Genomic DNA, 57,671 nt, shown 5'->3' on the forward strand with positions numbered 1-57,671 from the left:
CTTTCGATTACGTTCATATTAGGGATGCTTTCCACAAAAGTACGATTCAATTCTGCAACCATTGGATCATCTTCGATTATCAGGACATTTGTCATCATTTTGATCTTCCTTTTTTGGTAATTCTAGATAGACGATTGTACCGCCATTTGTTTGTTTGGAAAATTCTAAAAATCCACCGTGGCGTTTGACGATTGAATGGATGAGATTCAATCCAAACCCACGATTGATTCCCTTCGTCGAAAAACCTAGCGTAAATATTTTTTCTGAGATTTCTTCTGATATCCCGACACCGTCATCGCAGACGGTCACGATGAATACTTCAGCTTCTGTGTCATAGTTTAAATGAATCCGGACCTGTCCGTTTCTTTCATGTTTTTGTAGCACGGCTTCTTTTGCATTATCAAGTAAGTTCCCTAACACTTGCAAAAGTGAATGGATGGAGTCATCCATCTCCATTTTAGGGATAAAAGAATCGCTTTCTAACAGCATTTCAACAGATTGTTCTTTGGCTTCGTTTATTTTGCCTAATAAAAAACCGGCAATTGCAGGTACTTTGATCAGACTTGAGACTTGGCCAATCTCTTTTTTATAATTTTGATTTAGCTGCTGGATAAAATGGGTGACTTCTTCATACTTCTTCAAATCAATCAAACCAGAAATGACATGAAGTTTATTCATGAATTCATGGGTTTGAGCTCTCATGGAGTTTATATATTGTTTCGTCCCCCCAAGCTCCTCCATTAATTTCATTACTTCTGATCGATTTCGTAAAGTTGCGACTGCTCCTAAAAAACGGTCATTGCTAAAAAGAGGTGTAACGCTAGAAATAGTTTCTATCCCATTTAAATACATGGATTGAGTCCGAACGGTCGTTTGATGCTCAATCGTCTCTTTAAACAAAACGTCATATAGATTATCACTGATTTTTTTCCTACTTCGAAATCCAATAGCTGCTCTGTTTGGTAGAAAATGTTTTTTGCAGGTGTATTGATCAAGAGGATAGTTTTATCAGAAGAGATGGCTAAGATTCCTTCATCTACTTCATTTTCGATAATCGTTTTTTCACTTAACTGTTCTGCTATTTCTTGTGGTTCAAGTCCAAGCAGTACTTTTTTCATTTTTTGGGCAAGAAAAACGGCGCCTATGATGCCTACGCTAAGTCCAATAATCAATGAAAAAACAATCATTTTTTGTCCATCTTTGACTTGATTGTCAATCGTGTTGTTTGTTAAGCCAACACAAACTGCACCAATAATCTCTTGATCATAATAAATAGGGACGAAATAGCGGAAGCCGAACCCTAACATTCCTTCTTTTTCAGAGAAAAATTCTTGTCCTCCAATCACTTTTTTCACATCTTCATGACTTGAGAAAGGAAGACCGATGTAACTTGGGTCTGCGTGAGAATATCGAATGCCTTCAGGGTCCATGACAACGATAAAATCTAAATTCGATGCAATCATGATTTCATTTGTTATTCCTTGAATCGCATGTGTCGGGTCACCAGTCTGCAGCTTTTTTTGGATGAGTTTATCATTGGCAACGATTTTAGCAATGCTAGAGATTTTATCTGACACACTAGATCGGTTCATCGAAAGAATAAAATTCCTGATCAATATGGCAGAAACAATCAAAGAAACGAATGTGGAGAAACAAACGACAAGGATGATCGTGTTCTGGAGCTTTAATGGTTTTTTCTTAAAAAAAGGAAACATAGGCTACCTCGAAAGAATTTATTGTGAAAATTTTAACATGAAAACAAAAATTTAACAAATTGTCAACGATAAACACAACCTTCCTATAAAAAACACCACTGAGTCGGTAAAAGAAGCTATACAGAATTTTCAAACATTGGTATGATAGACGTAGAAATGGAAGGAGGCGTGTATATGATAGGGGGAATCGCACTTGAGACGATTTATTGGTATACATTGCTGATTTGTGCAGGATTGGCAGTCCTATTGATTATTTTTGGAGATGTATTCGATTTTGATGGCCCGCTTGATCCGATGCTTATTATCCCTTGGTTAACTTTCACAAGCTTATTTGGTTTTCTAGGTGAGCGTTTAACAGATCAATCATCTTTATTTTTATTTATTGCTAGTGGAGGCATATCGATAGTGTTGGTATTTTTGCTTAATTTCTATATATTGATGCCGATGAAACATGCCGAATCAACGATGTCGTCTTCTGAAAAAACTCTGGAAGGACAAGTAGCTGTTGTGATCACACCGATCCCTGTACGAGGTATGGGAGAAATTCAGTTGAAAAGTGTTACCGGTTCCATTAGTCGTCCAGCTTGTTTTTACAGCCCCCAAGAACAGACAGCTGAGCGGGGAACGAAAGTATTGATCATTGAGATCAAGGAAAGAATCTGTTATGTCATGCCTTATGAAAGCATGATAAAAGCTTAAAGGAGCGTGTGTTAAATGGAAATACCAGTTGTTTTTATCGCGATCGCAATCGCAGCTTTGATTTTACTGATGTTGCTGATCGTCTTTGTAGCGAAGTACCAGACAGCAAAACCGGATGAAGCGTTGATCATCAGTGGAAGTTATTTAGGAAGCAAAAATGTGCACATTGATGAAAGCAATAACAAAATCAAAATTGTGCGTGGAGGTGGCGCATTCGTCTTGCCAGTTTTTCAACGTTCGAATCGGATCAGTCTATTATCGAGTAAATTGGACGTCTCCACCCCTGAAGTGTATACGGAACAAGGCGTACCGGTGATGTGTGATGGTACTTCGATCATCAAAATCGGTTCATCTGTAGAAGAGATTGCTACAGCAGCAGAACAGTTTTTAGGCAAGACAAGAGAAGAACTGGAAAATGAAGCAAGAGAAGTATTAGAAGGACACTTGCGCTCGATTCTTGGTTCTATGACTGTAGAAGAAATCTATCAAAATCGCGATAAGTTCAGTCAAAGCGTACAAGAAGTCGCTTCTGTAGACCTTGCAAAAATGGGGTTGATCATCGTTTCTTTCACTATCAAAGAGGTCAGAGACAAAAACGGTTATCTTGACTCTTTAGGGAAACCAAGAATCGCCCAAGTCAAAAGAGATGCAGATATAGCAGAAGCGGAAGCTCTAAAAGAAACGCGTATCAAAAAAGCTCAAGCAGAAAAAGAATCACAAGCAGCTGAATTACAGCGACAAACAGAGATCGCAGAATCATTAAAAGAAAAAGAACTGAAATTAGCAACCTACAAACAAGAACAAGATGTTGCTAAAGCAAAAGCAGACCAAGCCTACAATTTAGAAAGTGCCCGAGCACAACAACAAGTAATCGAACAGGAAATGCAGATTAAAATCGTAGAACGTCAAAAACAAATCGAACTGGAAGAAAAAGAAATCACACGTCGTGAAAAGCAATATGATTCGGAAGTGAAGAAAAAAGCAGATGCCGATCGGTACGCTAAAGAACAAGAAGCACAAGCTCAAAAAGTCAAAGAAGTGACTGAAGCCGAAGCAGAACGATTCCGTGTGGAAGCACTGGCAGAAGCGGAAGCCAATAAGACACGTTTAGCTGGACAAGCAGAAGCCGAAGCAGCACTAGCAAAAGGAAAAGCAGAAGCCGAAGCAAAACAAAAGATCGCCAATGCCTTCAAGGAATATGGCGAAGCAGCTGTCTTGAGTATGGTTATCGATATGCTACCGCAATTGATGCGCGAAGCAGCACAGCCGCTAGGAAATATCGAAAAAATCTCTGTTGTCGATACAGGAAGCAGTTCAGGAGAAACCAGTGGAGCGAACCGAGTGACAAATTATGCCACAAATTTGCTTTCTTCTACTCAAGAAACACTAAAAGCGACAACAGGACTTGACTTGAAGGAAATCGTAGAGAATTTGTCGACACGTGGGACTACTAGCCAAGTAAATATGTATGAAGCGCCAAAAGAGGCAGAACAAAACTCGATGAAGGAAGAATAAAGTAGTACACTTCACCGTTCAATCAAAAATGGAGGAAGACTTTTTAAAGTTCTTCTCTCCATTTTTTTATTTTATTGCAAAAGAAAATTAGTCCTCGCTATTTTTCTTTTGTTTTTGGATCTTAGCTTCTATCTCTTGTAAATTTGTTCTTAGCAATCGTTCTTTCTTTTGGAGTTCGACCAAATCTTCTGATAGTTCTTCCTTCTTTTCTGTTTCAGGAGGACGAAGAAAGAAATTGATACCGATTGCAATGAATGTCCCTATAAAAGTATCTAGTACACGTTGGATAGCATACAAAGCGGATTCGCCTTGAGGGATGCTCAACGCAATCAGCAACAACGTAGCTATTGCGGAAATGATACCGGAATTATTGTTAATACCATCTGACACGACGATCACAATAATAACTAGAATAGGAAGCAAGATCAATTCTACCAAAAAATCATTGTGAAAATAGCTTTTGACAAAAAAATAAATGATAGCTAATGTACCACCTAATGTATTGCCGATGATCCTAGACTTTCCAAAAGAAACGGTTGTAGTCAAGTCCTGACGCAAAGAAAAAACAGCAGATAATGCAGCAATCATCGGGATTCCTCGTTGAGTCAAATGAAAAAACAAGATACATAAAAAAACAGCTAAGGCACTTTTGATCGTACGCATACCTAGTCGAAAACGGCCAAATTGCATAGAGATTCTCCTTTTTGGTCTTTTTACTATCATACCTAAACTTTTGTCTGATAGCTAGTTTTTCATTATTCAAGTATAATTAAAATAAAAAAGGGGGAAGTAAATGCGTATAGGAATGCGAACAGTCAAAACAGTGATCAGTGTCTTCTTTTCGATGGTCACAGCGGGTAGCTTATCGCTGTTGTATTGGCCAGCTGCAGGGATCATTGCATTATTAAGTGTAGGAAATACCAAGCGCTCTACATTGCGTACGGGCATGAATCGAATCGCAGCCTTTATATTAGCTACGGCAACAGCACTGTTCAGTTTTTTTGCTGTTGGGTATACTATTTTTGGCTTCAGTCTTTTTTTATTCCTGTTCATCCCGCTTGCCTCTCGCTTCAAATTAACCGAAGGGATAGTAGTAAATTCGGTTTTGGTCACTCATTATTTAGTGGAGGAAAACATGTCTTGGCAGCTGATCGGCAATGAAGCGGGATTAATGGCGATTGGATTAGTATTTGCTTTGCTTGCAAATGTTTACATGCCAGATCGTACGAAGCAGCTGAAGGAAAACCAAATACAGATCGAAAAAGAATTTCGAAATATTTTGAGACAAATGGCAGAATTTCTTTTATCAGAAAATAAAGAAGATGTGCAGATCAAATGCGAACATTTACTGACATTCATTCGCGAAAGCCAAGAAGATGCCAGAGAACATCAAGAAAACTACTGGCTCAGACAGCCGCTATACTACGAAACTTACTTCTCTATGAGAAGAGCACAGGCCAATGTGATTAAAGACATGCTGGAAAATCTAGAGAGAATCCAGCAACCAGCTTATTATGGAAAACATATCTATGGTTTATTGATTTATACTGCAGAAACATTTTCAGAGTCAAATGATGGCAGACAAATTTTAACACGTATTGAAGAAGTTTATGTATTGTATCGGCAAATGCCTCTGCCGACTAGTCGCCCTGAATTCGAGGATCGAGCAGAATTGTTCCAGTTTTTGCAGTCTTTTAAAAGTTTTATTGAAATCAAGGCAGAATTCTCCCAACAAAAAATCCAAAAATAGAGGTTGTGAATTCAGCTAATATTCAGGTCAAAAAGCTGATTTCACAACCTCTTCTTTAAACGGTGTTCTCCTGTCAACTCCTCGGTCACAAGTCACAATATTCAACAAACATGAGAAGCTGTTTTTTGAAATTGCTCCTTGTGACTCGGAGCTGAACGGTAGGCTCACAACCTCTTTCTTAAACGGTGTTCAAAAGCTTTCCTCTGCGGTAATAAGTCCAGCCAAACGAAAAATAGGAGGAGCTATTTTTGTTTGGCTGTTCTTATTACTTGATGCAGAACAGCTTTTTCACAACCTTTTAAAATTACATATTTTTCCATAGAACTTGCATTTGATCCAAGATTTCGATGACATCTTTTGTCAAGAAGAGAGAGCGATTGGGCAAGTCACCTTCAATCATGTGTACCATATTCTTTATTTCGTAATTCATTGCTTCAGATGTATTCCCGCTTTCGATGAATTCCTTTGTACCATCTGTAAATAAGATCTCCGCACGATCAGCACGCGGGTAATCAGCAATCGTCACATAACCGTTCTCAAAGGCAACGATACCGACTTTTGGCATTTTTGCCTGAAAAGTCAAGCTGACAGCAGCAAGTTCATTTTCTTTGTTACGCAAGATAGTGACGGATTGTTCGTCCACGCCTGTTTCAAAAGGAACCATTGTAGAGGCAACTACTTCAGGTTGAGAGCTCAAAAAGAAACGAGCGAAAGATACAGCATACGTACCGATATCCAACAGAGCTCCTCCAGCTAATTCTGGATTGAAGAACCGGTTTTTAGGGTCTGGTTCTTTGTAACTGCCGAAAGGTGCTTGGATCATTTTTAAAGCCCCCAGTTTTCCTGTATCCATTATTGAGCGTAACTGCTGATAAAGTGGCATGTTGAAGATTGTCATCGCTTCTGCTAAGATCAAATTCTTTTCTTCTGCTAAGCGCATAGCGTCAGCCAGTTCTTTTTTATTCATCGTGATGGCTTTTTCACATAGAACGTGTTTGCCTGCTTCCAATGCTGCCAAGATATGGTCGATATGCTGTCTATTTGGTACAGCAATGTACACGATGTCGATTTCAGCATCGTCTAACATTTCTTGATAGCTTCCGTAAGCTTTTGGAATATTGTAACGGTGAGCGAAGTTTTCCGCTTTTTCTGAAGTTCTGGAAGCAACTGCTGTTAGTTCGCTCGTCTCTTGATTGAAGCTTTCGGCAAACTCATGTGCGATGGTACCAAGACCAACGATTCCCCATTGATATTTTTTCATCTGAAAACGCTCCTTCATAGTTGGATTGAGTTTCTTGTCTGTCTATTATTATAACAAAAATCACGAAGAATAAAGAGGAGAGGACTTGAAACATTAAAAAAAATGAAAGCAGCGATTTAAGAGGTGCTTTTTGATCAAAACTTAAGTAGAATAGTTAAAAGGAGGGGATAAACGTGCATCAAGTATATATTGATCTTATTATGAGTGTATTATTAGAACAGTTTGAAACTGAAAAAAATTTTTTAGATGAATACTTGCTGATCAGTCCAGAACAATGGCAAAAATGGAAAGATGGCGAGAAAAATCTGCCATCTGAAGCGATGCAGAAAGTAAAAAATCTTTTCACTGATTATGAATGGATGCTAACGCAAAAGATTTTGCGTCAAACGATTATTTTTCCCGAAAAACGAAACGTTGCCGTTGCAGAGTACAAGCAAATCAAAACACGCATCGCGCAAAAATGGCTTAGCAGCAAAGCAGCAAAAGTCGAGCTGATCCCTTTGAAAAATAATCAGCAGGCTGGTAGATACCTTGACTTGAAAGTAAGTATTCAATATGATGAATGGGGCTATGATGATATTTTGAATTTTCGTCTGCCAGCAGATGTTCAAAAACAGATCGAAGGAGAAAAAATCGAACTTCTCGATTGGGTGAATGAAAATCTGGAAGAAACTTACGTTCATGAGGCGAATGGGGAACGTGAAGAACAACGAAAGGATTTTTCAAGTGAATAAATTTTTAGGATTTGGAGCAGTTGTGATTATGATCGCAGCAATGGGCTATGTTATTTTTAGCGATGATGATTCGCATGTTCAAGCCGGCAATCAAGCAGTCGAACGAACAAGCACCAAAACAACTGCTAGTAAAGAAAAGAACAGTCAAACAACCAGCAGCAAGGTAAAGGACAAAGAAACAAAAGATCGTACGTCCAAACAATTGCCAGATGTTAAAACAGACGATTGGAAGCTAGTTTTGGTTGGTCCAGATCACAAATTAGAAAAAGAAATTGATGAGTCTACTCAATTGGCATCATTAAGTAACGGATACTTGATCGACAAACGCATTGCTCCAGAATATGAAGCATTTGCCAAGGCTGCTGAAGCAGCTGGATTTCCATTAGTGATGGTCTCAGCTTACCGGTCTGTATCATCCCAACAACAAGTTTTCGAACAAAATGTCCAAGATGTGATGAGTCGTCAAGGTGTATCAGAAGAGGAGGCGACAAAGATTACTAAAGAAACGATTACGGAGCCAGGATACAGCGAACACCACACAGGTCTGGCAGTCGATGTCGTCGATCAAAACTGGTACAACAGTTATCCTTCTACTGTATTGGATGCAAGTTACGGAGATCAGCCTGGAGCTAAATGGATCGCAGATAATGCTGCGCAGTATGGATTTATCGTTCGTTATCCAAAAGGACACGAAGATATAACTAAGATCACATATGAACCTTGGCACTTACGTTATGTCGGTAAAGAAAACGCTGAGTATATCACCAAACACCAATTGACGCTAGAAGAATATCTGAATGAATTAAATGAAAAGTAGGAATTGATCATGGCGAAAAAAAAGTGGAAAAAGCAAAAGCGCAAGAATATCCGTTGGCCAGCAGTGGTTGCCGGTGTAGCAGTGATACTCTTAGCCTTTGTTTTTTCCTTGAAGAATCTGTCTTCTCCTTTTACTGATAATCAGCAAGAAAATGAAGCGCAATCCCATCAGCAATTTATTGAACGGCTTGTTCCGCATGCCCAAGAACTACAAGATGGTTATGGAGTGCTTCCTAGTATCATTTTAGGACAAGCTATATTAGAATCAAATTGGGGAAAAAGTACCTTGGCTAGCAAATACAATAATCTTTTCGGGATCAAGGCTTATGGGGATCAGAAGAAAGTAAGCCTGGAAACAAAGGAATTTGTTAACGAAGAATGGATAACTATCCAAGGAGACTTCAAAGTGTATGATTCATGGGAACAGTCCATGGATGACCATACACAACTGTTCGTCCAAGGAGTAGATTGGAATCCTGCGCTGTATGAAAAAGTGATTACGGCCACCAACTATCAGGAAGCCGCACAAGCATTGCAAGATGCAGGTTATGCGACAGACCCCGGTTATGCGCAAAAAATCATCCAGGTCATCGAGACGTATCAATTGAATCAGTATGACCGGAGATAGCAAAGGAGAAGTGGCTGATGGCAGAACAATTTACGCCAGAAATCATGACGGAATTGAGAAAAGATATCGTAAGAGTACCGGAAATCATTTTAGAAGCAAGCGGGATCAAGATATTTGGAAAATTGATCCGTTCGATCATCTTTACTACGGATATTGCGATCATACGTAATACAAATGCGAATGCAGTAATTGCTGTGTATCCTTTTACACCTCATCCAGCGATTACTAAAAGCATTATTGAGGCAGCTGACATTCCAGTTTTCTCCGGTGTAGGTGGTGGTTTGACACAAGGTGCTCGTTCTTCCTACATGAGCATGTTCGCAGAAGCGCAAGGTTCGTTAGGGGTCGTTTTGAACGGTCCTACGCCTTTAGAGACAGTAAAAGAAGTTTGTCGAGTAGTTGATATTCCAGTTATCAGTACGGTAACGTCGAAATATACAGAAATAGATGAAAAGTTAGCAGCTGGTATTTCGATTATCAATATCAGTGCAGGTAAAGAAACTGCAGAAGCAGTACGCCATTTTCGTAAAAAATATCCTGAACTTCCTATCATTGCGACAGGTGGTCCAACGGAAGAAAGTATTGCTGAGACCATTCAAGCAGGAGCAAATGCCATCACATATACGCCACCAAGTAGCGGAGAGCTTTTTAGTCGTAAAATGGAAAAATATCGGGAAACTGAGAAAAAGAATCATGAATAACAGGTGAGAATCAAAAGACGAGGAAGAGCAGATAGTGGCTCTTCCTCGTCTTTTGTACTCCAGTACTATTTGTTCAGAATTCAAAAAAAAGAGAAATTTTTTTGTTTTTTTACCTGTAATGTACATAAGAAGAGTTAAAACCTTTTGTTATTATTAGCATTCTAACAAAAAAATGTCTTGATTTATTGAAGCGCTTTCTATAGAATGAAAAACGAATAAAAACTAAAAAAGGCACCCGACAATTTAGTAGCAGCTAAATTGTCGGGGCTTGAAAAGTCAGCGGGAACTGACCAATCAAGTTGCCATAGTCAATGCTTGTGCATCGACGTGTATATTGTACCTAATTTCATACAGAATTACTAGTTATTTTTCTGTTTTTTAGGGAAGAGCGCACACGAAGAAGCATGCTTATTTAGCTATGTCAAGGATATTGGGCAGTTGTCTGATATCCTTTTTTCTTTGCGTAATTATCCTCCCATCATTGAAGCAAGAAGTGTTTTTAGCGATGAAAGAAGAATCAGCACTATCTAATTTTTCTTGAAAGTATTGAGTTGTTCATCCTAGGCAGAACGATAAGGCAAGTCTTGGTTTTTATTCCCCTTGAAAAAGATCGTTTAATAAATATGTTCTGTATAAAAATACAGTATATTGAAAAATAACAATGGAAGTAGAGGTGCAGAGAATGAAGAAAAGAATGAGAATCATCTTAGCTTTAAGTGTTATGTTATTCTTCTTGACGGCTTGTGGGCAAGAAGATGACAAAAAAATCACGCTGAACATGGCTTGGTGGGGTTCGCAAGTCCGACACGATGCAACAGTAAAAGTAATCGAGCTTTATGAAGAAAAAAATCCCCATGTGACGATCGATTATGAATTTTATGATTATGAAGGATATTACACAAAATTAGGTACACTAGCAGCATCAGATGATATCTGGGACATTTTCCAACTGAACAATCAATTTCCTCAATACATCAATCAGATTGAACCATTAGATGAATATGTGGAGCAAGGGATAATTGATATTTCTAATGCAGATGAATCCTATTTAGCAACGACGACTTACGACGGGCAATTAGTTGGACTGTCTAACGGGGTGAATTCGTTTGCGATTGCTTACAATAAAAATATATTTGAACAATTAAATATCCCTGAACCAGCTTCAAATTGGACATGGGATGAATTTGAACAAATCAGCTATCAAATCACTGAAGAATTAGGAATCTATGCTATTTCAAGATTCGAAGATTTTATAGCTGGCTGTATTATTCAAATACCACAAGTTGAGAAAGGATTGAATTTTTATAATCGGGAAGATCTATCTAACAGCTTGGGATTTGAAAATCCAGACTATCTAACAGATTTTTTCCAGCTGCGTAAAAATCTGGTAGACAAAGGGGCCCATCCAGAACCAGGTGGTGGAGCTGCAAGTACGACGGATCTGTCTTTTCAGGCGGTTAGGGATAGAGAAGCGGCAATGGTGTTTCTATCAAGTAACCAGTTGACAGAAATATTGTCAGGGGCTCCTGAAGATATGGAGATTCAGTTGATTAATCCACCTCGCAGAAAAGCAGATGGAGAATCTGGTATCCCTTTACGTTCTTCGCAAATGCTGAGTATGGCAAAAAGCTCAGCCCATAAAGAAGAAGCTGCTAAGTTTATTGATTTCTTTCAAAACAGTGAAGAAGCCAATGAAATTTTAAAAGGAGAACGTGGTGTACCAATCATGTCGAATATTCGAGAACAGCTCGCTCGTGCAGATGATGCAACTTTGCAAGCGACATTTGATTATTTAGAAATGATTTCCGATATGGACAACGGCGAAGTGAATGTCTTTGATAGTGCTTTGAATCCGGAAATTCAAGACCAATACAATCTTTTAGTTGAAAAAGTCATTTATGAAGAAGTAACAGCAGAAGAAGCAGCAGAGAGTCTTTATGAGTTTGCGTCAAACATTCTAGGATAGCAGCAGGAGGAAGGCATGAAAAAAGAAAAACTAAAACGGTTCTTGGATCAAGACAATGTGGTCGGTTACGTATTTGCTTCTCCATTCATCCTAGGATTTCTATTGATAACAGTGATACCGATGATCTTGTCACTTTATTATTCGTTCACCGATTATCGTTTGGGAAATCCAGTCTCATGGATCGGCTTGGATAATTATATAAAGATGCTGAGTGATGCCCGTTTTTTGAACTCCATCCGAGTCACTTTTCTCTATGTATTTGCATCTGTACCTGTGAAACTGATCTTTGGTCTATTGATTGCTTATCTTTTAACGAGGAATATCAAAGGAACGACTTTCTTTCGTTCTTTGTATTATGTGCCTAGTTTGATCGGTGGCAGTATTTCTATCGCTCTAGTTTGGCGGGAGTTGTTTTCTAAAAACGGGTTAGTGAATATTTTCCTGGAACGATTAGGCGCACCTGCGCTTTCCTGGTTTAGCGATCAAAAACTGGTCATGATCCCTCTTGTTTTGATGTCTGCTTGGCAATTCGGTTCGGCAATGATCATCTTTGCTGCAGGTATCAAAGAGATCCCAGGCTCGTATTATGAAGCGGCAGAGATCGATGGAGCGAACAAATGGCAGACGTTTTACAAGATCACGTTACCTCTTCTTTCGCCGATCATTTTGTATAACTTGGTTATGCAGACAATCGCGGCGTTTATGACTTTTACGCAGGCATTTATCATTACCCAAGGTGGTCCGAATGATGCCACGAACTTTTATGCTCTTTATGTGTATAACCAAGCTTTTTCTTTTAATTCTATGGGGTATGCTAGTGCTATTTCGTGGATCATGCTGTTGATTATGGGAGCTGTCACCTTTCTGATTTTCAAATCATCAAAAAAATGGGTCGTTGTGTGAATGAGAGGAGGAAGAAATGAATAATACAGTAACGAAATGGTTTCAATACGGTTTTATTTTGCTATTAGGTCTAGTCATGATTTATCCGGTCTTATGGATGATCGCAGGTTCTTTTAAAACGGATCAAGAGATTATGAGTGGTTCGCTGAATTTGATTCCAGAGACTTTTCAATGGGAAAATTACGCAAAAGGATGGGCGGGGTTTGCTGGAATTTCATTTTTTACTTTCTTTAGGAATTCGTTTGTCATCTCTGCAGTTTCGACGATAGGGACAGTTCTGAGCTCGACTTGTATTGCTTACGCATTATCGAGAATCGATTTCAAAGGAAAAAGATTCTGGTTCGTCGTCATGTTAGTAACGATGATGATTCCTGCACAAGTGATTTTGATTCCGCAGTTTATTATTTACAATCGGCTGAATTTGGTTGGGACGTATGTGCCGCTGATTTTACCACATTTTTTTGGACAAGCATTTTTCATTTACCAGATCATGCAATTCATGGTCAGCATCCCCAAAGAGTTAGATGAATCAGCGATTATTGACGGATGCAGCAAGTATAGTGTCTTTACCAAAATTATTTTTCCTTTGCTGAAACCTTCGATCATCACGACGATCATCATCCAGTTTTATTGGAAATGGGACGACTTCATGGGACCATTGATTTATTTAAACAAGCCGAGATCTTACACGGTATCGATTGCCATCAAATTATTTGCAGACGCTGGATCTAGTACGACTTACGCGAGTATGTTTGCGATGTCTACGTTGTCGCTGCTACCGGTTTTTCTGATTTTCTTATTCTTCAATAAATATCTTGTCCAGGGGATCAGTACAAGCGGTCTGAAGGGCTGAATATGAAAAAGCCAATAGAAGAGATGTTTCTTTACAAGCTCAACTACTATGTCTGTCGGATTTTTTTAACCAGTCTTATCAGTAATGCTCTTTTCGCTTTAGTTCTAGGATGTTTGTTCACTTTAGGATTAGTGCTGTCTGCTCGTGTTGTCTATCTGATTTATTTTTTGATGATGTATCCTTCTTATTATCTATCTGTCCATTACTTGGCAGAAAAAAAGGTATGTTGGAGGAAAGGAAAAATCAAACGGATGTGTTTCATCATTACGTTGTTTCAGCTGTTTGTCATTATTTTTGCAGTTGATTGGTATTTATTAGTGGGAAAGATTGGAGCTTGGTATCTGATTCCTTTTCTATTGTGTCTGTTGCTTTTTGTATCCCATAGTTTTTTTAGTACGCTAATTGATATCTGCAAAGAAGATAAAGCAGATAGTCTTGTTTATTTGATCAAAAGGAATATCTGGCTGTTGTCAAAAAACGTCAAGGGGTTTCTGTGGTATTTATGCCTTTTGTATGGACTGTTCTGGTGTATACAGCATGATTTTTTACTCACTGCATTACTGTATCCAGGGCTGCCATTTGTCACAGTATTTTGCTTAAAAGAAAAGGAGAATGACTTTAAATGAAGAAAAAATATGTACAAGTCGGACTTGGTGGGAGAGCGCGTTTTTTTTATGAGGCAATTGCCTCTACGTATCATCAAACTTGTGAACTAGTCGGTTTTTGTGATGTATCTCAAACAAGGATGGATTATGCAAATCGGATACTTGTGAACAAGTATGGACAGAAAAAAGTAAAGACATGTATGCCATCACAATTTGAGCAACTACTGGATGACGTACGGCCGGCTGAAGTCATTATTACGTCAGTAGATCGAACGCATCATGATTATATCATTCGTGCAATGAAAAAAGGATATGATGTTATTTGCGAAAAACCTCTGACTATCGATGAGGAAAAAGCTCAAGAAATAATAACGGTCCAAAAACAGACGGGAAGAAGCCTGCGAGTCACTTTTAATTATCGTTATGCACCGTATCACACGAAGATAAAGGAACTGATAGAAAGTGATGTGATTGGTAATGTGTTTTCTATCCACTTCGAATGGCTGTTAAATACGCAACACGGGGCAGATTATTTCAGAAGATGGCATCGAAATAAGCACAATAGCGGCGGGCTTCTTGTTCATAAATCTACCCATCATTTTGATCTAGTGAATTTTTGGTTGAACAGCCGTCCCCAAAAGGTATTTGCATTCGGTGGATTAAACTTTTATGGGATGCATAATGCGGAGAAACGCGGAGTAGAAATATTTTACAGTCGATGCTATGGAAGCGAACTAGCTAAAGCTGATCCATTTGCTATAGACCTGTCAGCCAATGAGGAATTGCGAGAAATGTATTTAGAAGCAGAAAAAGACAGTGGATATATTCGTGACCGCAGTGTATTTTCCGATGATATCTCTATTGAAGATACACTAGGCGTAACGGTCAAATATGAAACTGGTGCGATTTTGACGTATTCGCTAAACGCGTATATGCCGTGGGAAGGATTCAATGTTTCTTTCAATGGCAGCAAAGGACGGATCGAAATGAAAGTGATCGAAAAGTCTTACATCAATGCAGGTGGAGATAAAAAGGATGAAGGAGCAGCCGTTCTTCAGTCCATCCATGTCTATCCGATGTTCGGTGAGCCATATGAGGTAATCGTCGAACAAGAAGCGGGCGGACATGGCGGAGGAGATCCGCGTTTATTAGATGATCTATTTGGTGAAGAAAAAGAAGAAGATCCGTGGAATCGGGCAGCAACTCACGTAGATGGTATTTTGTCGATTTTGACAGGAATCGCAGCAAATCATTCTATTGCTTCAGGAAAAGCAGTAGTGATTGACGAGCTTGTCAGCTTAAAAGAATAAGAATAGATTTACGGAAATTACTTCCCGTAGTTTATAAAATCTTGCCTTATTGCCGATAGGCTGTCTTTTGAACACTATTTATTCGGAAAAAGGGGCTATGACATGCTTTTTGTCATGCCTTCTTTTTATGTGGGCTGCTTTTTTAGATAGGAGAAAATAAAAATAACTATTTAAACCCGAACAAAAAGGAATAATGCATTAAAAATCATTAGATTTTACAAAAAAATAAGTAAACCACGTTGTCAGTTTCAGAAAGTAGTGTTAGACTGTTTTCAATATTTGAAACAACATTTTTTATTCAAATATGGCAAACTGCCTTCACGTGCAAAACAGTTGCAAGAAAATGAATTTACACTATTATTAGTTTTACATACCTACTTATATATCGTCATAATATGGATGACAGTTTCTAGCCAGTACCGTAAATGCTGGACTATAAGTAAAAGATTGGCTATTTCACCCTTCTTTTCTTATGATAAAGTGGAGGGTGTTTTTCTTTAACAGAAACATAGTAGGTTTTTGCACAAAAGCGGTTATTTCGGTATTAATAAATGATAAAGGAGCAAATAAAGTGAAAGAATTAGTTGAACGTATTCAAAAAGACGGACGTATATTAGGCGAGGGCGTATTAAAAGTCGACAGCTTCGTCACTCACCAAGTAGACCCTGTATTGATGGAACAAATGGGAAAACGGTTTGCAGAAGTATTTAAAGAACAAGGAATCACGAAAGTTGTGACCATTGAAGCTTCTGGGATCGCACCAGCTTTATTTGCTGCAAGAGAATTAGATGTTCCAATGATCTTCGCTAGAAAAGCAAAAAGTTTGACGATGGATGAAGAATTATTGACAGCTTCTGTTTATTCTTTTACGAAACAAGTGACAAGTACGATTTCTATTTCTCGTAAATTTTTATCTTCAGAAGACAAAGTATTGATTATCGACGATTTCTTGGCAAACGGACAAGCGGCAAAAGGATTGATCGAATTATGCCAGCAAGCTGGAGCGCAAGTAGAAGGAATCGGGATCGTCATCGAAAAGTCTTTCCAAGATGGACGTCAGTTACTTGAAGAAATGGGATTGAGAGTCGTTTCTCTTGCGCGTATTGCTTCCTTGACGAATGGACAAGTTGAGTTTCTTGAGGAGGACGCATAATCGTGGAAAAAGAAACACAAAATGGAAAAGCTGCGGTTTTAGGGCTGCAGCATCTGCTAGCGATGTATGCAGGAGCAGTAGCGGTGCCTCTTTTGATCGGTACAGGACTAGGCTTTAATCAAGAACAGATGACTTATTTGATTTCAATTGATATCTTTATGTGTGGATTAGCGACATTATTGCAATTGACAGTTAACCGATTTTTCGGAATTGGCTTGCCTGTCGTTTTAGGATGTGCGATCCAAGCAGTAGCTCCACTGATCTTGATCGGAACCAATGAAGGAGTAGGAGCTATCTACGGATCTATTATCGCTTCTGGGATCTTTGTTGTGTTAGTTTCTGGTGTCTTTTCTAAAATTAAAAAACTATTCCCTCCTATAGTAACAGGAACGGTTATCACCGTTATTGGTTTGACTTTGATTCCTGTAGCAATCGAGAAAATGGGTGGAGGTAATGCAACAGCAGCTGATTTTGGTGACAAAACAAATCTGCTACTTGCATTTGTGACGATTCTCCTAATTGTAGGCGTGCAAATGCTGGCAAAAGGGTTCATTCGTTCAATCGCGGTATTGATTGGTTTAGTCGGAGGAAGCATCTTAGCTGCTTTCATGGGAATGATTGATCTGAGCGCGATTGGAGATGCGCCGTTGTTCCATGTTCCACAACCCTTTTATTTTGGTAAACCAACTTTCGACGTATGGTCGATTTTACTAATGATCATCATTTCCATGGTCAGCATGGTAGAATCAACAGGTGTATATTTTGCACTTGGTGACATTACTGGGAAAAATGTTGGAGAAGAAGAATTGAAAAAGGGATATCGTGCAGAAGGACTTGCCGTTATCTTAGGCGGTATTTTCAATACATTCCCTTATACTGGCTTTTCTCAAAATGTCGGATTGGTTCAACTTTCGGGAATCAAAACAAGAAAACCCATCTATTTCTCTGCATTCTTCTTGATTGTTTTAGGATTATTCCCTAAAATCGGTGCGTTAGCACAAATCATCCCTGAGCCGGTACTTGGTGGAGGAATGTTAGTCATGTTCGGGATGGTGGCAGTCCAAGGAATCCGTATGCTGTTGGAAGTTGATTTCAGCAATGATAAAAATCTATTGATTGTTGCTGTTTCTGTTGGATTTGGGCTGGGTTTCAATGTTACGCCGACATTATTCAGTCAAATGCCGCAAACATTGCAAATGTTCACTGGAAATGGCATCGTAATGAGTAGCATTACGGCTATCATATTGAATTTGATCTTTAATGGATTGAAAAAAGATGAAGAAATATTGGAAGAAGCCTTCAAGAAGTAATAGAGCAAAAGAAAGGTTGTGAAATCAGCGTTTTGACCTGATTGTTAGAGAAACAAACGGAAAAATAGTTCCTCGTATTTTGCCGTTTGTTTGAGCTAATACCGAGGGTCAGCTGATTGAACACCGTTGAAGGAAGAGGTCGTGAGCCTGCCGTTCATCTCCGAGTCACAAGGAACAATTTCAAAAAAAAGCTTCTCATGTTTGTTGAATATTGTTCCTTGTGACCGAGGAGTTGGCAGGAGAACACCGTTTATCCATAAAAAGGAATGTGACCTAACTTTTGTCACATTCCTTTTTTTTATCTTTAATAAACACGAACAATAAAATGTTTTTCTTTGTTAACATTCGAAATTTCTTTGACATCAAAAAAAGTGATTGTTAAAATATGAATGTAGAAAAACTGGGAGGAAAAACAATGACAGCAAAAATCTCTGTGATTATGGGGAGTACTTCAGATTGGGAAACAATGAAAGAAGCATGTCAAATATTGGATGAATTCGGTGTGTCTTATGAAAAAAAGGTCGTTTCTGCTCATCGAACCCCAGATTTGATGTTTGAATATGCACAAAACGCTCGAAAAAAAGGAATCAAAATCATTATTGCAGGAGCAGGGGGAGCCGCGCATCTGCCGGGTATGGTCGCATCAAAAACAACTTTGCCGGTTATCGGTGTACCGGTCCAATCACGAACATTAAATGGTTTGGATTCGCTTCTTTCGATTGTCCAAATGCCTGGAGGAGTACCTGTAGCTACTACAGCAATCGGAAAAGCGGGAGCAATTAATGCTGGACTACTTGCGATACAGATGCTTTCCATGTATGATTTAGAATTGGAGGCTAAATTGGCTGAAAGACGTTCAATGTTGGCTAAAACTGTTATAGAAAGTAGTGATCAACTTGGTTAAACCTTTGTTGCCTGGTTCAACGATCGGGATCGTCGGTGGCGGTCAATTAGGTCGTATGATGGCGATTAGTGCAAAAGAAATGGGCTTTAAAGTAGGTGTGCTGGATCCTGTGAGCGATTGTCCAGCCGCACAAGTTGCAGATTGGCATATTGAAAGTGTCTATGATGACACCTTTGCGCTGAAAGAGCTTGCCAGAAGAACAGATGTCATTACCTATGAATTCGAAAACGTCAGTGTAGAGGCGTTAAATGCGATTTTACCCATGTCATTTATTCCTCAAGGGACAGACTTGCTTGCGATTACGCAAGACCGCCTGTTAGAAAAATCTTTTTTGGAAACGAATAACATCGTGATTGCTCCTTATGCAACGATCGTCAGTCCGACGGATATCCAAGATGCGATTGACGGGATCGGCTATCCTTGTGTTTTGAAAACCACTCGAGGCGGCTATGATGGCAAGGGGCAGTATGTTTTGAAAAGTCGGGCGGATCTAGCTCCTGCCATGGACCTTTTAAGAGAAGGAACCTGTGTTTTAGAAGCATGGATCCCGTTTGAAAAAGAGATTTCGATCATGGTGGCAGGAAATGGTCAAGGAGATTTCACGACTTTTCCGGTCGTGGAAAACATCCACCACAACAATATTCTTCATGAAACGATTGCTCCAGCCGCGATTGATCAGGATGTGATCGAGGAGGCTGAGCGTATTGCCCGTGTGATTGCAGAAGCAGTGAGCCTTTCAGGTGTTTTAGGGGTAGAAATGTTTTTAACAAAAACAGGCGGGCTATATGTGAATGAATTAGCTCCTCGTCCTCACAATTCTGGACATTATTCTATTGAAGCTTGTTCTATGAGTCAGTTCGATGCCCATATTCGAGGTATTTGTGGTTGGCCATTAGGAGAAAAAGTACGTTTGATAAGCAATGCAGTAATGGTCAATGTTTTGGGAGAACAACTGCTGGAAAGCTATCGCTTGATTGAGAATAAGCCAGACTGGCAATTCCATTTCTATGGAAAAAAACAAGCAAAAAAAGGTCGCAAGATGGGACATATCACTATCTTGACAGAAGACATCCAGCAAACGCTGGAAGAAATCAAACAAACGAATATTTGGGATTAGAGGAGAAAAAACATGTTAGAACGTTATACACGCCCTGAAATGGGGAATATCTGGACGGAAGAGAACAAATACCGTGCGTGGCTCGAAGTCGAGATTTTAGCAGATGAAGCTTGGGCAGAACTTGGTGAAATCCCGCAAGAAGATGTGAAAAAAATTCGTGAGCATGCATCATTTGATATCGATCGGATCTTGGAAATCGAAAAATTAACACGCCATGATGTCGTTGCGTTTACACGAGCGGTTTCTGAAACATTGGGAGAAGAAAGAAAATGGGTCCATTATGGTCTAACAAGTACGGATGTCGTAGATACTGCTTATGGCTATCTCATCAAGCAAGCAAATGATATTTTACGGGAAGACTTGAAACGTTTTACGGAAATCATTGGCGAAAAAGCAAAAGAACACAAATATACAGTGATGATGGGTCGGACACACGGTGTCCATGCTGAACCAACTACTTTTGGATTGAAACTTGCCACATGGTATTCAGAAATGAAACGGAACATCGAACGATTTGAACATGCGGCAAAAGGAGTAGAAGCAGGAAAAATCTCAGGAGCAGTGGGAACGTTCGCAAATATCCCGCCATTTATTGAAGAGTATGTATGTAAACAATTGGGGATCCGTCCACAAGAAATTTCTACTCAAGTTCTCCCTCGGGATCTACATGCTGAATATTTCTCAGCGATGGCGCTTATTGCTACAAGTATTGAACGTTTTGCAACAGAGATACGCGGATTGCAAAAATCCGAAACACGTGAAGTAGAAGAATTTTTTGCGAAAGGTCAAAAAGGTTCTTCTGCTATGCCGCACAAAAGGAATCCGATCGGTTCAGAAAATATGGCTGGTCTAGCCAGAGTGGTGCGCGGACACATGGTCACTGCCTATGAAAATGTCACATTATGGCATGAAAGAGATATTTCTCATTCTTCAGCAGAACGAATCATCTTGCCTGATACCACGATTTTATTGAATTACATGTTAAATCGTTTTGGCAATATCGTTAAAAATCTAACGGTCTTTCCTGAAAACATGAAGCGGAATATGTCTGCAACATTTGGTTTGATTTATAGCCAGCGCGTTATGCTGAAATTGATCGATAAGGGAATGACAAGAGAAGAAGCTTATGATCTTGTTCAGCCAAAAACTGCGTACGCTTGGGACAACCAAGTGCAGTTCCGCCCGCTGTTAGAAGAAGATCCAACCATCACATCGGTATTATCTAAAGAAGAAATAGACGATGCCTTTGATTATCATCATCATTTGAAAAACGTTGACGTGATATTCAAACGAGTAGGTTTGGAATAAAGAAGAGTGAGTTGCAAAATTCAATTAAAATAGAATAGCAAAAATAACCAAAAAAGAAGCAGATCCGTTAGCGGTTCTGCTTCTTTTAGTTTATTATATTTTCTTATCAATAATAGGAACCTGATTTTAAAAGCGGCTACCTCTTTACCGTGCCTCTTTACATACAAAAAATAGAGGAATTAAGCGTAAATGGCTTGGCTATTATAACTAAAATGCTGGTTATGGAGATGTTGCAGCAAGTTTTCGAGAAAAGCGTATTCCATCTCTTGTCCATTGAATAAGATCTGGATACGATAATGATTTTTGAAACGCTTCTGTTCATGAATCTGACTGATTGAAAGTTCGCCTTTGTGTTCTGTCTGATAAAGAAAAGTCCTTTTACGGCATTCAGCACAGCGTTTGGTTGCTCGGCGGATTTTTCGGAATGTATAAAAACTAGTATCTTTATTGCATAAATAAACGTCTTTGATCGACAGCAAATCATTATATAGACAGGAACGTTCTTCAGCTGTTAATTCTGATAAAAAAAGCTGACCTTGTTTTATTGCATCTTCCATCGGCAAGTGCCTCCTCGAACCCATTATCCAAATTTTTAGTTAATTCTAATATACCATCATTAAGTATAAATGTAAACGCTTGTTGATGGTATAAGATTTTCGTTTCTGATAAAACACGAACATTAAAAGAATCTAATGCCTTAAATGTACATATTTTTGTTGATTTATAAAAAGATGATTGCTAAAATTTAAAGTGAAAAAACGAACAAAAAACGATGTATTTGCTTTTAATGTAAATAAAAAGGAGAGACGTACATGGAGAAGAAAGAACTTTTGTATGAAGGAAAAGCCAAAAAAATATATCTTACTTCTGATGAGAACTTGATTTGGATAGAATATTTAGATCAAGCAACTGCGTTGAATGGCGCGAGGAAAGACCAGATAAGTGGAAAAGGAGAATTGAATAATCAAATCACAAGTGCAATTTTCCGTTATCTGACTCAAAGAGGAATAAAAAATCATTTTATTGAACAATTGTCTAAAACCGAACAATTAGCAAAAAAAGTACAAATTATCCCTCTGGAAGTGGTTATCCGAAATATTGCAGCAGGAAGTTTCTCAAAACGTCTAGGTGTTCCCGAAGGTAAAGAATTCATCAAACCAATCATTGAATTCTACTATAAGGATGACCAGTTGGATGATCCATTTATCAATGAAGAGCATATCTATTTCTTACAACTTGCAAAGCCGGAAGAAATCAGTGAGCTGAAAGCCCAAGCGTTGGCTATTAATGAAATTTTGACCGAATTATTTGCTAAGGTCGGTTTGGTTTTAGTAGATTTCAAGCTAGAATTTGGCCGGTCGAATGGACAAATTTTGCTTGCGGATGAAGTAACACCGGATACTTGCCGATTATGGGATGAACGTACGAATGAACATATGGACAAAGACGTTTACCGCAGAGATCTAGGTGATTTGATCCCAGTCTATCAAGAAGTATATAACCGTCTATCGGAACTAACTGAAGAAAAGGAGCGAGTATGATGTATTTCGTAAAAGTATATGTAACCTATAAAGATTCAGTGTTAGATCCTCAAGGGGAGGCAGTAAAAAAAGCAGTCCATCGTATGGGATATGAAACAATCGAAGATATCCGAATAGGAAAATACTTTGAGATACAACTTGCTGATGCAGAAGAACCAATCGATACAGTGATTGAAACGATTTGTGACAAGCTGCTTGCAAATGTAAATATGGAAACATACCGATATGAAATCAAAAAAATGGAGGAAGTATAACATGAAATTTGCGGTCATCGTTTTTCCAGGTTCAAATTGTGACGCAGATATGTTATGGGCAGTTCGCGAGATCATGGGCGCTGATGCCGAATTTGTACGGCATGATGAGTCCTCTTTAGAAGGATTTGATGGGGTTTTACTGCCGGGAGGATTCTCCTATGGTGACTATTTGAGATGCGGTGCGATTGCTCGGTTTTCTACAATCATGGAAGAAGTGATTCGTTTTGCTGAAGAAGGGAAACCAGTATTCGGTACATGCAATGGATTCCAGATATTGACAGAAGCAGGACTTTTGCCAGGTGTACTGAGACGAAATGAGTCTTTGCATTTTATTTGCAAAACTGTACCATTGAAAGTCAACCCCAAGACGGCCTTTACTTCAGAGTATGAAGCCGACGAAATAATCTATCTTCCAGTTGCTCATGGGGAAGGAAATTATTTCTGTGACGAAGAAACACTTCAAGAACTAAAAAAAAATAATCAGATTGCCTTTACTTATAATGACAACATCAACGGCAGCGTGGAAAACATTGCAGGGATTACGAACAAAGCAGGGAATGTGTTAGGAATGATGCCTCATCCAGAACGTGCAGTAGAAGACTTGCTAGGATCAGAAGATGGGAAACGGTTCTTTGCTTCCATTTTAAAAAACTTCGGAAAGGTGACCGTATAGATGAAAACATTGAAAGAACCGACAGCTGAAGAGATCAAGAAAAAAAGAATCTATGCCGAATGGGGATTGACTGATGAAGAATATCGAATGATCGAAGAAGATATCTTAGGAAGAATGCCTAATTATACGGAAACTGGACTGTTTTCTGTTATGTGGAGCGAACATTGTTCCTATAAAAATTCTAAACCGGTTCTACGCAAATTTCCTACTAGTGGACCTCATGTGTTGCAAGGCCCTGGAGAAGGCGCAGGCATCGTCGACATCGGTGATGGACTAGCAGTTGTCTTCAAAGCAGAAAGTCACAATCATCCTTCAGCCGTGGAGCCTTATGAAGGAGCTGCGACAGGAGTTGGCGGAATCATCAGAGATATTTTCAGCATGGGGGCTCGTCCAATTGCGTTGCTAGATTCATTGAGGTTCGGCGAATTAGATAATCCAAGAACGAAATATTTACTAGAAGAAGTAGTTGCAGGTATCGGCGGATACGGCAATTGTATCGGCATACCGACTGTAGGCGGCGAAATTGCATTTGATCCTTGTTATGAAGGAAACCCATTAGTCAATGCAATGTGCGTAGGTTTGATTGAACACAAACATATCCAGAAAGGGCAAGCCGCTGGCGTCGGTAATTCGATCATGTATGTAGGTGCAAAAACAGGTCGCGACGGTATCCACGGAGCAACTTTTGCCTCAGAAGAATTTAATCAAGAAGAAGAACAGCAACGTTCTGCTGTACAAGTAGGCGATCCTTTTATGGAAAAGCTGCTGCTTGAAGCGTGTTTGGAATTAATCTTGCATCATTCGGATTCTCTAATAGGTATACAGGATATGGGAGCAGCAGGACTTGTTTCATCTAGTGCGGAAATGGCTTCAAAAGCTGGCTCAGGACTTATATTGACATTAGATGAAGTCCCACAAAGAGAAACTGGGATGACACCTTATGAAATGATGTTATCGGAATCACAAGAACGGATGTTGATTTGTGTTAAATCAGGAGAGGAAGAAAAAATCCAAGAACTATTTCAGAAGTATGATCTAGATGCAGTCACTATCGGTAAAGTAACAGACGACGGGCAATATCGGCTATATCATCAAGGAGAAGAAGTAGCAAATCTGCCAGTCGATGCATTAGCTGAAGATGCACCAGTTTATCATAAAGAAATGAAAGAACCAGCTCGAATCGTAGAATTTCAGCAGTTAGCTCCTTATCAGCCAGTTATCGAAGAACCTGGACAAGTATTGCTTGATCTGCTGCAGCAACCGACGATTGCTTCAAAACGTTCAATCTACGAAACTTATGATTCACAAGTACAAACCAATACAGTTGTCCGTCCAGGAAGCGATGCTGCTGTGATGAGGGTTAGAGGGACGAATAAAGCGTTAGCTATGACCACAGACTGCAACGCGCGCTATCTGTATTTGGATCCAAAAATCGGAGGACAAATAGCAGTGGCAGAAGCTGCTAGAAATATTATTGCTAGCGGTGGTAAGCCCTTGGCGATCACCGACTGCCTGAACTATGGTTCTCCTGATAAACCAGAAGTTTTTTGGGAATTATCGACTTCAGCTGACGGAATTGCTGCTGCGTGTGAAACGTTAGGAACTCCTGTTATTTCAGGAAATGTCTCTTTATATAATGAAACGGATGGTCAAGCAATCTATCCAACACCAATGATTGGTATGGTCGGATTGATTGAGGATCATAAACATATCACTACTCAGGAATTCAAAAAATCAGGGGATCTAATCTATATATTAGGTAAGACGTTTGCAGATTTTGATGGCAGTGAATTACAAAAGATGCAGCTTGGAAGAATCGAAGGTGTGATCCGAAACTTTGATCTATCCATTGAAAAGAGAAACCAAGAGTTAGTATTGACAGCCATCCAAAACGGATTGATTGAAAGTGCTCATGACTGTTCAGAAGGTGGCTTGGCAATTGCACTGGCAGAATCAGCTTTCAAACATCAGCTAGGGATATCTGTACAGTTTGAATTGTCCTCTGCTCAATTATTTGCAGAAACTCAATCAAGATTTGTGTTGACAGTCGCACCGGAAAATAAGACACGATTCGAAGAAATGATGGGAGATGCTGCTGTTTTAGCAGGTAAGGTGACGGATGAAGCGATAATCGAAATTTCAGCAACTGACGGTCAGATCAAAATAGAAACTGCAGTAGCAAGAAAGTGCTGGGAGGATGCAATCGTATGTCTTATGAAGTGAAGAGTTTAAATGAAGAATGCGGGATCTTCGGTGTTTGGGGTCATCCAGACGCCGCTAGTGTGGCATACTTCGGGCTCCATAGTCTTCAGCATCGAGGACAAGAAGGTGCAGGTATCGTGTCCAATGATCGAGGAAAGCTTAAGGGGCATCGAGATTTGGGGCTGCTTTCTGAGGTATTCAAAGATCAAAGAAAATTGCAGCAGTTAACAGGAGAAGCTGCAATCGGACATGTACGTTATGCAACAGCAGGCAATGGAAGTGTGGACAATATTCAGCCTTTTCTATTCAAATTTCATGATCAGTCGATCGGCTTAGCGCATAATGGTAACTTGATCAATGCTCGTTCCCTTAGAAAAGAGTTAGAGGAAAATGGGGCGATCTTCCATTCTAACTCCGATACGGAGATATTGATGCATTTGATCCGACGAAGTGAAGAAACAAATTTTTTAAATAAATTAAAAAGTGCTTTGAATGAAGTCAAAGGTGGCTTTGCCTATTTATTAATGACAGAAACGGCAATGATTGCCGCTTTGGACCCAAATGGTTTTCGTCCATTAGCAATCGGACAAATGAAAAACGGAGCATACGTGATTGCCTCGGAAACTTGTGCATTAGAAGTTATTGGGGCACGTTTTATAAGAGATGTCCAGCCTGGTGAGATAGTGATCATCAATGACGAAGGAATCCAGATTGATTGCTTTACGAAGGACACGCAGCTTTCTATTTGTTCGATGGAATATATCTATTTTGCCAGACCAGATTCAAACATCGCAGGGATCAATGTGCATACTGCACGGAAAAATATGGGACGGAATTTAGCGAAAGAATCGCCAGTAAAAGCAGATATGGTCGTTGGCGTACCTAATTCTTCTTTGTCAGCCGCAAGCGGTTATGCGGAAGCTAGTGGAATCCCTTATGAAATCGGATTAGTAAAAAATCAATACATTGCCCGAACATTTATCCAGCCAACGCCTGAGCTAAGAGAGCAAGGTGTTCGAATGAAATTATCTGCTGTACGAGGAGTAGTGGAAGGTAAAAAGGTGATTATGGTCGATGATTCAATTGTTCGGGGTACGACAAGCAGACGGATCGTCCATCTTTTGAAAGAAGCAGGGGCAAAAGAAGTCCATGTGAGGATTGCTTCTCCTCCTTTGAAATATCCATGTTTTTACGGGATTGATATTCAAACGCGTAAAGAACTCATTGCGGCAAATCACACGATTGATGAAATCAAAGAATGTATCGGTGCAGATTCTTTAGGTTTTTTAAGTGAAGAGGGTCTGATCGAATCGATCGGTCTGGAAAAAGATGCTCCGTATTCAGGATTGTGTATGGCTTATTTCAACGGAGATTATCCGACGCCGTTATATGACTATGAAGAAAAATATCAGGAATCACTAAAAGAAAAAGTATCGTTCTTTTAAAAGCAGACCAAGAAGGGAGTATATGAATTCAATGGCAAATGCATACGCAAAAGCTGGCGTAGATGTCGAAGCTGGATATGAAGTAGTAGAACGGATCAAGAAGCATGTCAAAAAAACGGAACGTTTAGGTATGATGGGCGCTATAGGAGGATTCGGCGGTTGTTTTGATTTATCGGTCTTTCAATTAAAAGAGCCAGTCCTTGTCTCGGGGACCGATGGCGTGGGGACGAAATTAGCAGTGGCAATCGAAGCAGACAAACACGATACAATCGGGATCGACTGCGTAGCGATGTGTGTCAATGATATCTTAGCACAAGGCGCAGAGCCGTTATATTTCTTAGACTACTTAGCAACGGGGAAAAATGATCCGTTACGTTTGGAAAATGTAGTAAAAGGTGTAGCAGATGGATGTGTTCAAGGAAATATGGCGCTGATTGGCGGAGAAACAGCTGAAATGCCTGGTATGTACTCAGGTAATGATTATGATCTAGCCGGATTTGCTGTAGGGATAGCTGAAAAATCTCAATTATTGACAGGAGAAACGATCAACCCAGGAGATGTGTTGCTTGGAATAGCATCTAGCGGGATTCATTCAAATGGGTACTCTCTTGTTCGCAAAATTTTCTTTGAGCAGCAGCAGTTTTCTTTATCATCAAAACTGCCAGAATTGAAAAAAACACTTGGCGAAGAATTGCTTGAGCCAACGAAAATCTATGTTTCTTCCTTGCTTCCGCTGATCAAAGAAAAGAAAATAAAAGGAGCTGCACATATCACTGGTGGAGGGTTTGTAGAAAATATCCCGCGAATGTTACCAGAATCTATGGCTGCACAAATCAAACTTGGCTCATGGCCGATTCTTCCAATATTCGGCTGTTTACAAAAATATGGTGAAATTCCTGAGATGGAGATGTATGAAATCTTCAATATGGGCATCGGTATGGTCCTGGCAGTCGAAGAATCGAAAGTAAAAGAAATAGTACACGAAATTGAGCAAGCTGGCGAAAAAGTTTATGAAATCGGGAAAGTGATCGCCAAAGAAAAACATCGTGTGGTGTTTATAGGAGAAGAACGATGAGAATCGCTGTTTTTGCTTCTGGAAACGGAAGCAACTTTCAAGCGCTAGCCGATTATCTATCGAAAAAAGGATTGGAATCTTCGATTGACTGGTTGTTTTGTGATCAGCCTGAAGCATATGTTTTGAAACGTGCAACTGCGTTGAGTGTACCGGCAGATTGTTTTTCACCTAAAGAATTTGATTCAAAAAAAGAGTATGAAGAAGCAATTTTGCATAAATTGAAAGAAAAAAAGATCGATTTGATCGTATTAGCTGGATATATGCGAATCATTGGACCGGTATTGCTGAAAAATTATGATAAAAGAATCATCAATATCCATCCGTCTCTTTTACCTGCCTTCCCTGGTTTGCATGGCATACGTGATGCCTTTGAAGCTGGAGTAAAAGAAACGGGTGTCACAATTCATTATATCGACCAAGGTGTAGATACTGGACCAATCATCCGGCAGGAAAAAGTGAGAATTGAACAGGAGGACACGTTCGATTCTTTAGAAGAAAAAATCCATAGAGTAGAGCATCGAATCTATCCAGAAGTGATTAGTGAAATTATTGAAAATGGAGGCTATCTGAAATGACAAGAGCATTGATCAGTGTATCAGATAAAACTGGGATTGTAGCATTCGCCCAAGGTTTGATTGAACAAGGAGTAGAAATCATTTCAACAGGAGGAACAAAGCATGCGTTGGATAAAGCTGGGATCAAAACGCTTTCGATCGAAGAAGTGACAGGGTTTCCTGAAATGATGGATGGCCGTGTCAAAACACTTCATCCTAAAATCCATGGTGGTCTTTTAGGAAGACGCGATCTCCCTAGCCATATGGAGGCAATGGAAACGGAAAATATCCAACCAATCGACTTTGTTTGTGTCAATTTATATCCTTTCAAAGAAACGATTATGAAACCAGATGTCGAAATAGCAGAAGCTATTGAAAACATTGATATCGGTGGTCCTAGTATGCTCCGTAGTGCAGCAAAAAACCATGAATTTGTCACCTCTGTTGTTGATCCATCTGACTATGAAGAAGTACTTTCAGAATTACGTCAGTATGGGCATACTTCACTTTCTTTCAGACAAAAACTAGCGGCAAAAGTCTTTCGTCATACTGCGGCATATGATGCACTGATCGCTCAATACTTAACGGATTGGGTGGAAGAAAAAGAACCGGAAAAATTGACACTTACGTATGAACGAAAACAAACGCTTCGTTACGGTGAAAATAGCCATCAAGCCGCTGCCTTTTATCAGTCCGCTCTTCTGGAAAAATATTCGATCGCAGCAGCAAAACAACTCCATGGGAAAGAACTTTCTTATAATAATATCCGAGATGCAGATGCTGCGCTACGGATCATGAAGGAATATGACGAGCCAACGGTAGTCGCCTTGAAACACATGAATCCTTGTGGTATTGGGACAGCATCTACGATTTTAGAAGCGTGGGAAGCAGCGTATGAAGCAGATCCTGTTTCAATCTTTGGTGGGATCATCGTTTTGAATCGAGAAGTAGATCTGCCAACAGCAGAACAGATGCATAAGCTGTTTCTAGAAATCATCATTGCCCCTTCTTATACACAAGAAGCTTTGGAATTACTGCAAAAAAAGAAAAACATCCGATTACTGACAGTAGACTTTGCGCAGGAAGAAAATCAAAATCGAGAAGAAACGGTCTCAGTCTTAGGTGGACTTCTTGTACAAGATCAAGATCTGGCAATAGAAAATGAAGAAGAGTGGAAAGTCGTGACAAAACGTAAGCCGACTCCAGCAGAAGCAAAAGCATTAGTGTTTGCTTGGAGAGCTGTCAAACATGTGAAATCTAATGCGATCGTACTGGCAAACGAACGTCAGACAGTAGGAATCGGAGCCGGGCAGATGAATCGAGTCGGTTCAGTAAAAATTGCGATTGAACAAGCGCAAGAGAAAATGGAAGGTGCAGTTTTAGCTAGCGATGCTTATTTTCCAATGGATGATTCGGTTGAATATGCAGCCAAACATGGTATAAAAGCAATCATTCAGCCAGGAGGAAGCATCAAAGACCAAGATTCTATTGATATGGCGAATAAATACGATCTAGCAATGGTCTTTACTGATGTTCGGCATTTTAGACATTAGAGAGGAGTCGGATAAATGAACATTTTGGTGATCGGTGCAGGTGGTCGTGAACATGCAATAAGTAAAAAACTTTTAGCCAGTCCGAAGGTGGATACGGTGTATTGTGCGCCAGGAAATCCGGGGATGACAAAAGATGGTATCAATTGTGTCGCTATCAGTGAGCGAGATCATTCAGCGTTAATCCATTTTGTTAAGAAAGAGGCTATTGATTGGAGTATCGTTGGTCCTGAAGTTCCTTTGTTAAATGGGATCGTCGATGATTTTATGGCGGAAGGATTGAAAATCTTCGGTCCGACAAAAGCAGCAGCTCTGATCGAAGGTTCGAAAAGTTTTGCTAAACAATTAATGGATACTTATCAAATCCCGACAGCTAAATCCAGAAGTTTTGAATGTTACGAAAAAGCAGCAGCGTATATCAAAGAAAATGGTGCGCCAATCGTAGTGAAAGCGGACGGCTTAGCAGCTGGGAAAGGTGTAGTCGTGGCTACCACAGTGAAGGAAGCGCTGGATGCGGCAGAACAAATGTTGAACCAGCATCGATTTGGGGATAGTAGCAAAAAAATCGTCGTAGAAGAGTTTTTGGCAGGAGAAGAATTCTCCCTTTTGGCGTTTGTCCGTAATACCAAGGTGTATCCGATGGTCATTTCGCAAGATCATAAGCGGGCATTTGATAACGATAAAGGGCCAAATACAGGCGGAATGGGTGCTTATTCACCAGTACCGCAAATTTCAAAAAAGATGATTGAAAAAGCTGTGGAAGAAGTTTTAAAACCAGCGGCTTTGGGAATGAAAGAACTAGGACGCTCTTTCACGGGTGTTTTATATGCGGGTTTGATTGCTACGAAGGAAGGACCAAAAGTGATCGAATTCAATGCGCGTTTCGGTGATCCTGAAACGCAAGTCGTTCTTTCTCGGTTGAAGAGTGACTTTGCGCAAGTAATCGATGATTTATTAGAGAATCGTACAGTAGAGTTAAAGTGGCAGCAAGAAGGATACAATGTAGGCGTTGTGGTTGCAGCTGCCGGTTACCCCGAAGAATATGAGACAGGAATGGTTCTACCAGATTTTCTGGAAGAAGAGCTTTCTGTTTACTATGCTGGAGTTTCCTCAAATAACGGCAAACTAGTTGGAGCAGGAGGACGTCTTTATTTAGTAGAAGCATACGGTGAGACGATCAAAGAAGCACAGAAAAAAATTTACACCGCGTTAATGGATAAAACGACAGATGGAACATTTTATCGTACAGATATTGGAGAAAAAGCTGCCAATAGCGAACTGATCGTGAAGTAAATCAGCTGCTTCCATTTATAAAAAATACAACAAACATAATCGGAAGCGCCGATTTTAGTGAAGCCTTTTCATAAAGAGTGTGGTACACTTTTGTTGTGTATATAAATAAGGAGGAGTTCAGATGAAAAAAATTCAATTAGGTACTTCTGATCAGAAAGCAGCTGCAGTGATCTTAGGCTGTATGCGTATCAACAATGCGGAAGATCCAGTAAAAGTGATTGAGACAGCTTATGAAAACGGCATTGATTTTTTTGACCATGCAGATATTTATGGAAACGGTGAATGTGAAGAAATCTTTGCAGATGCTCTAGCAAAAACATCAATCAAACGAGAAGATCTTTTTATTCAAACAAAATGTGGAATCGTTCCAGGTGTGATGTTTGATTTTTCTAAAAAACATATCATTGAATCTGTAGAAAAAAGTTTGACCCGTCTGAAAATGGATTATGTGGATGCTTTACTTCTTCATCGTCCAGATACATTGGTAGAACCAGAGGAAGTAGCTGAAGCGTTTGATGAATTGGAACGGTCAGGAAAAGTTCGTTATTTTGGCGTCAGCAATCAAAAACCAATGCAAATCGAATTGCTGAAAAAATATGTTCGTCAACCATTAGTAGCTAATCAGCTGCAATTTGGCTTGAAACATACTGGAATGATCGATCAAGGGATTCATGTCAATATGACAGATGAAGCAAGTATCGATCATGACGGTAGTGTACTTGATTATTCCCGATTGCATGATATGACGATCCAAGCATGGTCACCATACCAGTATGGATTTTTTGAAGGTGTATTTATCGGGAACGAAAAATTCCCTGAATTAAACCAAACATTAGAAGAACTAGCAGCTAAATATCAAACGACACCAACTGGCTTGGCTTCTGCTTGGATTTTACGCCATCCAGCCAATATGCAAGTGATCGCCGGTACGATGAACGTAGGGCGAATCAAGGAAATCGCTCAAGCTTCAGAAATTAATATGTCTCGGGAAGATTGGTACGAATTGTACCGTGCTGCTGGAAACATTTTACCTTAAAGATTGTCATAAGCAGGTCAAAAGGGCTATAAATTAAAAAGACAGAATAACTTGAAAGCTGTTTTCAGCTTCGAGATATTCTGTCTTTTTTTATTGCAAATGGAAAGAGTATCATTGTACGGATTTCGTTTATTAGTTATTTTTGTTTTTAAGGAAAAGCTGTGTCCGATATTCTTTTGGAGAAATCCCTTGTTTTTTCTTAAATAAATAACTGAAATAGTTAGGGTCATTATAACCAATTTCAAAAGCAATATCTGAAATACGATAGTCTGATTGCTGCAATAATTTTTTTGCTAATTCGATTCTTTGTTCTGTCAGATAATCGATGAATGTTTGGTTAAACGATTGAGAAAAAATCGTACTGAAATGAGAGGGACTTAATGCAACTTGTTGAGCGACCCAAGTTAAGGACATATCTGGATCGGTAAAATTTTCTTTGATAAAATCCAATGCATGGTTCAAAATTGGCTGATATTTGTTCCTTGAAGGCTGTGAGGGCAGAGCAGTTAAGAAAGAAATGAACATATAAACTGTCGAACGGTAAAGCGAGTCGTCGGCGCTGATTGCTAAGCGTTGACTGGTGGATGTGCAATGAACCATTTCTTGCGGGATTTTCTTTTCTTTCAGGCAGACATGCTGGAGTAGCTTAGTCAAGACAAATAAACGATATAATCGTGTTCGAGTTGGTGTGCCTTGTGGTTTCGTCAAGTGTTCGATGTACTTAGATACTTCGTTTTTCGATAATGAAGACAAATCAAGTGAGAGGTCAAAGTAAAAGACAGAATCAACTGGAAGTTTCGCTTCTTGAATCAAATCCTCATAGCTGATAATTTGTTCTTTAAGGGAACTGGCGGTTTCAAGTATCATCTGCGTGATCTCAAAAGATGCAGGTAATTCGCTGATTCTTTCTGCGACAGGACCAATGGCGACAGAAAAATTATTTTTTTGTCCCTTTTCTAATTCATGGACCAACGTTTGGGCTACCTGATAACTGGTCTCGATCACATTTTCTTCAAGAGAATCAACTATTAAAAATTTGATGAATCGAGAGGAAACAGCAGAGAAGATCACTTGTTGATTCTCCCTAAATAAAAACTTCAAATAATCACTGAGATGAGCGTAATCTTCAAAGTCTGTACTGACTTGGTTTGCTGCTAATAATACGGTCATTTTTTTCCCTGCTAAAGAGCGATTGAAAGATTCAGCAAGTTTCAATGTTTCACTGATCGTAAGTGAGCCTTTGAACAAACCGTTCAAGAAATGATTTTTTTTCAATTCGAAAACAAGATCAGAAGAAGTGTGCGTTTCTTTTTGCTGCAAATCTAAAGCAGTTACTGCTTTTTCTATTGCTTGTTTCAATTCGCTACTTTTAATCGGTTTAAGCAGATAATCATCTGCCTGTACCTGGATTGCTCCTTTCATATAATCGAAATCGTCGAATCCACTAATAAATATGAGACGAGTCCAAGGAAGTAGTTTCCTTGCTTCTTTTGAAAAAGTCAACCCGTCCATGAAAGGCATTTGGATATCAGTCAGAATGATGTCGGGCTGTAAGTCGATAATTGAAGACAGTGCCATCTCACCATCTCCAGCTTCGCCGACATAAGTGATTGGATAATAAGAACCAAGGACAGTTATTTGTTCCCGCAAGTTATTGCGAATGAGGTATTCGTCTTCGATGATAAAAACTTTATACATGTTTGTTTCCTCCAATTGTTTTGGGAGATAGAGGGATCATCAGTGTGACAGTTGTTCCTTCTCGGTATTTGCTGTCAATCGTGATAGGTTTTTGATCATTTCCGTAATAAAGAAGGAGACGCTTGTTTACGTTGTAAAGTCCGTAGCCGATACTGAAATCTGAATCGATCCCTTTGGCTAACTCTTTACGTATTTCTGCCAGTTTTTCTGCAGGGATGCCAATCCCGTTGTCTATAACTTTGAATTGGATCATCTCATCAATTTTGCATGTGGTAATACGAATAAATCCTTTGTGACGGACGTACTTCGTTCCATGGTATACAGCATTTTCAATCAATGGCTGCAAGATCATTTTTAAAATAGAAACAGGAAAAAGTGTTTCTGGTATATCGATCTTATAGTCAAGCATATGGCCGTATCTTATTTTTAAGATGACTAGATAATCATTGATATGGCTAATTTCTTTTTCAAGAGGAATCCAGTCTTGTCCTTTGCTTAAAGACGTACGAAAAAAGCCGGAAAGTGCATGGGTCATAGTCAGAGCTTCTTCAAAGCAGTCTTGTTCGATCAAAGAAATAATGGCATCCAAACTGTTATAAATAAAATGGGGAGTAATCTGAGCTTGCAATACACGAACTTCACTTTGTGCTAAATGGTATTGTTTCAAAGCGTTCTCCCGTAAAGACTGGTTTAGATCTTCCGCCATTTTATTCATGCTAGCGGTAAGTGTTTGTAATTCCAGTGTTTCCGGCAGGGTTAAACGAAAGCCAAGGTTCCCTGAAGAAAGTTGTTCTGACATCTCGATCAGCTGATTGATCGGTTCTTGGACCTTTCTCTCTAAAAAGCGACGATTCTTTTTCGCATAGAAAAAAATGGTACTAAGAACTCCAAGTTCCACTATTGTTAATAGAATGAGCGAGCGGACAAGTGTCGTATTTTTTTTGCTTGCTAAGTCGATCTCCACACGAACAAAATCTTGTAAGATATCTGACAGCAGTTGAGTGACAGAATCTACCTGATTGATGATCTCTTCATTGGTATCCATAAAATCTTTTGCCAAGATATTATTGATCAGCTCGTTTTGATAATCTTCCAGTGTATCGATCGTACGTAGCGATACATCTAACGTACTAATTTCTTTAAGTGTATTTGTATTATTTTTGCTCTCTCGAATATCATTCCTAAGTTCTTCTAGGATATTTTCCTCATTGAACTCATCTACGGTTACTTGGCCAGAAATCAAGTCCCACATACTTTCCAAAACTTTTTGATCAACCTTCAAAGCAATTGCATCTGCTTTTTGGATATTTGCGATCGTCTGTTGATAAATCAAAATCTGTTGCGAATATAACAGTATGCTCAGTAGCAAAGGGATAACAGCAAATAGAAGCATGGCTTTGTTTGCTTGGGCAAAAATCTGTTTTATGCTTAAATTTTTTGTCATGATACTTCTCCAGTCAATAATTTCTGGTTGGGATGTTAGCTATATTCTGCTGGGAAAAGACAGTCTCGGAAATAAAAATATCTTTAGGTAATGTTTTTCCTGTTTGAATATTTCCAAAATAACGAGTAACGGTATTGGCTACATACCAGCCGACATCAGGTTTACACTCGACTACACAATTGACGATTCCTGAGCGTAGCTTCTCGATCATATCTTCTTGTCCATCAATAGTTACAATGATCAAATCTTCTCCAGGTTTGATTGATGTTTCTTTTATCGCAGCTAAAGCACCGTGAGTCATTTCATCACTATGGCTGTATAATACATCGATTTCGGATAAATCATTTGTTTCTAAATATCGTTTCATCTGGTCTTTTCCTTTCATCCGAATAAAATCACCGACAATTCGGTGAACAATAGTCATCGGAGGTTTATGGTCGATGGTTCCATCTTTTTTTAGGGTTGGTTTACGATTGATTGATTCCAAAAATCCTTCGGAGCGTAGCTTGGTCGGTGTGGAGTTCTCTGAACCAGCAAGTTCTAGGATTCTGATTTCCTGTTTCTTTGAATTTGTGAAGTGATTGCTGACAAATAAACCCGCCCGATTTCCTTCTGCTTTGAAACTGGGGCCAATGTGGGTGACGAAAAGCTCGGGATCATTCGTTTGAATATGTCTGTCGACAAGTATGACAGGGATCCCTGCTCGCTTTGCTTCTTTTAATACAGAGTCCCACCCGGATTCTTGCAAAGGAGTAAAAATGATCATATCCACTTTATAGGCAATGAACGTCCGTATATCTTGGATTTGCCGTTCCTGATTCATGTAGCCATTTCGGTAGAGAACTTGGTAATCTTCTTTTTCAAGCGCAGTGATAATTGATTCAGTATGCTTTTTCCGCCAGCTACTCTCCGTTCCTGATTGCGAAAAACCAACGACTAGTGGGTCAGGTGCTTCCTTTGTATTAGGTGTACACCCCATCATTTGGTAAGCGATTACAACAAGGGCTAAAAAAAATAAAACACGTTTCACTTTAAATCACTCCATCTGGATTTGTTAGTACTATCTTATCAGATAAAAGGGAAAATCAAAGTCAAAAGGAATCAATCGAAAAAAATCCAAGAAACTTAAAAAAATCCAAGACAAAAAAAGTACACCTAAAAAATTTAAAGTAAATCCCATAAAAAAATCAATGTTAACGCTTTCTTTATTAGCTATACTCGGTGTATCAATTGAAATGGGGGATAAAAAATGAAAAACAAATTTAGAAAGATTGTTGGGACTATCGCTATTTTGACCGCAAGCATTCTATTAAGTGCGTGTGGCAATTCAGGATCTGCAGATGATAGTACGGGGTATGTAGGAATCGCTATGCCGACCAAATCAGCAGAAAGATGGATCGCTGATGGGAACAACATGGTCTCGGAATTAGAAAAACTGGGTTATAAAACAGATCTTCAATATGGAGAAGATAAAGTAGAAAATCAAGTAGCACAAATAGAAAATATGATTACAAAAGGGGTAGATACACTTGTGATTGCTTCTATCGATGGTTCGGCTTTAACTGATGTGTTAGCTAAAGCAAAAGAAGCAGATATCAAGGTGATCGCCTATGATCGTTTACTGATGAATTCAGAAAATGTCGATTATTACGCGACTTTTGATAATTTTGGAGTAGGTGTATCGCAAGCAGCTTATATTGAAGAGCACTTAGGATTGAAAGAAGGAAAAGGACCATTCACGATTGAATTATTTGGTGGCTCGCCTGACGACAACAACGCACTAATCAATTACAACGGAGTGATGTCTGTTTTACAACCATATATGGACAACGGTCAGTTGGTCGTGCCATCTGGACAGACGAGTTTCAGTCAAATCGCTACGCTTCGCTGGGATGGTTCTACGGCGCAAGCAAGGATGGATAATCTGTTAAGCGCAAATTATACTGACCAAACATTGGATGCTGTTTTGTCGCCATATGATCCAATAAGTTTAGGAATCATTTCGTCATTAAAAGGCGTGGGGTATGGGAGTGAAAGTAAACCTTTACCTGTGATTACTGGACAAGATGCGACAGTTGCTGGCGTTAAATCGATCATTGCCGGGGAACAAACACAAACGATCTTTAAAGACACACGTATCTTAGCAAAAAATACGATTGAAATGATCAAAGCAATCAGTGATGGAGAAGAGGTTCCGGTCAATGATACTGAAACTTATGATAATGGGGTGAAAACTGTCCCTACGTATTTAGCAAATACAGTATCTGTCGATAAAGATAATTATCAAGCAGAGCTGATCGACACCGATTATTATAAAGAATCCGATCTGAAAAATTAAGAGGAACCAAACAAGGAACTAAAGAGATCTAAGTCAGAGAGAGGATAAGAATTATGGCGGATTGTATTTTAAAAATGGCAGATATCACCAAAAAATTTTCTGGAATCCGAGCGTTAGATTGCGTGAATCTGATGATTGAACGTGGGGAAATCCATGCATTGTGCGGAGAAAACGGAGCGGGAAAATCAACATTGATGAATGTCTTGAGCGGCTTGTATCCATATGGCTCCTATGACGGGGAAATCTTTTATGATGGAAAGCTGTGTCAATTTAAAGATTTGAAAGATAGTGAAGAAAAAGGCATCGTCATCATTCATCAAGAATTAGCACTAAGTCCTTATCTTTCAATAAAAGAGAATATTTTTCTCGGAAATGAACAAGCAGAAAGAGGCGTGATTGATTGGGAACTGACAGAAAAGAAAACATATGAACTGCTGAATAAAGTCGGTTTGTCTATCGACCCGAATCTTCTAGTATCCCAGATTGGCGTAGGGCAACAGCAACTAGTTGAAATAGCTAAAGCATTATCAAAATCCGTCCGTCTGTTGATTTTGGATGAGCCTACCGCTGCATTGAATGAAGAAGAAAGCGCGAATTTGCTGAGATTGATCCGAGAGTTGAAAGAGCAAGGTGTAACCTCCATCATTATTTCACATAAGCTGAATGAAATCGTGGATATCGCAGATCGAATCACCATTTTACGGGATGGACAGACGATTGAGACACTAGAAAATGAAATGATCAGCGAAGAGCATATTATTCGCGGAATGGTGGGCAGAGATTTAGTTGATCGTTATCCTGAAAGAAAACCGGATATTGGAGAAGTTTATTTTAAAGTAGAAGACTGGACGGTCTATCACCCTCTTGATCACGAGCGAATCATAAACGACCACATCAACTTGCATTTGAAAAAAGGAGAGATTGTAGGAATAGCTGGACTGATGGGAGCGGGCAGAACTGAATTCGCTATGAGTCTATTTGGACATTCTTATGGAAGCAAGATATCCGGACGTATATTAAAGGAAGGGGCAGAGATATCAGTTAAGACCGTTCCTTCAGCCATTGCAAACGGACTCGCTTATGTCTCGGAGGACCGAAAATCTTTAGGACTGAATCTGCTGATGGATATTCGGGAAAACGTGACGCTGAGCAGTTTGGATAAAATAAGTCAAAAAGGAGTATTAGATAAAGAAAAAGAAGTAACTGAGGCAGAAAATTTCCGGAAAAAGATGCGTATAAAAACAAACTCCATCCATCAAATTGTCAGTAGTCTTAGTGGTGGGAATCAACAAAAAGTCGTTTTATCCAAGTGGCTGATGACACAACCCGATATTCTTTTTTTGGATGAGCCAACCCGTGGGATAGATGTTGGGGCAAAATATGAGATCTACACGATTATCGAAGAAATGGCAGCAAATGGCAAAGCTGTCTGTCTTATCTCTTCTGAACTTCCTGAAATATTAGGGATGTGTGATCGAATCTATACGATGAACGAAGGACGTATTACAGGAGAAGTCTCGCGAGAAGATGCAGATCAGGAAGTCTTGATGAAATTAATGACGAAAGAAGAGGTGGGTTAAGTTGGAACAGGCAAAAAATCTTACGGATAAAAAAGAGAAAAAACTAAATTTGAAAAGTAGAGCAGCTGATCTTTTTGGTCGCTACAGCATGGTGATCATTTTAGCGGGACTACTTATTGCGTTTCAATTGATGACGGATGGTATTTTCTGGCGTCCATTGAATATAACTAACCTTGTTCTGCAAAATAGCCATATATTAGTACTAGCTGCAGGGATGTTATTAGTTGTGCTCTTAGGTCATGTGGATTTGTCGGTAGGGTCAGTGATGGCGTTTGTTGGTGCAATTGCGGGCATGATGATGGTCAATCGCCAAATGAACCCGTGGATGACAGTTATCGCATGTCTTGCAGTAGGCGGGCTGATCGGCGCATGGCAAGGTTTTTGGGTAGCTTATGCAGGGATACCGGCGTTTATCGTGACTTTAGCAGGATTGCTGATGTTTCGTGGACTGACACAAGTTGTTCTAGGAGGCCAATCTCTAGCACCTTTTCCAGCTGTTTTCCAAAAAATGTCTACGGGTTATTTACCAGACTTAAGCGAAGGAAGCAGCCTTCACTTCTTGACATTGATTTTAGGAATGATCATCACGATCGTGTTAGTTGTTGGTCAATGGCGAACAAGAAATCGTCGGAAAAATCATTTATTTGAAGTGGAATCTCCAACAGCTTTCTTGGTAAAGGCGGTATTTACAGCAGTCGTTGTACTAGGAATAACTTATATCTTTGCCTCTTATCAAGGGTATCCGATTATTTTGATCATTCTTGGTTTGATCGTTGCAGCATATGGGTTTTTGACAAATAAAACAGTAGCAGGTCGACAGATTTATGCGACGGGCGGAAATCGAAAAGCGGCTGAACTATCAGGGATCAAAACAAAGCGAATCACGTTCTGGGTATTCGTCAACATGGGAGTCATGGCAGCTTTAGCTGGATTAGTTTTAGCTGCTCGATTGAATGCGGCAACACCTCAAGCAGGTACATCGATGGAACTGGATGCAATGGCGGCAGTATATTTTGGTGGTGCTTCGACTTCCGGCGGCATTGGAACAATCATGGGTGCGATTGTCGGTGGCTTGGTCATGGGTGTATTGAACAATGGCATGTCGATTTTAGGCGTCGGGGTAGACTGGCAGCAGGCAATCAAAGGATTGATCTTGCTTTTAGCCGTTGTGCTAGACTTGTATAATAAGAAAAAACGAACAACGTAGGAGAACGCCGGTTATTCAGAAAAAAGACTGTGACAAGACATTTGTCACAGTCTTTTTTTCGCTAAAAGCGAACATTCATTGTTTCGTTTGTATAGACTAAAAATAATATATGTTTTTTTACCATTCGTATAAATTCTCTTTTTGCTCTTGATTTTTTTGCTTAATTGAGTTAAATTACATAGGGCGCTAAAAAAAGCCTTGATTAAATTAATAATGTTCGTGTTTTGCTGGATGTGAACATCAGGAGGATAATGTAATGAAAGTATTTGATTACGAAGATATTCAATTAATTCCTAATAAATGTATCGTAAATAGCCGTTCTGAATGTGATACAACGGTCACATTAGGTAAACATACATTCAAAATGCCAGTAGTGCCTGCCAACATGCAGACGATTATTGATGAAACAATCGCAGAATTCTTAGCGGAAAATGGTTATTTCTATATCATGCATCGGTTTGATGAAGCAGCTCGAATTCCGTTTATCAAAAAAATGAAAAAGCGTGGATTGATTACCTCGATCAGTGTTGGCGTCAAGAAAGAGGAATATTCCTTTATAGAGAAGTTGGCAGAAGAATCGCTAAATCCTGATTATATCACTATCGACATCGCGCATGGACATGCTAACTCAGTTATTGATATGATTCAGCATATTAAAAAATATTTGCCTGAAACTTTTGTGATTGCCGGTAATGTTGGTACACCGGAAGCCGTCCGTGAATTGGAAAATGCGGGCGCAGATGCAACAAAAGTCGGGATTGGTCCAGGAAAAGTATGTATTACAAAAATCAAGACAGGCTTTGGGACTGGAGGCTGGCAACTGGCAGCTCTTAGATGGTGTGCGAAAGCAGCTCGCAAGCCGATCATCGCTGACGGTGGGATCAGAACACATGGCGATATTGCAAAATCTGTCCGTTTTGGTGCGACAATGGTCATGATTGGTTCATTGTTTGCCGGTCACGAGGAATCTCCTGGCGAAACAAAAGTCGAAAATGGAATCGTGTATAAAGAATACTTTGGTTCTGCTTCAGAATTCCAAAAAGGCGAAAAACGAAATGTTGAAGGAAAGAAAATCTGGATCCAACACAAAGGATCTTTGAAAGATACACTAGTGGAAATGCAACAAGACCTTCAATCATCTATTTCTTATGCTGGAGGAAGAGATCTGGAAGCCATTCGAAAAGTTGACTATGTCATCGTGAAAAATTCGATTTTTAATGGAGACACAATCTAAAAAATAAATAAAATATTAGGATGTTGTGAAAAAGTTGTCCTGCATTAAGTAATAAGAACAGCCAAACAAAAATAGTTCTTTATATGTTTTGTTTGGCTGGAATTATTATCGCAGATACAAGCTTTTGAACATCATTATTCAGAATAAGGGACTGTGATAAGATTTTTGTCACAGTCCCTTATGTTTTGCAAAAAAAGTTTTTCTTTTTTCTCGTAAATTCGGTAAAATCAAAAGAAAAAATAGACAATAGAAAAGAGAAGCTTATGTGGGAAAAAGTAGAGAAAAAACAAGGACCGATTTATCGTCAAATTATGGAACAGATTATGAGAGAAATCGAAAACGGAAGGATCAATCCTGGAAGTCAACTTGAATCAGAACGAAAACTAGGGCAACTTTTTGGTGTGAATCGTTCCACCGTTGTCCATGCATTGGAAGAGCTTAGGGAGCTTGGGGTACTAACGAGCAAACGTGGCAGCGGATGGTTTGTTAATCAGACTGAATGGGGGAAATTCGCTGTTCCAAGAATCGATTGGCGGCAAATGATCTCTCCTCGTTATGAGCAGACGGACTGGTATGAGCAAAAAATAAGAGAAGCAAAGCAGATCCAAAAAACATCGTTTCTTGATTTATACGCTAGCGAGATGCCAGATGAGCTTTTGCCGAATTTTGAGTTTCCTTCTTATTCTCTTGAAGAAATCTTAGCGGAAGAAAAAGAAATGGATCTTTTAGGCTATACTCCGTTACGTAACAAAATCAAACGGTATTTGGAAAGTAAATTTGAATTGGCATTTTCCCCCAACCAGCTTCTTGTGACTGGTGGCGGTCAGCAAGCAATCTTTTTGATTTTACAAACGATTCTTTCAGCTGGAGAGGGGATAGCTGTAGAGTCACCTTCTTTTTTTTACCGATTACCTCTTTTCAAAGCTTCAGGAACGCGTTTATTTGGGATACCGATGGATGAAGAAGGGATCGACTTAGAAAAACTGAAAGAATCGATCCATAAAAATAAATTGAAAGCAGTGCTTATCAACCCGAATTTTCAAAACCCTACAGGAAAAGTGATGAGTCAAAAACGACGAGAAAAGCTAGTAGAATTGTGTCGACAGTATCGGCTTCCAATTATTGAAGACGATGTATTTACGGATCTTTCATTTCTAAACCAAGAAGAAGTCCTTCCTATACGAACGATTGATCCGGATAATGTGTTATACGTCGGTTCGTTATCTAGGGTTTTAGGAAAAACAACGAAAATCGGTTGGGTGATAGGACCTGAGACTTTTATCTCGCAACTAGCTCAAGCGCAAGAAATGATGGAGTTTTCGATGAATATCCTTACACAAATCACAGTGGCTAATGTATTTAATGAAGCAATTGATTTGAAAATGCAAGATGTAAGAAAAAAGTTGAAAGAAAAAAGCCGACTGATAAGCGCTTGGGGAGATTCACAATCGTTTTTCAAGCTTCATTCAATTTTAGGTGGTTACTATGCCTGGATTACTTGGGATGGGAAAAAACTAGACCCCGAACTAGCAGAAAAAGTAGTAGATATGGGTCTTGGAATTGCACCAAGTCTACTTTTTGGGCAAGATATAAATGGAATCAGAATCAATTACAGTAGGCTGGATGAAAACCAAATACCGTTGTTTTATTCAAAGATGAAAATTCTAGAAAAGTGGTTAACAGAATAATTTCACAAAGTAAATAGATTAAAGAATATAACAGCTTGGATTTAAATTTCAAGCTGTTTCTTTTTTTTCGGAAAAAGAATACGATATAAAGAAACTAAGAAAAAACCATTATTTGTACGTCCGTTCACGATGTGTAAATAAAATAAATGTTTGCAACAAAACTGTATAACACCAACGTTTTTAAATAGAAACAGATGGTTGTAAGTTTGATTAGAAAATAGAAAAAATGCAGATGAAATATAAAACGCTTTCCTTATTGTGATTTTATTCACTAATGCTGTTAATATGCGGATTGGCATAATTTCCTTTCATCGTGAAAATTTGTGCTTTTAGCTTGTATTTCTCATAAATCCATGATAATTTATTAATGAAGACGGTTAAATAGTGATACAGTTTTATTCACTGTTTCAATCGCAGAATGAAGAGATTTTCTTATAGATGAGAGAGGAATGTGTGACAAATGGCAAACAAAAAAGCACCGATCGACTTCCAAGCACTGCTAGATGAAGTCAATGCAGATTTCCCAGTATATCAAGCACTTGATCAAGATGGAAACGTAGTTAACAAAGATTTAGTACCTGATTTATCCGATGATGAACTCGTTGAATTAATGACTCATATGGTATGGTCTCGTGTATTAGACCAACGTTCAACAGCGCTGAACCGCCAAGGACGCCTAGGCTTTTTTGCACCAACTGCTGGACAAGAGGCAAGTCAGCTGGCTAGTGCTTACGCATTTGATAAAGAAGATGTTCTTCTTCCAGGTTATCGGGATGTACCTCAACTAGTAAAACATGGTTTACCTTTATCTCAAGCTTTTTTATGGTCTCGAGGACATGCTGCAGGTAATTCTTATCCGGAAGAATTGAAAGCTCTACCACCACAAATTATCATCGGTGCACAATATGTACAAGCAGCCGGTGTTGCATTAGGTTTGAAGAAACGAAACAAGAAAAATGTCGTCTTCACTTATACTGGTGATGGCGGTTCATCACAAGGTGATTTTTACGAAGCAATCAATTTCGCTGGCGCTTACCATGCAAATGCCGTATTTTATATCCAAAACAACGGGTATGCGATCTCTACACCTCGTGAAAAACAAACTGCAGCAAAAACACTTGCACAAAAAGCTGTCGCAGCTGGGATTCCTGGTATTCAAGTCGATGGAATGGATCCGCTTGCAGTATATACTGTATCTAAAATGGCACGGGAATGGGCGATCAGTGGAAATGGACCAGTCCTAATCGAAACACTGACTTATCGTTATGGACCACATACACTATCTGGTGACGATCCAACCCGCTACCGTACAAAAGACACAGATGACGATTGGCAGAAAAAAGATCCATTGATCCGCTTCCGTAAATATTTGACGGAAAAAGGACTTTGGTCTGAAGAAAAAGAAGAACAAGTCATCGAAGCAACTAAAGAAGAAATCAAAGCAGCTATTGCTGAAGCCGACAAAGTACCAAAACAAAAGGTTTCAGATTTCTTGAAAAACATGTTCGAAGTATCTCCACAATCAATCAAAGAACAAATTGCAATTTATGAAGCGAAGGAGTCGAAATAATCATGGCACAAAAAACAATGATCCAAGCAATCACAGATGCCTTAGCACTTGAACTAGAAAATGACGAGAATGTCGTTGTTTTTGGTGAAGATGTTGGGAAAAACGGAGGAGTTTTCCGGGCAACTGAAGGATTGCAGGAAAAGTTCGGAGAAGACCGAGTATTCGATACTCCTTTAGCTGAATCTGGAATCGCAGGATTGAGTTTCGGTCTTGCGTTAGAAGGATTTCGTCCAGTTCCTGAAATCCAATTCTTTGGTTTTATTTTCGAAGCAATGGACGAAGTAGTAGCTCAAATGGCTCGTACAAGATATCGAATGAGCGGCACTAGAAATCTACCCATCACAATTCGTTCGCCATTTGGTGGCGGTGTTCATACACCAGAATTGCATTCGGATAATTTAGAAGGTTTGATCGCTCAGTCTCCTGGTATTCGAGTAGTGATTCCTTCCAACCCTTATGATGCAAAAGGACTATTGATTTCTTCTATTAGAAGTAACGATCCGGTTGTTTTCCTAGAACACATGAAACTATATCGCTCATTCCGAGAAGAAGTGCCGGATGAAGCTTACGAAGTTCCTTTGGATAAAGCAGCAGTTACTCGTGAGGGAACAGATGTATCTATTATCACATACGGAGCAATGGTGCGTGAAGCAATCAAAGCAGCAGACAATCTTGCAAAAGAAAATATATCTGTTGAAATCATTGATCTTCGTACAGTTGCGCCATTAGATGTAGAAACGATCATTCAATCCGTGGAAAAAACTGGTCGCGTAGTTGTTGTCCAAGAAGCACAACGACAAGCGGGCGTTGCCGCGCAAGTAGTTTCTGAGATCTCAGAACGCGCTATCCTTTCATTAGAAGCCCCAATCGGACGAGTTTCTGCACCTGATACAGTCTTCCCATTTGGACAAGCAGAAAATGTCTGGTTGCCAAATGCAAAAGATATCGAAGACAAAGTAAAAGAAATCGCGGAATTTTAAGAAAAGAAGGGACGAAACAAAGTCATGGCTTATCAATTTAAATTGCCGGATATCGGTGAAGGAATCGCAGAAGGTGAAATCGTCAAATGGTTCGTCAAACCAGGAGATACGATCAATGAAGATGATACATTACTAGAAGTTCAAAATGACAAATCAGTAGAAGAAATCCCGTCACCTGTTACAGGAACGGTTAAAAATGTGATTGTTCCAGAAGGTACCGTAGCAAATGTTGGGGATGTATTAGTAGAAATCGATGCACCAGGACACGAAGACAATGAAGGGGACAGTGGTGTAGCCGCAGAATCCCAAACTCCAGCTAAACCGGCTGCTGAACCCACTGTTGATACAGAATCAGCTGGATCGTCAAGCGAAGGAGTCTTCCAATTTAAGTTACCGGATATCGGTGAAGGAATCGCAGAAGGTGAAATCGTCAAATGGTTCGTCAAACCAGGAGATACGATCAATGAAGATGATACATTACTAGAAGTTCAAAATGACAAATCAGTAGAAGAAATTCCGTCACCTGTCACAGGGACAGTTAAAAACGTGATTGTTCCAGAAGGCACTGTAGCAAATGTTGGGGATGTATTAGTAGAAATCGATGCTCCTGGACACAATAGTGCACCGTCAACTAGTGCGCCATCAGCTGAAGCACCAAAAGAAAAAGTGGAAACATCAGGTTCAGCAAGTGTCGTTGAAGCTGCCGATCCAAATAAACGTGTATTGGCTATGCCATCTGTTCGTCAATTTGCCCGTGAAAAAGATGTAGATATCTCACAAGTAACTGCAACTGGAAAAGGTGGCAGAGTAACAAAAGAGGACATCGAAAACTTCTTGGCAGGTGGTCCAAGCAGTGCACCAGCGAAATCAGAAGCGCCAGAAGCGGCAGCACCGAAAGAAGCAGCTCCTGCAGCAGAAAGCAAACCAGCTGCACCAGCAAAACCATTCAAGTCCAACTTAGGAGACTTGGAAGAACGTGTAGCAATGACGCCAACACGTAAAGCTATCGCTAAAGCAATGGTCAACAGTAAGCATACAGCTCCACACGTGACATTGCATGATGAAGTAGAAGTGTCTAAACTATGGGATAATCGGAAACGATTTAAAGAAGTTGCTGCTGCAAATGGTACGAAACTTACTTTCTTGCCATATGTCGTGAAAGCTTTAACAGCGACTGTTAAGAAATACCCAGTATTGAATGCATCTATCGACGATGCAAACCAAGAAATCGTTTATAAACATTACTACAATATCGGTATTGCAACTGATACGGATCACGGACTATATGTACCAAATGTGAAAGATGCAGACCGCAAAGGAATGTTTGCTATTGCAGACGAAATCAATGAGAAAGCAAAATTAGCTCATGACGGCAAACTATCTGCAGAAGATATGCGCAATGGAACAATTACGATCAGCAATATCGGATCTGTAGGTGGCGGTTGGTTTACACCAGTCATCAACTATCCAGAAGTAGCTATTTTAGGTGTAGGAACGATTGCACAACAACCAATCGTAAATGCTGAAGGCGAAATCGTTGTCGGTCGTGTGATGAAACTGTCATTAAGTTTCGATCACCGTATCGTAGATGGAGCAACTGCGCAACAAGCAATGAATAATATCAAACGTCTTTTAGCTGATCCAGAGCTATTAATGATGGAAGGATGATAAACAAATGGTAGTTGGAGATTTTGCTGTAGAATTAGATACAGTTGTAATTGGTGCGGGACCTGGTGGCTATGTAGCTGCCATCCGCGCTGCTGAAATGGGACAAAAAGTAGCAATCATTGAAAGAGAGTATATTGGCGGTGTTTGTTTGAATGTCGGCTGTATTCCTTCAAAAGCACTGATAGCTGCAGGACACCATTATCAAGAGTCACTAGATTCTGAAATGTTTGGAGTAACTAGTGAAAACGTCAAACTAGATTTTGCAAAAACACAAGAATGGAAAGAAAACAAAGTTGTCCATACGTTGACTTCTGGTGTTGGTTTCCTATTAAAAAAACATAAGGTTGAAACAATCGAAGGAGAAGCGTTCTTCGTAGATGATCACACACTACGCGTCATTCATCCAGATTCAGCTCAAACTTATTCGTTCAATAACGCAATCATCGCAACAGGTTCCCGTCCAATCGAGATTCCAGGATTTAAATTCGGAGGACGTGTGTTAGATTCTACTGGCGGATTAGCATTGAAAGAAGTACCTAAGAAATTTGTGATCATCGGTGGCGGTGTGATTGGTGCCGAATTGGGCGGAGCGTACGCAAACTTAGGAGCAGAAGTAACGATTCTTGAAGGCTCACCACAAATTTTACCAACTTACGAAAAAGATCTAGTAAAATTAGTAGAAGATGATTTCAAGAAAAAAGGCGTAACAGTCGTAACGAATGCAATGGCGAAAGAAGCAGTCGATAACGGTGACAGCGTGACAGTGAAATATGCAGTGGACGGGAAAGAAGAATCCGTTACTGCTGATTATGTGATGGTCACTGTAGGTCGTCGTCCGAATACAGATGATATGGGCTTAGAACAAGCGGGTGTCGAAGTAGGAGAACGAGGATTGATCACGGTGGATAAACAAGGACGTACGAACGTACCTAACATCTATGCCATCGGTGATATCGTTCCAGGGGCGGCATTAGCACACAAAGCCAGTTATGAAGCAAAAATCGCTGCTGAAGCAATCTCTGGCAAAAAAGTAGCTGTAGATTATAAAGCAATGCCGGCAGTAGCCTTCACTGATCCTGAATTGGCTTCTGTAGGTATGACGATCAAAGAAGCAAAAGATGCTGGTATCGAAGCAAAAGCATATAAATTCCCATTTTCAGGGAACGGTCGGGCATTATCGCTTGGTAAAACAGAAGGATTCATCCGTCTAGTTACGACGATCGAAGATAACGTGCTTATTGGCGCGCAAATCGGTGGAGTCGGCGCAAGTGATATGGTCTCTGAATTAGCTTTAGCAATCGAATCAGGAATGAATGCTGAAGATATCGCCTTGACGATTCATCCTCATCCATCTCTTGGCGAAATCGTCATGGATGCTTCGGAATTAGCATTAGGTTTACCAATCCATATTTGATTTGAATAATACAGGCGAAACGCAACTGAAAAATCAGTTGCGTTTTGTTTTTTAGAATTATCAATAATATTATTATGTAAACTTAAAAATATGACAACTTCTTGGTTTATTACCACTTCCTATGCTACACTGAAGAGGAATATGAAATAGGAGAGTTGAAGATGCAAGAATATCAGTATCCACTTGATTTAGATTGGACAACAGACGAAATGGTCATTGTAATGAAGATGTGGGAAGATCTGGAACGTGCGAATGAAAAAGGGATAAACAATGAAGCTTTTTTGAAGACTTATCAGCAGTTTAAAACTGTTGTCAAATCCATTGGTGAGGAAAAACGATTGGGACGGGAATTTGAAAAAGCTTCCGGTTATTCTTTATATCGTACAGTGCAGCAAGCAAAAAAAAATCCAAACAAAACTTTGAGAATGAACGGGTGAGATAAATGGAACAGATGATTGATCATATCAAGTCCTGGCTTGAAGAAGCTGGTGAGAAAATCAAATCTTCTCAACAAACATTAACAATCTCGCAAAAATCAAATCGAACGGATCTAGTAACAAATGTCGATCGAAACATCCAGAATTTTCTAATCGAAAAAATCCATTCCTTTGATCCAGAGGCGAAAATATTGGCAGAAGAAGAAGGGTGTAATCAATTATCGGATCTCGATGGAAGAGTCTTTATCATCGATCCTATTGATGGCACCTTGAATTTTGTGATTGAAGGGGAAAATTTTTGTATTATGCTCGCTGTTTATGAATCCGGCGTTGGAAAGCTTGGTTTCATTTATGACGTGATGAGAAATGAACTTTTTTGGGGTGGAAAAGGAATAGGCGTGTATAAAAATGATGAGCCATTGCCTAGACCAGCAAATAAATCCTTATCGGAAGGCTTACTTGGTGTGAATAGTTATCTTTTCGGTCATAATAAATATGGAATCCGAGAAATTGCGGAAAGCAGCATGGGGACACGTATGTACGGATGCGCTGGTCTTGAACTAGTGGCAATCTTGAAAGGAAACCACATTGCTTATATTTCAAACCTTAGCCCTTGGGATTATGCAGCGGGAAATGTCTTATTGGAAGAGTTTGGTATGGTAACAAGCGGTCTTTTTGGTACTCCTTTGACATTTGAAAAAAGGGAATACTATTTAGCAGGGACTTCTTGTGCATATGCAGAAATCGCAGACCTTTTGAAAAAAGAAGGCTGAAAAAAAGGTAGAAATCATTCACAAAAATGATAAAAACGAGCAAAAGATTAATTTTCTCGAAAAAATGAAAACATTTTACTATATTTCATGAAAAAAGTCTGCTATAATTAGCAGTCGAGTAAAATTTGCCCTGTCATAAAGAACCAATAAAAAAGGAGTTAGTTACATTGAATTATAGAAACGATATCCGTAACGTCGCAATTATTGCCCACGTTGACCACGGAAAAACAACATTAGTTGATGAACTATTAAAACAATCAGATACATTAGACGCACATACGCAATTGCAAGAACGTGCGATGGACTCAAATGCGCTAGAAAAAGAACGTGGTATCACGATTTTAGCCAAAAACACAGCTGTAGACTATAAAGGTATTCGCGTAAACATCATGGATACTCCAGGACACGCGGACTTCGGTGGCGAAGTAGAACGGATCATGAAAATGGTTGACGGCGTTGTGTTGGTCGTAGATGCGTATGAAGGAACAATGCCTCAAACACGTTTTGTATTGAAAAAAGCACTGGAACAACATATCACACCAATCGTTGTCGTAAACAAGATTGACAAACCTTCTGCTCGTCCTGAGCATGTCGTAGATGAAGTTCTTGAACTATTCATCGAATTAGGAGCAGATGATGATCAGTTAGACTTTCCTGTGATTTATGCATCTGCACTAAATGGTACGTCAAGCTTGTCAGATGATCCAGCAGATCAAGAACCAACCATGGCACCTATTTTTGATACAATTATTGAAAAAATCCCTGCTCCTGTCGATAACAGCGACGAACCATTACAATTCCAAGTTTCATTACTTGACTACAACGATTATGTAGGTCGTATCGGAATCGGACGTGTATTTAGAGGAACAATCAAAGTAGGAGACCAAGTAGCATTAATTAAATTAGACGGAACAGTTAAGAAATTCCGTGTAACGAAATTATTTGGTTTCTTTGGACTAAAACGTCTAGAGATTCAAGAAGCAAAAGCTGGAGACTTGATTGCTGTCTCAGGTATGGAAGATATCTTTGTCGGTGAAACAGTTACTCCTGTGGATCATCAAGATGCGTTACCTATCCTTCACATTGACGAACCAACATTGCAAATGACTTTCTTAGTTAATAATTCACCATTTGCCGGTCGAGAAGGTAAATTCGTAACCGCTCGTAAGATTGAAGAACGTTTGATGGCAGAACTTCAAACAGATGTATCCTTACGAGTTGAACCAACAAACTCTCCAGATGCATGGACAGTTTCTGGTCGTGGAGAATTGCATTTGTCTATCTTGATTGAAAACATGCGCCGTGAGGGATACGAATTGCAAGTATCTCGTCCAGAAGTTATTGAAAAAGAAATCGACGGTGTAAAATGCGAACCGTTTGAACGCGTGCAAATCGATACACCAGAAGAATATATGGGTAGTGTTATCGAGTCCTTGAGCTTACGTAAAGGTGAAATGCAAGATATGGTCCATACAGGAAACGGACAAATCCGTTTGACATTCTTAACACCTGCCCGCGGTTTGATTGGTTATTCAACTGAATTCCTTTCAATGACACGTGGTTACGGAATCATGAACCATACTTTTGACCAATATCTGCCAATGCTTCCTGGTCAAATTGGCGGACGTCACCAAGGGGCGCTTGTTTCGATCGATACAGGAAAAGCAACGACTTATTCTATCATGAGTATCGAAGAACGCGGTACAGTCTTCGTAGAACCAGGTACAGAAGTATATGAAGGAATGATTATCGGGGAAAACAGCCGTGATAATGATTTGACTGTCAACATCACGAAAGCAAAACAAATGACAAACGTACGGTCTGCTACTAAAGACCAAACATCTGTCATCAAAAAACCAAAACAATTGACGTTGGAAGAATCTTTGGAATTCTTGAATGATGATGAATATTGCGAAGTAACACCAGAAAGCATTCGCTTGAGAAAACAAATTTTAGAGAAAAATGCTCGTGAAAAAGCATCTAAAAAGAAAAAATAATCTGTAAAAGGATGAAGAGAGAAACCAGCTTGTTATAAAAAATAGCTGGTTTCTTTTTTTGTCCAACTCTTTTCTGTGGAGAAGTCATCTTTGTCAATGGACATAAATTCAGAAAATACGCCGAAAGACGTTTAAAAGACTTTTAAAAAACTTATTTCTAGAGAGTTTTTGTTTCATAATAAGATAATGTTTCACGAAAGGAGATCAACTTGTCCTTCGAAGAAAATCGAAGTAAAATGGCAAGAGAAAGGAGCGGGAAGATGAACGACTTATTAAAACAATACTTTGGCTATGATGAGTTTAGACCTGGTCAAAAAGAAATTATCCAGAAAGTCATTGATCAGGAAAATGTATTAGGAATCATGCCTACCGGAAGTGGGAAATCAATCTGTTACCAGCTTCCAGCTTTACTATTAGATGGGCTTACTGTGGTTGTGTCCCCTTTAATCTCTTTGATGAAGGATCAGGTGGACGCGGCGAATCAATTAGGTATACCCGCCACTTTTATCAATAGCTCGTTAGATGGTTACGAAACAGCTAGACGCTTCCAAGAAATCGATAGACAGCAGTACCGTTTACTTTATATCGCTCCTGAACGTTTTATCATGCCGGATTTTATCCAAGCAATGAAGCGATGGAACGTCCGTATGATCGCTATTGACGAGGCACATTGTATCTCTCAGTGGGGGCATGATTTCCGCCCAAGTTATTTACAGATGGCGAACCAGCTAGATCAACTGCCAAATCGTCCTGTAATTGTTGCTTTGACAGCTACAGCGACTGTGCAAGTAGCTGCTGACATAAAAAGACTTTTAAAAATTCCAGAAAACAACCATATTCAGACTGGTTTTGAACGAGAAAATCTACGATTTCAAGTAATTAAAGATCAAAAAAAAGAACAATATCTAATCGAATATTTAAAGATCAACAAAAATCAATCTGGTATCATTTATGCAGCAACGAGAAAAGAAGTAGACCGTCTCTATCATTTGCTTAAAAAATTCGATTTTTCCGTGGGTAGATATCATGGTGGTCTAAATGAGAATGAGCGAACAGAAATGCAAGAAGCCTTTTTATACGATCGCTTGCAGCTGATTGTAGCGACAAATGCATTTGGTATGGGTATAAATAAAAGCAATGTCCGTTTTGTTATCCATTATCAAATTCCTGGCTCTCTAGAAGCATACTATCAGGAAGCTGGTCGGGCGGGAAGAGATGGTCTTTCCAGTGAAGCCATCCTGCTTTTCTCTCCTCAAGATATCCAAGTCCAAAAGTTTTTTATCCAGCAGTCCCAAAGAGAAGAAGGGCAAAAGCAAAAAGAATATGAAAAATTAAAAGCGATGACAGAATACGTGTATATTGAGTCCTGTCTTCAGCAATACATCCTAAACTATTTTGGCGAGACAAGCAGTCCGTGCAACCGTTGTGGTAACTGTTTAGATGACAGAGAAATAGTAGAAGTAACGACAGAAGCACAGATGGTTCTTTCTTGCTTAAAACGTATGGGTGAGAACTATGGTAAACAAATGCTGATGAAAGTCTTAGCAGGATCGAAAGAACAAAAGCTGCAAGCTTTAGGTTTTGGACATTTATCTACCTATGGACTGATGAAAAACCAATCGCAAAAAGAAACGATGCAGTTAATTGAATATTTGATATCGAATGGCTATCTTCTGACCATCAATGGTGAGTATCCTGTTTTGAAAGTAACAGAAAGAGGGATACAAGTATTGAAAGGACAAGAATCTGTTTATCGAAAGGAACCCAAGAAAGTCCAGCAGCTATCGGATGAAGAAACCGATACACTATTTGAAGTGCTGCGGGAACTGCGAACGGATCTAGCATCAGAAGCAGGCGTTCCCCCGTATGTCGTATTTTCAGATTCCACATTGAAAGAAATGAGCCGAATACGTCCATCAAGCAGATTGGAGATGCTTCAGATAAAAGGAGTTGGCCAAAGCAAGCTTGATAAATATGGCGAAGCCTTTTTATCTCGGATAAAAAATGCGGACTCTAACGTTCTGGATAAGTAGAAAGAACGAATACGTAAAAATGAATAAAAACAACTGGTTAAATCTGTTTTTTTTGCTCCTTATGAAAATCAAATATGTTATAATTAAGGAATTAGAATGGGAGGTAAGCACAGATGGATTCTTTGTCGAAAAAACTTGCGATCCAAGTATTAAATGATGAAGCAGAACGGATCAAACGATTAATCCGAAATCAAAACAACAGTCTCTGTATCTCACAATGCAAAGCCTTCGAAGAAGTGGTAGATACACAGATGTACGGCTTTTCCCGGCAAGTCGGTTTTGCTGTCCGTATAGGAGTAATCGGAAAGAACGAGGGCCAGCTGATGTTAAGTGAGCTAGAACGAGAATTGAATCAGTTATATAGTGAGGTTTACCAAGAAATTTATGATAAAAAAGAAGTTGGCAAGGAGGAATAGACTTGCCTAAGAAAGTGAAAAAAAGGCATCTATTAGACTATAGCATCTTGATTCCCTATTTAATTTTATGTGTATTGGGATTGATCATGGTATATAGTTCTACGTCGTATCTATTATTAGAAAACGGACAAAATCCGTCCGCATCAGTCATTAACCAGAGTATTTTTTGGGTGCTTAGCTTGATTGCTATCGCACTACTTTATAAAATGAAAACAGATGTTTTGAAAAACCAGCGTTTGATCATGGCAGCCATCGCAGTTTTGACGATTTTGCTGCTGATTGTTGTGTTTTTTGGTAAGGAGATCAATGGGGCGAAAGGTTGGCTGCAAATTGCAGGATTCTCGATCCAACCTGCCGAATACCTAAAAATCATTTCTATCTGGTACCTGTCTCTGACTTTATCTAAAAGACAAAACAGTGTACAAAAAGATTTTCTTGGGACTGTGAAACGTCCACTTGCAATGGTTATCGGACTTACTGCATTAGTCGCTATTCTTCCCGATTTTGGTAATGCGGCAGTTATCTTTTTGATTATTTTGGTTCTGCTTTTAGCCAGCGGAGTCAATTATGTGTATACTTTGATTGTAGGAGTAGGAGGCTTTTGTCTAAGTACTTTTACGATCTGGCTGATCAATATCACAAACGGAAAGATCTTACCCGGACGTTTACAGTATATCTATAATCGATTTGCTATTTACCAAAATCCTTTCTCAGACGAATTAAATAAAGGGCATCAACTAGTCAACGGCTACTATGCCATGTTCAACGGAGGACTATTTGGCAGGGGATTAGGTAACAGTATCCAGAAAAAAGGATTTTTACAAGAAGCACAAACCGATTTTATTTATGCAATCGTAGTGGAAGAACTGGGAGTGATTATGGGGATTTTGATATTAGCGTTGCTATTCTTTATGATTGTGCGCATTGTCCTTGTAGGTATCCGTTCAAAAGATCCGTTCAATTCGCTTTTGTGCATTGGGATCGGCGCAATGTTTTTGATCCAAGTATTTGTCAATCTTGGAGGGATTACTGGCGTTATTCCTTTGACAGGGATCACGTTCCCATTTTTAAGTCAAGGAGGCTCCAGTTTGCTGATGCTTTCGATTTGTGTCGGCTTTGTCCTCAACATCAGTGCGGATGAAAAACGCAAGAGCTTAGGTTTATAATAAAAAAAGATGTAGGAGTGGTTCGATGAAAAAAGTTTTAGTTGCTAACAGGGGTGAAATCGCTGTACGTGTATTTCGTGCTTGTACAGAATTAGGAATTAAAACTGTTGGAATCTATGCAGAAGAAGATGAATATTCCGTACACCGTTTCAAAGCGGATGAAGCATATTTAGTAGGACAAGGAAAAAAACCGATTGATGCGTATCTAGATATTGAAGGGATCATTTCTATCGCGAAAGAATGCGGAGCTGACGCTATTCATCCGGGTTACGGTCTTTTGTCGGAAAACTTGAATTTTGCGCAACGGTGCGAAGAAGAAGGCATCATTTTTGTTGGACCCAAACTGCATCATTTAGATATTTTTGGAGATAAAATCAAAGCAAAAGCTGCAGCTATCGAAGCGGGGATTGCTTCGATTCCAGGCACAGATGGACCAATCGCTTCTATAGACGATGCCTTGGAGTTTGCGAAACAATACGGTTATCCGATTATGATCAAGGCAGCTCTAGGCGGCGGCGGACGCGGCATGCGTGTAGCTCACGATGAAAAGAGTGCAAGAGAGGGCTACGAACGTGCGAAAAGCGAAGCAAAAGCAGCCTTTGGTAGTGATGAAGTGTATGTTGAAAAATACATCGCTAATCCTAAGCATATCGAAGTACAGATTCTCGGGGATACGCATGGAAACGTCATCCATCTTTTTGAAAGAGATTGTTCTGTTCAGCGCCGTCACCAAAAAGTAGTAGAAGTAGCGCCTTGTGTCTCTATGAATGAACAGCAACGTCAAAAAATCTGCCAGGCAGCTGTCCAATTGATGAAATATGTCGGGTATGTCAACGCAGGTACAGTAGAATTTCTTGTTGAAGGAGATGATTTTTACTTTATCGAAGTCAACCCTCGCGTCCAAGTGGAACATACGATCACAGAAATGATTACAGATATTGATATCGTAACAACGCAACTGTTGATTGCTCAAGGTTTGGATCTGCATAAAGAAATCGGATTGCCTCAGCAAGAAGGAATTAAATTAAATGGTTCAGCCATTCAATGCCGAATCACTACAGAAGACCCGTTGAATAACTTTTTACCAGACACAGGGAAAATCGATACGTATCGTTCACCTGGTGGTTTTGGCGTACGTCTGGATGTCGGAAATGCTT

53 protein-coding genes and 1 riboswitch (2 of these 54 only partly in view) are annotated in these 57,671 nt (G+C 39.5%); of the genes, 43 read left to right on the top strand and 10 right to left on the bottom strand.

Annotation, left to right across the window (positions count from 1 at the left end; all coding sequences use genetic code 11):
• The 3 genes in view from ACIFUW_RS05685 to ACIFUW_RS05695 are tightly spaced (each overlapping or abutting the next) and all read right to left on the bottom strand, a layout consistent with a single transcriptional unit that may run on beyond the window.
• On the bottom strand, positions 1 to 98 hold the 5' end (the start) of the coding sequence (locus ACIFUW_RS05685) for a response regulator (RefSeq protein ID WP_002321172.1). It extends 619 nt beyond the left edge of the window; the window shows 98 of its 717 coding nt (coding positions 1–98); its start codon is at positions 96 to 98; the stop codon falls past the left edge of the window.
• A complete protein-coding gene (locus tag ACIFUW_RS05690) occupies positions 67 to 852 on the bottom strand; it encodes a sensor histidine kinase (RefSeq protein WP_002297127.1) in 786 nt (261 codons plus the stop codon). Before ACIFUW_RS05690 ends, ACIFUW_RS05685 begins: the two co-directional genes overlap by 32 nt.
• Positions 843 to 1,592 carry a histidine kinase gene (locus ACIFUW_RS05695; RefSeq protein WP_002297125.1) on the bottom strand — a complete coding sequence of 250 codons (750 nt, stop codon included), beginning with the start codon at positions 1,590 to 1,592 and terminating at the stop codon, positions 843 to 845. Before ACIFUW_RS05695 ends, ACIFUW_RS05690 begins: the two co-directional genes overlap by 10 nt.
• Positions 1,593 to 1,889: 297 nt before the next feature.
• Between ACIFUW_RS05695 and ACIFUW_RS05700 the strand changes: the two genes are divergently transcribed.
• Both ACIFUW_RS05700 and ACIFUW_RS05705 read left to right on the top strand, forming a co-directional pair.
• A complete protein-coding gene (locus tag ACIFUW_RS05700; protein ID WP_002295447.1) occupies positions 1,890 to 2,414 on the top strand; it encodes an NfeD family protein in 525 nt (174 codons plus the stop codon).
• Positions 2,415 to 2,429: 15 nt separating this feature from the next.
• A complete protein-coding gene (locus tag ACIFUW_RS05705) occupies positions 2,430 to 3,929 on the top strand; it encodes a flotillin family protein (protein ID WP_002297122.1) in 1,500 nt (499 codons plus the stop codon).
• Between the two features lie 87 nt (positions 3,930 to 4,016).
• On the opposite strand, the gene ACIFUW_RS05710 is transcribed toward ACIFUW_RS05705, so the two are convergent.
• A complete protein-coding gene (locus tag ACIFUW_RS05710; RefSeq protein ID WP_002295450.1) occupies positions 4,017 to 4,619 on the bottom strand; it encodes an FUSC family protein in 603 nt (200 codons plus the stop codon).
• A gap of 103 nt (positions 4,620 to 4,722) precedes the next feature.
• Between ACIFUW_RS05710 and ACIFUW_RS05715 the strand changes: the two genes are divergently transcribed.
• A complete protein-coding gene (locus ACIFUW_RS05715) occupies positions 4,723 to 5,679 on the top strand; it encodes an aromatic acid exporter family protein (RefSeq protein WP_002297121.1) in 957 nt (318 codons plus the stop codon).
• 304 nt (positions 5,680 to 5,983) lie between these two features.
• Here the strand turns inward: ACIFUW_RS05715 and ACIFUW_RS05720 are convergent, their stop codons facing one another.
• Positions 5,984 to 6,940, bottom strand: coding sequence for a Gfo/Idh/MocA family protein (locus tag ACIFUW_RS05720; RefSeq protein WP_002297120.1), 957 nt, complete (start codon positions 6,938 to 6,940; stop codon positions 5,984 to 5,986).
• A gap of 173 nt (positions 6,941 to 7,113) precedes the next feature.
• Between ACIFUW_RS05720 and ACIFUW_RS05725 the strand changes: the two genes are divergently transcribed.
• The 14 genes from ACIFUW_RS05725 (at position 7,114) to purB (ending at position 21,248) form a co-directional block, all read left to right on the top strand.
• A complete protein-coding gene (locus tag ACIFUW_RS05725) occupies positions 7,114 to 7,674 on the top strand; it encodes a hypothetical protein (RefSeq protein ID WP_002295457.1) in 561 nt (186 codons plus the stop codon).
• The gene (locus tag ACIFUW_RS05730; protein ID WP_002321179.1) at positions 7,667 to 8,491 is read left to right on the top strand and encodes a M15 family metallopeptidase; all 825 of its coding nucleotides are present in this window, start codon (positions 7,667 to 7,669) and stop codon (positions 8,489 to 8,491) included. Before ACIFUW_RS05725 ends, ACIFUW_RS05730 begins: the two co-directional genes overlap by 8 nt.
• 9 nt (positions 8,492 to 8,500) lie before the next feature.
• Entirely contained in the window at positions 8,501 to 9,118 is a 618-nt protein-coding gene (locus tag ACIFUW_RS05735) for a glycoside hydrolase family 73 protein (protein ID WP_002295461.1), read from the top strand.
• Between the two features lie 17 nt (positions 9,119 to 9,135).
• Entirely contained in the window at positions 9,136 to 9,819 is a 684-nt protein-coding gene (locus ACIFUW_RS05740) for a hydrolase (protein WP_002295463.1), read from the top strand.
• Positions 9,820 to 10,501: 682 nt separating this feature from the next.
• Positions 10,502 to 11,785, top strand: coding sequence for an ABC transporter substrate-binding protein (locus ACIFUW_RS05745; RefSeq protein ID WP_002289643.1), 1,284 nt, complete (start codon positions 10,502 to 10,504; stop codon positions 11,783 to 11,785).
• 15 nt (positions 11,786 to 11,800) lie between these two features.
• Entirely contained in the window at positions 11,801 to 12,688 is an 888-nt protein-coding gene (locus tag ACIFUW_RS05750; RefSeq protein WP_002295465.1) for a carbohydrate ABC transporter permease, read from the top strand.
• A gap of 16 nt (positions 12,689 to 12,704) precedes the next feature.
• Positions 12,705 to 13,541 (top strand): carbohydrate ABC transporter permease, encoded by an 837-nt coding sequence (locus ACIFUW_RS05755; RefSeq protein WP_002289647.1) that lies wholly within the window; start codon positions 12,705 to 12,707, stop codon positions 13,539 to 13,541.
• 2 nt (positions 13,542 to 13,543) lie between these two features.
• Positions 13,544 to 14,167, top strand: coding sequence for a hypothetical protein (locus ACIFUW_RS05760; protein WP_002289649.1), 624 nt, complete (start codon positions 13,544 to 13,546; stop codon positions 14,165 to 14,167).
• Positions 14,164 to 15,456 (top strand): Gfo/Idh/MocA family protein, encoded by a 1,293-nt coding sequence (locus ACIFUW_RS05765; RefSeq protein ID WP_169040269.1) that lies wholly within the window; start codon positions 14,164 to 14,166, stop codon positions 15,454 to 15,456. The genes ACIFUW_RS05760 and ACIFUW_RS05765 overlap by 4 nt, the downstream gene beginning before the upstream one ends.
• Before the next feature lie 358 nt (positions 15,457 to 15,814).
• Positions 15,815 to 15,912: riboswitch (purine riboswitch) on the top strand.
• Between the two features lie 115 nt (positions 15,913 to 16,027).
• The gene (locus tag ACIFUW_RS05770; protein WP_002295469.1) at positions 16,028 to 16,609 is read left to right on the top strand and encodes a xanthine phosphoribosyltransferase; all 582 of its coding nucleotides are present in this window, start codon (positions 16,028 to 16,030) and stop codon (positions 16,607 to 16,609) included.
• A gap of 2 nt (positions 16,610 to 16,611) precedes the next feature.
• Positions 16,612 to 17,919, top strand: coding sequence for a nucleobase:cation symporter-2 family protein (locus ACIFUW_RS05775; protein WP_002295470.1), 1,308 nt, complete (start codon positions 16,612 to 16,614; stop codon positions 17,917 to 17,919).
• A gap of 415 nt (positions 17,920 to 18,334) precedes the next feature.
• On the top strand, positions 18,335 to 18,823 hold the full coding sequence (gene purE, locus ACIFUW_RS05780; RefSeq protein WP_002303771.1) for a 5-(carboxyamino)imidazole ribonucleotide mutase: 489 nt from the start codon (positions 18,335 to 18,337) through the stop codon (positions 18,821 to 18,823).
• Entirely contained in the window at positions 18,816 to 19,940 is a 1,125-nt protein-coding gene (purK, locus tag ACIFUW_RS05785; RefSeq protein ID WP_002288025.1) for a 5-(carboxyamino)imidazole ribonucleotide synthase, read from the top strand. Before purE ends, purK begins: the two co-directional genes overlap by 8 nt.
• 12 nt (positions 19,941 to 19,952) lie before the next feature.
• Positions 19,953 to 21,248 carry an adenylosuccinate lyase gene (purB, locus tag ACIFUW_RS05790; protein ID WP_002288023.1) on the top strand — a complete coding sequence of 432 codons (1,296 nt, stop codon included), beginning with the start codon at positions 19,953 to 19,955 and terminating at the stop codon, positions 21,246 to 21,248.
• Positions 21,249 to 21,427: 179 nt separating this feature from the next.
• Here purB and ACIFUW_RS05795 read toward each other — a convergent pair whose 3' ends face one another.
• Entirely contained in the window at positions 21,428 to 21,805 is a 378-nt protein-coding gene (locus tag ACIFUW_RS05795; RefSeq protein WP_002297115.1) for a hypothetical protein, read from the bottom strand.
• A gap of 255 nt (positions 21,806 to 22,060) precedes the next feature.
• On the opposite strand from ACIFUW_RS05795, the gene purC reads away from it, so the two are divergent.
• The 10 genes from purC to ACIFUW_RS05845 all read left to right on the top strand — a co-directional run bounded on the left by purC (position 22,061) and on the right by ACIFUW_RS05845 (position 32,871).
• A complete protein-coding gene (gene purC, locus ACIFUW_RS05800; RefSeq protein WP_002288021.1) occupies positions 22,061 to 22,789 on the top strand; it encodes a phosphoribosylaminoimidazolesuccinocarboxamide synthase in 729 nt (242 codons plus the stop codon).
• The gene (gene purS / locus ACIFUW_RS05805) at positions 22,789 to 23,043 is read left to right on the top strand and encodes a phosphoribosylformylglycinamidine synthase subunit PurS (RefSeq protein WP_002295474.1); all 255 of its coding nucleotides are present in this window, start codon (positions 22,789 to 22,791) and stop codon (positions 23,041 to 23,043) included. Before purC ends, purS begins: the two co-directional genes overlap by 1 nt.
• A gap of 1 nt (position 23,044) precedes the next feature.
• Positions 23,045 to 23,716 carry a phosphoribosylformylglycinamidine synthase subunit PurQ gene (gene purQ, locus ACIFUW_RS05810; RefSeq protein WP_002288017.1) on the top strand — a complete coding sequence of 224 codons (672 nt, stop codon included), beginning with the start codon at positions 23,045 to 23,047 and terminating at the stop codon, positions 23,714 to 23,716.
• Positions 23,717 to 25,939: a phosphoribosylformylglycinamidine synthase subunit PurL gene (gene purL / locus ACIFUW_RS05815; protein ID WP_002288015.1), complete on the top strand. Its 2,223-nt coding sequence runs from the start codon at positions 23,717 to 23,719 to the stop codon at positions 25,937 to 25,939. It abuts the gene before it with no gap.
• A complete protein-coding gene (gene purF / locus ACIFUW_RS05820; protein ID WP_169040270.1) occupies positions 25,924 to 27,363 on the top strand; it encodes an amidophosphoribosyltransferase in 1,440 nt (479 codons plus the stop codon). Before purL ends, purF begins: the two co-directional genes overlap by 16 nt.
• A gap of 22 nt (positions 27,364 to 27,385) precedes the next feature.
• On the top strand, positions 27,386 to 28,438 hold the full coding sequence (gene purM, locus ACIFUW_RS05825; RefSeq protein ID WP_002288011.1) for a phosphoribosylformylglycinamidine cyclo-ligase: 1,053 nt from the start codon (positions 27,386 to 27,388) through the stop codon (positions 28,436 to 28,438).
• A complete protein-coding gene (purN, locus tag ACIFUW_RS05830) occupies positions 28,435 to 29,013 on the top strand; it encodes a phosphoribosylglycinamide formyltransferase (protein WP_002288010.1) in 579 nt (192 codons plus the stop codon). The genes purM and purN overlap by 4 nt, the downstream gene beginning before the upstream one ends.
• Positions 29,010 to 30,545: a bifunctional phosphoribosylaminoimidazolecarboxamide formyltransferase/IMP cyclohydrolase gene (gene purH, locus ACIFUW_RS05835; RefSeq protein ID WP_002303579.1), complete on the top strand. Its 1,536-nt coding sequence runs from the start codon at positions 29,010 to 29,012 to the stop codon at positions 30,543 to 30,545. The genes purN and purH overlap by 4 nt, the downstream gene beginning before the upstream one ends.
• Before the next feature lie 15 nt (positions 30,546 to 30,560).
• Complete coding sequence (purD, locus tag ACIFUW_RS05840; RefSeq protein ID WP_002288007.1) at positions 30,561 to 31,835, top strand: phosphoribosylamine--glycine ligase; 1,275 nt, start codon at positions 30,561 to 30,563, stop codon at positions 31,833 to 31,835.
• A 121-nt stretch (positions 31,836 to 31,956) separates the two neighbouring features.
• Positions 31,957 to 32,871 carry an aldo/keto reductase gene (locus ACIFUW_RS05845; RefSeq protein WP_002288005.1) on the top strand — a complete coding sequence of 305 codons (915 nt, stop codon included), beginning with the start codon at positions 31,957 to 31,959 and terminating at the stop codon, positions 32,869 to 32,871.
• A 132-nt stretch (positions 32,872 to 33,003) separates the two neighbouring features.
• On the opposite strand, the gene ACIFUW_RS05850 is transcribed toward ACIFUW_RS05845, so the two are convergent.
• Genes ACIFUW_RS05850 through ACIFUW_RS05860 form a run of 3 tightly spaced genes read right to left on the bottom strand, consistent with a single transcriptional unit; the run spans position 33,004 to position 37,043 of the window.
• Positions 33,004 to 34,569 carry a response regulator transcription factor gene (locus ACIFUW_RS05850; RefSeq protein ID WP_002288004.1) on the bottom strand — a complete coding sequence of 522 codons (1,566 nt, stop codon included), beginning with the start codon at positions 34,567 to 34,569 and terminating at the stop codon, positions 33,004 to 33,006.
• Positions 34,562 to 36,013 (bottom strand): sensor histidine kinase, encoded by a 1,452-nt coding sequence (locus ACIFUW_RS05855; protein ID WP_269528364.1) that lies wholly within the window; start codon positions 36,011 to 36,013, stop codon positions 34,562 to 34,564. The genes ACIFUW_RS05850 and ACIFUW_RS05855 overlap by 8 nt, the downstream gene beginning before the upstream one ends.
• A gap of 13 nt (positions 36,014 to 36,026) precedes the next feature.
• Positions 36,027 to 37,043 carry an ABC transporter substrate-binding protein gene (locus ACIFUW_RS05860; RefSeq protein ID WP_002287999.1) on the bottom strand — a complete coding sequence of 339 codons (1,017 nt, stop codon included), beginning with the start codon at positions 37,041 to 37,043 and terminating at the stop codon, positions 36,027 to 36,029.
• Between the two features lie 219 nt (positions 37,044 to 37,262).
• On the opposite strand from ACIFUW_RS05860, the gene chvE reads away from it, so the two are divergent.
• The 5 genes from chvE (at position 37,263) to ACIFUW_RS05885 (ending at position 44,060) form a co-directional block, all read left to right on the top strand.
• Positions 37,263 to 38,351 carry a multiple monosaccharide ABC transporter substrate-binding protein gene (gene chvE / locus ACIFUW_RS05865; protein WP_002287997.1) on the top strand — a complete coding sequence of 363 codons (1,089 nt, stop codon included), beginning with the start codon at positions 37,263 to 37,265 and terminating at the stop codon, positions 38,349 to 38,351.
• Positions 38,352 to 38,404: 53 nt separating this feature from the next.
• On the top strand, positions 38,405 to 39,931 hold the full coding sequence (gene mmsA, locus ACIFUW_RS05870) for a multiple monosaccharide ABC transporter ATP-binding protein (protein ID WP_002287995.1): 1,527 nt from the start codon (positions 38,405 to 38,407) through the stop codon (positions 39,929 to 39,931).
• Position 39,932: 1 nt separating this feature from the next.
• The gene (gene mmsB, locus ACIFUW_RS05875; protein WP_002287993.1) at positions 39,933 to 41,138 is read left to right on the top strand and encodes a multiple monosaccharide ABC transporter permease; all 1,206 of its coding nucleotides are present in this window, start codon (positions 39,933 to 39,935) and stop codon (positions 41,136 to 41,138) included.
• A 256-nt stretch (positions 41,139 to 41,394) separates the two neighbouring features.
• Positions 41,395 to 42,372 carry a GMP reductase gene (gene guaC / locus ACIFUW_RS05880; RefSeq protein ID WP_002287992.1) on the top strand — a complete coding sequence of 326 codons (978 nt, stop codon included), beginning with the start codon at positions 41,395 to 41,397 and terminating at the stop codon, positions 42,370 to 42,372.
• Positions 42,373 to 42,635: 263 nt separating this feature from the next.
• Positions 42,636 to 44,060: an aminotransferase-like domain-containing protein gene (locus ACIFUW_RS05885; RefSeq protein ID WP_002297114.1), complete on the top strand. Its 1,425-nt coding sequence runs from the start codon at positions 42,636 to 42,638 to the stop codon at positions 44,058 to 44,060.
• A 41-nt stretch (positions 44,061 to 44,101) separates the two neighbouring features.
• Here ACIFUW_RS05885 and ACIFUW_RS05890 read toward each other — a convergent pair whose 3' ends face one another.
• The gene (locus tag ACIFUW_RS05890; protein WP_002311951.1) at positions 44,102 to 44,359 is read right to left on the bottom strand and encodes a hypothetical protein; all 258 of its coding nucleotides are present in this window, start codon (positions 44,357 to 44,359) and stop codon (positions 44,102 to 44,104) included.
• Positions 44,360 to 44,520: 161 nt separating this feature from the next.
• Between ACIFUW_RS05890 and pdhA the strand changes: the two genes are divergently transcribed.
• From pdhA to ACIFUW_RS05945, 11 genes are all read left to right on the top strand, one after another.
• Positions 44,521 to 45,630: a pyruvate dehydrogenase (acetyl-transferring) E1 component subunit alpha gene (gene pdhA, locus ACIFUW_RS05895; protein ID WP_002289692.1), complete on the top strand. Its 1,110-nt coding sequence runs from the start codon at positions 44,521 to 44,523 to the stop codon at positions 45,628 to 45,630.
• A 2-nt stretch (positions 45,631 to 45,632) separates the two neighbouring features.
• Positions 45,633 to 46,610, top strand: a complete 978-nt coding sequence (locus ACIFUW_RS05900; protein ID WP_002289688.1) for an alpha-ketoacid dehydrogenase subunit beta — start codon at positions 45,633 to 45,635, stop codon at positions 46,608 to 46,610.
• A gap of 24 nt (positions 46,611 to 46,634) precedes the next feature.
• Positions 46,635 to 48,278, top strand: a complete 1,644-nt coding sequence (locus ACIFUW_RS05905; protein WP_002289687.1) for a dihydrolipoyllysine-residue acetyltransferase — start codon at positions 46,635 to 46,637, stop codon at positions 48,276 to 48,278.
• Between the two features lie 7 nt (positions 48,279 to 48,285).
• Positions 48,286 to 49,692, top strand: coding sequence for a dihydrolipoyl dehydrogenase (lpdA, locus tag ACIFUW_RS05910; protein ID WP_002289686.1), 1,407 nt, complete (start codon positions 48,286 to 48,288; stop codon positions 49,690 to 49,692).
• A gap of 161 nt (positions 49,693 to 49,853) precedes the next feature.
• Positions 49,854 to 50,129: a UPF0223 family protein gene (locus tag ACIFUW_RS05915; protein ID WP_002292206.1), complete on the top strand. Its 276-nt coding sequence runs from the start codon at positions 49,854 to 49,856 to the stop codon at positions 50,127 to 50,129.
• 5 nt (positions 50,130 to 50,134) lie between these two features.
• Positions 50,135 to 50,902 (top strand): inositol monophosphatase family protein, encoded by a 768-nt coding sequence (locus tag ACIFUW_RS05920; RefSeq protein WP_002295483.1) that lies wholly within the window; start codon positions 50,135 to 50,137, stop codon positions 50,900 to 50,902.
• A 167-nt stretch (positions 50,903 to 51,069) separates the two neighbouring features.
• Entirely contained in the window at positions 51,070 to 52,899 is a 1,830-nt protein-coding gene (typA, locus tag ACIFUW_RS05925; protein WP_002288735.1) for a translational GTPase TypA, read from the top strand.
• Positions 52,900 to 53,159: 260 nt separating this feature from the next.
• Positions 53,160 to 54,932 carry a DNA helicase RecQ gene (gene recQ, locus ACIFUW_RS05930; RefSeq protein ID WP_002288736.1) on the top strand — a complete coding sequence of 591 codons (1,773 nt, stop codon included), beginning with the start codon at positions 53,160 to 53,162 and terminating at the stop codon, positions 54,930 to 54,932.
• Positions 54,933 to 55,045: 113 nt separating this feature from the next.
• Complete coding sequence (locus ACIFUW_RS05935) at positions 55,046 to 55,348, top strand: YlaN family protein (protein WP_002288739.1); 303 nt, start codon at positions 55,046 to 55,048, stop codon at positions 55,346 to 55,348.
• Positions 55,349 to 55,350: 2 nt separating this feature from the next.
• Positions 55,351 to 56,514 carry an FtsW/RodA/SpoVE family cell cycle protein gene (locus ACIFUW_RS05940; RefSeq protein WP_002288740.1) on the top strand — a complete coding sequence of 388 codons (1,164 nt, stop codon included), beginning with the start codon at positions 55,351 to 55,353 and terminating at the stop codon, positions 56,512 to 56,514.
• A 25-nt stretch (positions 56,515 to 56,539) separates the two neighbouring features.
• On the top strand, positions 56,540 to 57,671 hold the start of the coding sequence (locus tag ACIFUW_RS05945) for a pyruvate carboxylase (RefSeq protein ID WP_002288741.1). The gene runs 2,297 nt beyond the window's last position; 1,132 of the gene's 3,429 nt are visible here — the first part of the coding sequence; the start codon lies at positions 56,540 to 56,542; its stop codon lies off the right edge, out of view.

Source organism: Enterococcus sp. PLH-Efm8 (assembly GCF_053011625.1).

Excerpts from the sequence above, each read along its gene's own strand:
- purD (WP_002288007.1), top strand. The coding sequence starts at position 30,561 with ATGAACATTTTGGTGATCGGTGCAGGTGGTCGTGAACATGCAATAAGT.
- ACIFUW_RS05710 (WP_002295450.1), bottom strand. The coding sequence starts at position 4,619 with ATGCAATTTGGCCGTTTTCGACTAGGTATGCGTACGATCAAAAGTGCC.
- chvE (WP_002287997.1), top strand. The coding sequence starts at position 37,263 with ATGAAAAACAAATTTAGAAAGATTGTTGGGACTATCGCTATTTTGACC.
- ACIFUW_RS05720 (WP_002297120.1), bottom strand. The coding sequence starts at position 6,940 with ATGAAAAAATATCAATGGGGAATCGTTGGTCTTGGTACCATCGCACAT.
- purB (WP_002288023.1), top strand. The coding sequence starts at position 19,953 with ATGTTAGAACGTTATACACGCCCTGAAATGGGGAATATCTGGACGGAA.
- purL (WP_002288015.1), top strand. The coding sequence starts at position 23,717 with ATGAAAACATTGAAAGAACCGACAGCTGAAGAGATCAAGAAAAAAAGA.
- purC (WP_002288021.1), top strand. The coding sequence starts at position 22,061 with ATGGAGAAGAAAGAACTTTTGTATGAAGGAAAAGCCAAAAAAATATAT.
- ACIFUW_RS05920 (WP_002295483.1), top strand. The coding sequence starts at position 50,135 with ATGGAACAGATGATTGATCATATCAAGTCCTGGCTTGAAGAAGCTGGT.
- ACIFUW_RS05705 (WP_002297122.1), top strand. The coding sequence starts at position 2,430 with ATGGAAATACCAGTTGTTTTTATCGCGATCGCAATCGCAGCTTTGATT.
- mmsA (WP_002287995.1), top strand. The coding sequence starts at position 38,405 with ATGGCGGATTGTATTTTAAAAATGGCAGATATCACCAAAAAATTTTCT.
- ACIFUW_RS05890 (WP_002311951.1), bottom strand. The coding sequence starts at position 44,359 with ATGCCAATCCGCATATTAACAGCATTAGTGAATAAAATCACAATAAGG.
- ACIFUW_RS05755 (WP_002289647.1), top strand. The coding sequence starts at position 12,705 with ATGAATAATACAGTAACGAAATGGTTTCAATACGGTTTTATTTTGCTA.
- ACIFUW_RS05740 (WP_002295463.1), top strand. The coding sequence starts at position 9,136 with ATGGCAGAACAATTTACGCCAGAAATCATGACGGAATTGAGAAAAGAT.
- ACIFUW_RS05795 (WP_002297115.1), bottom strand. The coding sequence starts at position 21,805 with ATGGAAGATGCAATAAAACAAGGTCAGCTTTTTTTATCAGAATTAACA.
- ACIFUW_RS05715 (WP_002297121.1), top strand. The coding sequence starts at position 4,723 with ATGCGTATAGGAATGCGAACAGTCAAAACAGTGATCAGTGTCTTCTTT.
- ACIFUW_RS05695 (WP_002297125.1), bottom strand. The coding sequence starts at position 1,592 with ATGAACCGATCTAGTGTGTCAGATAAAATCTCTAGCATTGCTAAAATC.
- lpdA (WP_002289686.1), top strand. The coding sequence starts at position 48,286 with ATGGTAGTTGGAGATTTTGCTGTAGAATTAGATACAGTTGTAATTGGT.
- ACIFUW_RS05690 (WP_002297127.1), bottom strand. The coding sequence starts at position 852 with ATGTATTTAAATGGGATAGAAACTATTTCTAGCGTTACACCTCTTTTT.
- ACIFUW_RS05905 (WP_002289687.1), top strand. The coding sequence starts at position 46,635 with ATGGCTTATCAATTTAAATTGCCGGATATCGGTGAAGGAATCGCAGAA.
- ACIFUW_RS05745 (WP_002289643.1), top strand. The coding sequence starts at position 10,502 with ATGAAGAAAAGAATGAGAATCATCTTAGCTTTAAGTGTTATGTTATTC.
- pdhA (WP_002289692.1), top strand. The coding sequence starts at position 44,521 with ATGGCAAACAAAAAAGCACCGATCGACTTCCAAGCACTGCTAGATGAA.
- purM (WP_002288011.1), top strand. The coding sequence starts at position 27,386 with ATGAATTCAATGGCAAATGCATACGCAAAAGCTGGCGTAGATGTCGAA.
- ACIFUW_RS05765 (WP_169040269.1), top strand. The coding sequence starts at position 14,164 with ATGAAGAAAAAATATGTACAAGTCGGACTTGGTGGGAGAGCGCGTTTT.
- purH (WP_002303579.1), top strand. The coding sequence starts at position 29,010 with ATGACAAGAGCATTGATCAGTGTATCAGATAAAACTGGGATTGTAGCA.
- ACIFUW_RS05900 (WP_002289688.1), top strand. The coding sequence starts at position 45,633 with ATGGCACAAAAAACAATGATCCAAGCAATCACAGATGCCTTAGCACTT.
- ACIFUW_RS05700 (WP_002295447.1), top strand. The coding sequence starts at position 1,890 with ATGATAGGGGGAATCGCACTTGAGACGATTTATTGGTATACATTGCTG.
- ACIFUW_RS05845 (WP_002288005.1), top strand. The coding sequence starts at position 31,957 with ATGAAAAAAATTCAATTAGGTACTTCTGATCAGAAAGCAGCTGCAGTG.
- purS (WP_002295474.1), top strand. The coding sequence starts at position 22,789 with ATGTATTTCGTAAAAGTATATGTAACCTATAAAGATTCAGTGTTAGAT.
- purQ (WP_002288017.1), top strand. The coding sequence starts at position 23,045 with ATGAAATTTGCGGTCATCGTTTTTCCAGGTTCAAATTGTGACGCAGAT.
- recQ (WP_002288736.1), top strand. The coding sequence starts at position 53,160 with ATGAACGACTTATTAAAACAATACTTTGGCTATGATGAGTTTAGACCT.
- ACIFUW_RS05750 (WP_002295465.1), top strand. The coding sequence starts at position 11,801 with ATGAAAAAAGAAAAACTAAAACGGTTCTTGGATCAAGACAATGTGGTC.
- ACIFUW_RS05885 (WP_002297114.1), top strand. The coding sequence starts at position 42,636 with ATGTGGGAAAAAGTAGAGAAAAAACAAGGACCGATTTATCGTCAAATT.
- purF (WP_169040270.1), top strand. The coding sequence starts at position 25,924 with ATGTCTTATGAAGTGAAGAGTTTAAATGAAGAATGCGGGATCTTCGGT.
- ACIFUW_RS05735 (WP_002295461.1), top strand. The coding sequence starts at position 8,501 with ATGGCGAAAAAAAAGTGGAAAAAGCAAAAGCGCAAGAATATCCGTTGG.
- ACIFUW_RS05915 (WP_002292206.1), top strand. The coding sequence starts at position 49,854 with ATGCAAGAATATCAGTATCCACTTGATTTAGATTGGACAACAGACGAA.
- purN (WP_002288010.1), top strand. The coding sequence starts at position 28,435 with ATGAGAATCGCTGTTTTTGCTTCTGGAAACGGAAGCAACTTTCAAGCG.
- ACIFUW_RS05760 (WP_002289649.1), top strand. The coding sequence starts at position 13,544 with ATGAAAAAGCCAATAGAAGAGATGTTTCTTTACAAGCTCAACTACTAT.
- ACIFUW_RS05935 (WP_002288739.1), top strand. The coding sequence starts at position 55,046 with ATGGATTCTTTGTCGAAAAAACTTGCGATCCAAGTATTAAATGATGAA.
- guaC (WP_002287992.1), top strand. The coding sequence starts at position 41,395 with ATGAAAGTATTTGATTACGAAGATATTCAATTAATTCCTAATAAATGT.
- ACIFUW_RS05850 (WP_002288004.1), bottom strand. The coding sequence starts at position 34,569 with ATGTATAAAGTTTTTATCATCGAAGACGAATACCTCATTCGCAATAAC.
- ACIFUW_RS05855 (WP_269528364.1), bottom strand. The coding sequence starts at position 36,013 with ATGACAAAAAATTTAAGCATAAAACAGATTTTTGCCCAAGCAAACAAA.
- purE (WP_002303771.1), top strand. The coding sequence starts at position 18,335 with ATGACAGCAAAAATCTCTGTGATTATGGGGAGTACTTCAGATTGGGAA.